The organism is Vibrio sp. 1151_11, from assembly GCF_029478525.1.
In the GTDB taxonomy this organism is placed as follows: domain Bacteria; phylum Pseudomonadota; class Gammaproteobacteria; order Enterobacterales; family Vibrionaceae; genus Vibrio; species Vibrio anguillarum.
The window spans coordinates 1-57,671 of sequence record NZ_SHMN01000013.1 but is presented as its reverse complement, the minus strand read 5'-3'; the positions used below and the strand labels follow the sequence as shown (position 1 = coordinate 57,671).

The 57,671-nt window shown below is 45.2% G+C and carries 49 protein-coding genes and 1 pseudogene (1 of these 50 running past the window's edge); 31 read left to right on the top strand and 19 right to left on the bottom strand.

Going from position 1 to position 57,671, the window contains the following annotated elements; all coding sequences use genetic code 11:
- The 3 genes from EXZ60_RS11115 to EXZ60_RS11105 all read right to left on the bottom strand — a co-directional run.
- Nucleotides 1–136, bottom strand: partial view of an HD domain-containing phosphohydrolase gene (locus EXZ60_RS11115; protein WP_277435715.1) — the beginning only. The gene continues 1,013 nt to the left of window position 1, outside the view; the window shows 136 of its 1,149 coding nt (coding positions 1–136); the start codon lies at nt 134–136; its stop codon lies beyond the left edge, outside the window.
- 224 nt (nt 137–360) lie between these two features.
- Nucleotides 361–1,509, bottom strand: coding sequence for a chromate efflux transporter (chrA, locus tag EXZ60_RS11110; RefSeq protein WP_277435714.1), 1,149 nt, complete (start codon nt 1,507–1,509; stop codon nt 361–363).
- Between the two features lie 114 nt (nt 1,510–1,623).
- Entirely contained in the window at nt 1,624–2,934 is a 1,311-nt protein-coding gene (locus EXZ60_RS11105) for an MATE family efflux transporter (protein ID WP_017050437.1), read from the bottom strand.
- 292 nt (nt 2,935–3,226) lie between these two features.
- Here EXZ60_RS11105 and galE point away from each other — a divergent pair, with 292 nt between their 5' ends.
- The 4 genes and pseudogenes from galE to galM all read left to right on the top strand — a co-directional run bounded on the left by galE (nt 3,227) and on the right by galM (nt 7,753).
- Nucleotides 3,227–4,240, top strand: a complete 1,014-nt coding sequence (galE, locus tag EXZ60_RS11100; RefSeq protein ID WP_277435713.1) for a UDP-glucose 4-epimerase GalE — start codon at nt 3,227–3,229, stop codon at nt 4,238–4,240.
- Between the two features lie 54 nt (nt 4,241–4,294).
- Nucleotides 4,295–5,347: a UDP-glucose--hexose-1-phosphate uridylyltransferase gene (locus tag EXZ60_RS11095; RefSeq protein ID WP_277435712.1), complete on the top strand. Its 1,053-nt coding sequence runs from the start codon at nt 4,295–4,297 to the stop codon at nt 5,345–5,347.
- 189 nt (nt 5,348–5,536) lie between these two features.
- A pseudogene (galK, locus tag EXZ60_RS11090) lies at nt 5,537–6,688 on the top strand (galactokinase); the annotation flags it as partial.
- A gap of 30 nt (nt 6,689–6,718) precedes the next feature.
- Complete coding sequence (galM, locus tag EXZ60_RS11085) at nt 6,719–7,753, top strand: galactose-1-epimerase (protein ID WP_249339189.1); 1,035 nt, start codon at nt 6,719–6,721, stop codon at nt 7,751–7,753.
- Between the two features lie 69 nt (nt 7,754–7,822).
- On the opposite strand, the gene EXZ60_RS11080 is transcribed toward galM, so the two are convergent.
- From EXZ60_RS11080 to EXZ60_RS11065, 4 genes are all read right to left on the bottom strand, one after another.
- Nucleotides 7,823–8,821: a substrate-binding domain-containing protein gene (locus EXZ60_RS11080; RefSeq protein ID WP_026027964.1), complete on the bottom strand. Its 999-nt coding sequence runs from the start codon at nt 8,819–8,821 to the stop codon at nt 7,823–7,825.
- Nucleotides 8,822–8,977: 156 nt separating this feature from the next.
- On the bottom strand, nt 8,978–9,529 hold the full coding sequence (locus EXZ60_RS11075) for a gamma-glutamylcyclotransferase family protein (RefSeq protein WP_029388244.1): 552 nt from the start codon (nt 9,527–9,529) through the stop codon (nt 8,978–8,980).
- A gap of 10 nt (nt 9,530–9,539) precedes the next feature.
- Nucleotides 9,540–10,481, bottom strand: a complete 942-nt coding sequence (locus EXZ60_RS11070; RefSeq protein WP_277435711.1) for a zinc transporter ZntB — start codon at nt 10,479–10,481, stop codon at nt 9,540–9,542.
- A gap of 66 nt (nt 10,482–10,547) precedes the next feature.
- Nucleotides 10,548–11,999 (bottom strand): RimK family protein, encoded by a 1,452-nt coding sequence (locus EXZ60_RS11065; RefSeq protein ID WP_017046561.1) that lies wholly within the window; start codon nt 11,997–11,999, stop codon nt 10,548–10,550.
- Between the two features lie 70 nt (nt 12,000–12,069).
- Here EXZ60_RS11065 and EXZ60_RS11060 point away from each other — a divergent pair, with 70 nt between their 5' ends.
- Together EXZ60_RS11060 and EXZ60_RS11055 are read left to right on the top strand one after the other, a co-directional pair.
- The gene (locus EXZ60_RS11060) at nt 12,070–13,203 is read left to right on the top strand and encodes a GNAT family N-acetyltransferase/peptidase C39 family protein (protein ID WP_277435710.1); all 1,134 of its coding nucleotides are present in this window, start codon (nt 12,070–12,072) and stop codon (nt 13,201–13,203) included.
- Nucleotides 13,204–13,383: 180 nt separating this feature from the next.
- A complete protein-coding gene (locus tag EXZ60_RS11055; RefSeq protein WP_277435709.1) occupies nt 13,384–14,568 on the top strand; it encodes an NnrS family protein in 1,185 nt (394 codons plus the stop codon).
- 118 nt (nt 14,569–14,686) lie between these two features.
- Here EXZ60_RS11055 and dapD read toward each other — a convergent pair whose 3' ends face one another.
- From dapD to EXZ60_RS11040, 3 genes are all read right to left on the bottom strand, one after another.
- Nucleotides 14,687–15,718 carry a 2,3,4,5-tetrahydropyridine-2,6-dicarboxylate N-succinyltransferase gene (dapD, locus tag EXZ60_RS11050; protein ID WP_277435708.1) on the bottom strand — a complete coding sequence of 344 codons (1,032 nt, stop codon included), beginning with the start codon at nt 15,716–15,718 and terminating at the stop codon, nt 14,687–14,689.
- Between the two features lie 248 nt (nt 15,719–15,966).
- Complete coding sequence (locus tag EXZ60_RS11045; protein ID WP_010318120.1) at nt 15,967–16,266, bottom strand: YebG family protein; 300 nt, start codon at nt 16,264–16,266, stop codon at nt 15,967–15,969.
- Between the two features lie 97 nt (nt 16,267–16,363).
- Nucleotides 16,364–17,257, bottom strand: a complete 894-nt coding sequence (locus tag EXZ60_RS11040) for a LysR family transcriptional regulator (RefSeq protein WP_013856148.1) — start codon at nt 17,255–17,257, stop codon at nt 16,364–16,366.
- Nucleotides 17,258–17,374: 117 nt separating this feature from the next.
- Between EXZ60_RS11040 and EXZ60_RS11035 the strand changes: the two genes are divergently transcribed.
- The 4 genes from EXZ60_RS11035 (at nt 17,375) to recD (ending at nt 27,947) form a co-directional block, all read left to right on the top strand.
- Complete coding sequence (locus EXZ60_RS11035; RefSeq protein WP_013856149.1) at nt 17,375–18,391, top strand: TDT family transporter; 1,017 nt, start codon at nt 17,375–17,377, stop codon at nt 18,389–18,391.
- 98 nt (nt 18,392–18,489) lie between these two features.
- Entirely contained in the window at nt 18,490–21,933 is a 3,444-nt protein-coding gene (recC, locus tag EXZ60_RS11030; protein ID WP_115339251.1) for an exodeoxyribonuclease V subunit gamma, read from the top strand.
- Between the two features lie 279 nt (nt 21,934–22,212).
- Nucleotides 22,213–25,824 (top strand): exodeoxyribonuclease V subunit beta, encoded by a 3,612-nt coding sequence (gene recB / locus EXZ60_RS11025; protein WP_277435724.1) that lies wholly within the window; start codon nt 22,213–22,215, stop codon nt 25,822–25,824.
- Entirely contained in the window at nt 25,821–27,947 is a 2,127-nt protein-coding gene (recD, locus tag EXZ60_RS11020) for an exodeoxyribonuclease V subunit alpha (RefSeq protein WP_277435707.1), read from the top strand. Before recB ends, recD begins: the two co-directional genes overlap by 4 nt.
- Before the next feature lie 114 nt (nt 27,948–28,061).
- Here recD and EXZ60_RS11015 read toward each other — a convergent pair whose 3' ends face one another.
- Complete coding sequence (locus EXZ60_RS11015; protein ID WP_013856153.1) at nt 28,062–28,241, bottom strand: hypothetical protein; 180 nt, start codon at nt 28,239–28,241, stop codon at nt 28,062–28,064.
- Nucleotides 28,242–28,498: 257 nt separating this feature from the next.
- The gene (gene argA / locus EXZ60_RS11010; RefSeq protein WP_026027647.1) at nt 28,499–29,836 is read right to left on the bottom strand and encodes an amino-acid N-acetyltransferase; all 1,338 of its coding nucleotides are present in this window, start codon (nt 29,834–29,836) and stop codon (nt 28,499–28,501) included.
- Nucleotides 29,837–29,987: 151 nt separating this feature from the next.
- Here argA and EXZ60_RS11005 point away from each other — a divergent pair, with 151 nt between their 5' ends.
- From EXZ60_RS11005 to csdE, 4 genes are all read left to right on the top strand, one after another.
- On the top strand, nt 29,988–30,455 hold the full coding sequence (locus EXZ60_RS11005; RefSeq protein WP_064625834.1) for a DUF2850 domain-containing protein: 468 nt from the start codon (nt 29,988–29,990) through the stop codon (nt 30,453–30,455).
- 69 nt (nt 30,456–30,524) lie between these two features.
- Entirely contained in the window at nt 30,525–31,628 is a 1,104-nt protein-coding gene (mltA, locus tag EXZ60_RS11000) for a murein transglycosylase A (RefSeq protein ID WP_013856156.1), read from the top strand.
- Between the two features lie 90 nt (nt 31,629–31,718).
- Nucleotides 31,719–32,528, top strand: coding sequence for a tRNA cyclic N6-threonylcarbamoyladenosine(37) synthase TcdA (gene tcdA, locus EXZ60_RS10995; RefSeq protein ID WP_017049732.1), 810 nt, complete (start codon nt 31,719–31,721; stop codon nt 32,526–32,528).
- Nucleotides 32,529–32,533: 5 nt separating this feature from the next.
- Nucleotides 32,534–32,965 (top strand): cysteine desulfurase sulfur acceptor subunit CsdE, encoded by a 432-nt coding sequence (gene csdE, locus EXZ60_RS10990; RefSeq protein ID WP_194566250.1) that lies wholly within the window; start codon nt 32,534–32,536, stop codon nt 32,963–32,965.
- A gap of 32 nt (nt 32,966–32,997) precedes the next feature.
- Here csdE and csdA read toward each other — a convergent pair whose 3' ends face one another.
- From csdA to EXZ60_RS10975, 3 genes are all read right to left on the bottom strand, one after another.
- The gene (gene csdA, locus EXZ60_RS10985) at nt 32,998–34,209 is read right to left on the bottom strand and encodes a cysteine desulfurase CsdA (protein WP_277435706.1); all 1,212 of its coding nucleotides are present in this window, start codon (nt 34,207–34,209) and stop codon (nt 32,998–33,000) included.
- Nucleotides 34,202–35,098, bottom strand: coding sequence for a 2-dehydropantoate 2-reductase (gene panE / locus EXZ60_RS10980; protein ID WP_277435705.1), 897 nt, complete (start codon nt 35,096–35,098; stop codon nt 34,202–34,204). Before panE ends, csdA begins: the two co-directional genes overlap by 8 nt.
- Nucleotides 35,099–35,201: 103 nt before the next feature.
- The gene (locus tag EXZ60_RS10975) at nt 35,202–35,990 is read right to left on the bottom strand and encodes an outer membrane protein OmpK (RefSeq protein WP_277435704.1); all 789 of its coding nucleotides are present in this window, start codon (nt 35,988–35,990) and stop codon (nt 35,202–35,204) included.
- 329 nt (nt 35,991–36,319) lie between these two features.
- On the opposite strand from EXZ60_RS10975, the gene EXZ60_RS10970 reads away from it, so the two are divergent.
- The 3 genes from EXZ60_RS10970 to EXZ60_RS10960 all read left to right on the top strand — a co-directional run bounded on the left by EXZ60_RS10970 (nt 36,320) and on the right by EXZ60_RS10960 (nt 38,340).
- Entirely contained in the window at nt 36,320–36,895 is a 576-nt protein-coding gene (locus EXZ60_RS10970) for an LON peptidase substrate-binding domain-containing protein (protein ID WP_026029151.1), read from the top strand.
- 162 nt (nt 36,896–37,057) lie between these two features.
- Nucleotides 37,058–37,660, top strand: coding sequence for an RNA polymerase sigma factor (locus EXZ60_RS10965; protein ID WP_013856164.1), 603 nt, complete (start codon nt 37,058–37,060; stop codon nt 37,658–37,660).
- A complete protein-coding gene (locus tag EXZ60_RS10960; protein WP_019282325.1) occupies nt 37,657–38,340 on the top strand; it encodes a ChrR family anti-sigma-E factor in 684 nt (227 codons plus the stop codon). The genes EXZ60_RS10965 and EXZ60_RS10960 overlap by 4 nt, the downstream gene beginning before the upstream one ends.
- A gap of 55 nt (nt 38,341–38,395) precedes the next feature.
- Here EXZ60_RS10960 and EXZ60_RS10955 read toward each other — a convergent pair whose 3' ends face one another.
- The 4 genes from EXZ60_RS10955 to EXZ60_RS10940 all read right to left on the bottom strand — a co-directional run bounded on the left by EXZ60_RS10955 (nt 38,396) and on the right by EXZ60_RS10940 (nt 42,140).
- On the bottom strand, nt 38,396–39,787 hold the full coding sequence (locus EXZ60_RS10955; protein ID WP_029189896.1) for an MFS transporter: 1,392 nt from the start codon (nt 39,785–39,787) through the stop codon (nt 38,396–38,398).
- Between the two features lie 83 nt (nt 39,788–39,870).
- The gene (locus EXZ60_RS10950) at nt 39,871–40,416 is read right to left on the bottom strand and encodes a peptidylprolyl isomerase (protein WP_277435703.1); all 546 of its coding nucleotides are present in this window, start codon (nt 40,414–40,416) and stop codon (nt 39,871–39,873) included.
- The gene (locus EXZ60_RS10945; protein WP_277435702.1) at nt 40,416–40,985 is read right to left on the bottom strand and encodes a YajG family lipoprotein; all 570 of its coding nucleotides are present in this window, start codon (nt 40,983–40,985) and stop codon (nt 40,416–40,418) included. Before EXZ60_RS10945 ends, EXZ60_RS10950 begins: the two co-directional genes overlap by 1 nt.
- 24 nt (nt 40,986–41,009) lie before the next feature.
- Nucleotides 41,010–42,140 (bottom strand): methyltransferase, encoded by a 1,131-nt coding sequence (locus EXZ60_RS10940; RefSeq protein ID WP_277435701.1) that lies wholly within the window; start codon nt 42,138–42,140, stop codon nt 41,010–41,012.
- Between the two features lie 161 nt (nt 42,141–42,301).
- On the opposite strand from EXZ60_RS10940, the gene bolA reads away from it, so the two are divergent.
- The 14 genes from bolA to EXZ60_RS10870 all read left to right on the top strand — a co-directional run bounded on the left by bolA (nt 42,302) and on the right by EXZ60_RS10870 (nt 57,425).
- Nucleotides 42,302–42,610: a transcriptional regulator BolA gene (gene bolA / locus EXZ60_RS10935; RefSeq protein WP_026028533.1), complete on the top strand. Its 309-nt coding sequence runs from the start codon at nt 42,302–42,304 to the stop codon at nt 42,608–42,610.
- Nucleotides 42,611–43,105: 495 nt separating this feature from the next.
- On the top strand, nt 43,106–44,446 hold the full coding sequence (locus tag EXZ60_RS10930; protein ID WP_088729112.1) for a Na(+)-translocating NADH-quinone reductase subunit A: 1,341 nt from the start codon (nt 43,106–43,108) through the stop codon (nt 44,444–44,446).
- 5 nt (nt 44,447–44,451) lie between these two features.
- The gene (locus EXZ60_RS10925) at nt 44,452–45,696 is read left to right on the top strand and encodes an NADH:ubiquinone reductase (Na(+)-transporting) subunit B (RefSeq protein ID WP_013856172.1); all 1,245 of its coding nucleotides are present in this window, start codon (nt 44,452–44,454) and stop codon (nt 45,694–45,696) included.
- Entirely contained in the window at nt 45,686–46,453 is a 768-nt protein-coding gene (locus EXZ60_RS10920; RefSeq protein ID WP_013856173.1) for a Na(+)-translocating NADH-quinone reductase subunit C, read from the top strand. The genes EXZ60_RS10925 and EXZ60_RS10920 overlap by 11 nt, the downstream gene beginning before the upstream one ends.
- Complete coding sequence (locus EXZ60_RS10915) at nt 46,453–47,085, top strand: NADH:ubiquinone reductase (Na(+)-transporting) subunit D (RefSeq protein WP_013856174.1); 633 nt, start codon at nt 46,453–46,455, stop codon at nt 47,083–47,085. Before EXZ60_RS10920 ends, EXZ60_RS10915 begins: the two co-directional genes overlap by 1 nt.
- A 7-nt stretch (nt 47,086–47,092) precedes the next feature.
- Nucleotides 47,093–47,689, top strand: coding sequence for an NADH:ubiquinone reductase (Na(+)-transporting) subunit E (nqrE, locus tag EXZ60_RS10910; protein WP_013856175.1), 597 nt, complete (start codon nt 47,093–47,095; stop codon nt 47,687–47,689).
- 33 nt (nt 47,690–47,722) lie between these two features.
- A complete protein-coding gene (gene nqrF / locus EXZ60_RS10905) occupies nt 47,723–48,946 on the top strand; it encodes an NADH:ubiquinone reductase (Na(+)-transporting) subunit F (RefSeq protein ID WP_277435700.1) in 1,224 nt (407 codons plus the stop codon).
- 178 nt (nt 48,947–49,124) lie between these two features.
- Nucleotides 49,125–50,132 carry an FAD:protein FMN transferase gene (locus EXZ60_RS10900; RefSeq protein WP_017049723.1) on the top strand — a complete coding sequence of 336 codons (1,008 nt, stop codon included), beginning with the start codon at nt 49,125–49,127 and terminating at the stop codon, nt 50,130–50,132.
- Nucleotides 50,133–50,140: 8 nt separating this feature from the next.
- Nucleotides 50,141–50,374, top strand: a complete 234-nt coding sequence (nqrM, locus tag EXZ60_RS10895; RefSeq protein ID WP_013856179.1) for a (Na+)-NQR maturation NqrM — start codon at nt 50,141–50,143, stop codon at nt 50,372–50,374.
- A gap of 258 nt (nt 50,375–50,632) precedes the next feature.
- The gene (locus tag EXZ60_RS10890; protein WP_277435699.1) at nt 50,633–51,853 is read left to right on the top strand and encodes a site-specific integrase; all 1,221 of its coding nucleotides are present in this window, start codon (nt 50,633–50,635) and stop codon (nt 51,851–51,853) included.
- A gap of 150 nt (nt 51,854–52,003) precedes the next feature.
- On the top strand, nt 52,004–54,097 hold the full coding sequence (locus EXZ60_RS10885; protein WP_277435698.1) for a hypothetical protein: 2,094 nt from the start codon (nt 52,004–52,006) through the stop codon (nt 54,095–54,097).
- A 12-nt stretch (nt 54,098–54,109) separates the two neighbouring features.
- Nucleotides 54,110–56,041, top strand: coding sequence for a hypothetical protein (locus EXZ60_RS10880; RefSeq protein ID WP_277435697.1), 1,932 nt, complete (start codon nt 54,110–54,112; stop codon nt 56,039–56,041).
- 279 nt (nt 56,042–56,320) lie between these two features.
- On the top strand, nt 56,321–56,896 hold the full coding sequence (locus EXZ60_RS10875) for a hypothetical protein (protein WP_277435696.1): 576 nt from the start codon (nt 56,321–56,323) through the stop codon (nt 56,894–56,896).
- Nucleotides 56,883–57,425, top strand: coding sequence for a hypothetical protein (locus tag EXZ60_RS10870; RefSeq protein WP_017050967.1), 543 nt, complete (start codon nt 56,883–56,885; stop codon nt 57,423–57,425). The genes EXZ60_RS10875 and EXZ60_RS10870 overlap by 14 nt, the downstream gene beginning before the upstream one ends.
- The last annotated feature ends 246 nt before the right edge of the window (nt 57,426–57,671 follow it).

Sequence of the window (57,671 nt, the reverse complement as noted above, 5' to 3'; positions counted from 1 at the left end):
CGTATAGCGCAAAAGAGATACGGTCAATCTCTGGGACTTTGACTTGCATTCGTTGGTGTATGTTAGCCAGTTGCTTATTGAGTGGACCAACATGTGGAAAATAGGCGTGCTCGCAACCTTTGCTATGCGTATCCATCGCGTGTTCCTCTGCGCTACAGGGTCTCCAAGGTTGAAATGGAGAGGCTCTTCTAATTGATAAGTTTAGAACAGATAAGCGATGCGTGCGTGAAATTTAACTAAAAAATGGGTTATATAACCAAGCAATATGAGGTGGTACTGGAAAGCCGTTGGATGACGCTGGGTCACTAGATAAATACGGCTATTTGACGCCATGTTTAGTCACAAGGCGTATGGCCAATTTCAGTTTAATCCAAGTGCAATACCACTGAGCATAAAGAATATAACCAGCCAGACAATAGGCAGTTTTAGCTGTTTTAGTAGGTAAAAACCGGTCAGAACGATCGCCATATCTAGATGATTGCTGACCGAGCTTGTAAATACAGGGTGATATAAGGCTGAGAGTAGTAAACCAACGACGGCGGCGTTAACACCGTTGATTGCTCCTGATACTGATCGATAGTTTGCTAAGGCTTGCCAATTTTTAAGCACGCTGAGCAGTAACAAAAAACCCGGCAAAAAGACGGCAATGGTCGCCAGCGTTGCGCCTAAGATTGGCACTTGTGGTAGTAGAGCGTAACCAATGTAAGTGGCGAAGGTAAACATTGGACCAGGAACCGCTTGTGCTGCGGCATATCCTGTTAAAAATAGATCCGGGTCAAGCGCGTCGCCAACTAAATTTTGCAGCAATGGAAGTACGACATGCCCACCGCCAAACACTAAGCTACCCGCTTGATAAAAGTGGTTAAATAGAGCGATTTCAGGCATCAAGTGGGCGGCAAAAGGTAAACCGACCAGTAAGCCAATAAAGAGAGCGAAAGGGACGAAAGCGGGGACAAATGAACGTTCAGTAGCTAAATCTTGACTAGGGAGCCATTTCACTCCGATCAGCGCTGCCGCAATGAGAACTCCGATTTGCGTTCCAATACTGGGTGCAACAATCAGCATCACAGCGGTGGCCACACACAACCCAACAGTTAAGCGATTCTTACAGAAGTTTTTATACATTCCCCATGTGGCATCCGCGACAACCACAACGGCTAGCAGTTTTAAGCCGTGAATCACGTTTTGAAATAAGGGGGTTTGTAGTAATTGGCTGCTGGCGATGGCAAGGGCAACCATGATCAAAACCGAAGGGAGTGTAAAACCAGCAAAAGCGGCGCATCCACCCAGTAAGCCACCACGATGGTACCCTAGTGCAAACCCAACTTGGCTTGAACCAGGCCCTGGCAAAAACTGACTTAAGGCAACGATCTGTGCGTATTCTTTATCTTCAATCCATTTTAATTTTTCAACGAATGTATTGCGGAAATAACCAATGTGAGCGGCTGGCCCACCAAAGCTTATCCACCCAAGCAGAAAAAAAGTTTTGAAAATAGTAAACATGTGCATAAGCACTCTTAAATAGACGTTGTTTCGCTACTTTAAAAGGATGTTTGAGCAGATTCAAATTTAATCCTTAACCATTTGTAAACCGCTGAGAAATGATAAACAGACTGGTATGGGTTAACTGAGTTTAAACTTAGTCCAAGCCTTAGATCTCCAACGCCTAAACATGATGATGCCTCTAAACCATTCATCCACCGAAATGGCCACCCATGCACCCATAACTCCCCATCCCCAATGTAGGCCAAATAAGTAAGTTAAACCTGCGCCAAAAGTCCACATGCTTAATATGCCCATCTGCACTGGAAAGCGAATGTCTCCTGCGCCTTTGAGTGCGGCAATAAAAATTAGGTTAAACGTGCGCCCGGCTTCCATTGCAATGGAGCCAGCAATTAACCCTGCGACCAAGGCCGTTATCTCAGGATCAGAAGTGAAGAGGGCGATGATGTCAGCGCGCAGTAGATAAATTGAGATCGTCAATGTGCTGGAGACGAGAAAGCCAACCACAAAATATTGTTGTACTTTAGTCAGAATCTCATCCACCCAACCTTTACCAATGTAGTAGCTAGTTTGAATTTGCCCGGCTTGCCCAAGAGCTACTGAGAATGCAAAGGCGAGACGGGCAATATTTTGCGCATAAGTAAACGCGGCCAATGAAGCCGTGCCCATTTTTACAACGAAAAAAATCACCGTCAGTTGCATCATGTTATAGGAAAGAATCTCTCCCGCATTCATCATGCCGATCTTGATGATCTTCTGGTATAGCGGCTTCGGGATGATTTTCCACTCTTTCACCGGTAGTGATATGTGGTAGTACTTAACGGTGTAGTACAGCAAAATAGTGCTGACAATTTGGCTGAATACTGTTGATATCGCAACCCCTTGTACACCGTAGACGGGCAGTCCAAAGGGTTGAAAAATAGCAATATAGTTACCGATGATATTCAATAATCCGGCAAATAAATTAATGAACATCGGCGCTTTGGAGTAGCCGTTACTGCGCAAAATCGTCGCCAGTACAATGCCGATGGTAACGTTTACTGTAAAGCTGCCACTGATAACCAGATATTCATAGCCATATTGTGCGACCTGCGCTTCTAAGCCGTAGGCATTCATGACTGAATTAGCGCTCAAATAAGCGGCTAAACTGAGCGATGAGCCAATGATTAATCCAAGCAGTAAACTGGCCACCCCAACATGTGCCGATTCACTTTGGCGGCCAGAGCCATTGTATTGCCCAATTAGGATCCCTGTACCACTGCTGACCATCATTGAGACAATCAGCAAGAAAAAATTGATTTGAGTGATAACCCCAACCGCTGATACAGCCTTGTCTGAATAACTACTCAGCATAAACACATCACTGGTGTTAATCGCCGTCCGTAATAAAATCTCAATAAAGATCGGCCAAGTCAAAGTGACGATATTCATTCGGTTATTCAGTTCTACACGGCTTTGGGGCATGGGCTAAAACTCAGCAAGGTAAGTCGAACTAGAGAAGATGATGGTGCAAGGTGGTGGGCTGCAAAATATCTCACTAGAGCCTACCTGTGCGTATTGTATACGTAATTTAAATAAAATCAGTTAAGTGAAGGGAATTGTTTTAGAGTTTTCGTGGAAACGTTTACATTGTGGTGTTTTGATCACAGATTGAAAGCGAGTAAGGCTGTTAGACTTTTTCAAAAGCGAGAATCAACCTCTATCGGTATCCCAATAGGAGAGTATGGTGAAAGTATTAGTGACGGGCGGCATGGGCTATATCGGAAGTCATACCTGTGTACAAATGATACAAGCGGGTATCGACCCCATTATCGTTGACAACTTATCTAACGCGAAGATTGAAGTATTAAGCCGTATCCATGCACTGACAGATAAAACGCCCGTGTTTTATCATGGTGATATTCGTGATGAGGCCTTTCTCGATAAGGTATTTGCTGAACATAATATTGATGCTGTGATTCATTTCGCAGGTTTAAAAGCCGTCGGTGAATCCGTGATAAAACCGCTCGAATATTATGACAATAACGTCAATGGTTCGTTGGTGCTAGCGTGCAGTATGCGTAAAGCTGGAGTGAAAAGTATTGTATTCAGTTCATCGGCGACAGTGTATGGCGATCCTGAAATCGTGCCGATAACTGAAGATTCTCCAACCGGATCAACCACCAATCCTTACGGTCGTAGCAAATATATGGTTGAGCAGTGCCTGTCGGATTTAGTGGTTGCTGAGCCAGATTGGAGTGTGACCTTACTGCGTTACTTCAACCCTGTGGGAGCTCACCCTTCTGGCACTATGGGCGAAGACCCGCAAGGTGTGCCGAATAATCTGATGCCGTTTATTGTCCAAGTTGCGGTAGGTCGCCGCGAGAAGTTATCCATATTTGGTAGCGACTACCCCACACCGGATGGTACGGGGGTGCGTGATTACATTCATGTGATGGATCTAGCCGATGGCCATTTGGCCGCTTTAAATACGGTTGCGATGAAAGCGGGAAGGCATATTTACAACCTTGGATCGGGTAACGGATCGAGTGTGTTAGAGATAGTTTCAGCCTTTGCTCAAGCAAGTGGTGTTCCTATTGCTTATGAGATTTGCTCACGCCGCTCGGGTGATATTGCCGAGTGTTGGGCTAGTACCACAAAAGCGGAGCGAGATCTGGCTTGGAAGGCGACGCGCAGTATCAATGAAATGGCTGCTGATACATGGCATTGGCAATCCAATAACCCGCAAGGGTACTAGTTTTTATCCGGCGTGACGCGCCGGACTATCAAATAGCATAATTGAGTAAGCAATATGTCGAATGTTGAATTTAACCCAGTGGATCATCCACATCGTCGCTACAACCCACTCACGGGGCAGTGGATTTTAGTTTCACCACATCGCGCTAAACGCCCTTGGAGCGGGGCTGATGAAAAGCCAGCGGTAGATGAACTGCCAAGTTATGATGAGAAGTGTTTTCTTTGTCCGACAAACGCGCGCATCTCAGGTGATGTCAACCCAGACTACCGAGGTACATACGTATTCAACAACGACTTCGCAGCACTGATGGTAGATTCGCCAGATGCACCGAAGTCCGATAGCCCTCTATTCAAAACTCAAGGTGTGCGTGGTTTGAGCCGAGTGATTTGTTTCTCTCCAGATCACAGCAAAACTCTGCCAGAGTTACCCGTGGGCAACATTCGCAGCGTGATTGATACGTGGAACGATCAAATCGAAGAGTTAGGTAAAGAGTACGTTTGGGTGCAAGCATTTGAGAACAAAGGCGAAACCATGGGTTGTTCCCAACCTCACCCACACGGCCAAATCTGGGCTAATAGCTTCTTACCCAATGAAATTGAACGCAAGGAGCACAACCTAAAAGCGTATTACCAACAGCAGGGTAGTAACCTGCTGGTGGATTATGTGCAAGCTGAGCTGAAAGATGGCTCACGCATTGTGCTGGAAACAGAGCATTGGGTGGCTGTTGTGCCTTACTGGGCTGCATGGCCATTTGAAACCATGTTGCTGCCAAAAACGCATATCCGTCGCATGAGTGAGTTGAGTGATGCGCAACGTGACGATCTCGCCGTTGCGATTAAAAAACTGACCAGCCGTTACGACAACCTGTTCCAATGTTCTTTCCCTTATTCTATGGGCTGGCATTACGCGCCTTTCTTTGAAGAGGGTACGAACATTGACCATTGGCAACTGCATGCACTGTTCTACCCACCACTGCTGCGCAGTGCCTCGATTCGTAAGTTTATGGTGGGTTATGAAATGTTGGCTGAAAGCCAACGAGATTTAACCGCAGAACAAGCGGCGCAGCGTCTGCGCGAGCTAAGTGATGTTCACTACAAAGAGCAGTAACGTCATCTGTGCAGTTGTAGCCTTGTTGCTGCGTAAACGCACCCTAAGAACATAGGTAATCTATGTTCATTGGTTGAATTTACTTATCACCTCGCTGCGCCTCCAACGACTTGGGCTTAACAAAGTTTTTTTCATAGTGCTAAGTGGTTAATGGGAAATGAAAACCAGTTTATGAGTTTAGGAATGCAAATGTTTGATTTAATCCAAAATGTGAAAGCGTCTTTTGAGCAAGTGTTGGGCTACGCGCCTAGTCATATCATCCAAGCACCTGGCCGTGTGAACTTGATTGGTGAGCACACCGACTATAACGACGGTTTTGTGCTCCCCTGCGCAATTAACTACCAAACCGTGGTAGCGGCGGCCAAGCGTGAAGATAATTTAGTGCGCATCGTGTCTGTTGATTATGGCAATGCACTTGATGAGTTTGACCTCACCCAAGAGATTACTTTCCAACAAGACAAAATGTGGGCGAACTACATTCGCGGCGTGGTGAAATGTTTGCTTGCGCGTGGGTACTCGTTTACCGGAGCGGATATTACTGTCAGCGGTAATGTTCCACAGGGAGCGGGGCTTAGCTCTTCGGCTGCGCTTGAGGTCGTGATCGGTCAAACTTTTAAAGAACTTTATCAACTGGATATTTCTCAAGCGGAAATTGCACTAAATGGCCAACAGGCCGAGAACGAATTTGTCGGCTGTAATTGCGGTATTATGGATCAAATGATTTCGGCGCAAGGTCGTGAAAACCACGCGCTACTTTTAGATTGCCGTAGCTTAGAAACACAAGCGGTTTCAATGCCAGAAGAGATGGCCGTCGTGATCGTCAACTCCAATAAAAAACGCGGCTTGGTGGATAGCGAATACAACACCCGCCGTCAGCAGTGTGAAGAGGCTGCGCGTATTTTTGGCGTCAAAGCGCTGCGTGATGTAAGCATTGAACAGTTTAACCAAAAAGTTTCTGAGCTTGATGAGTTGGTGGCTAAACGTGCTCGTCACATCATTACTGAAAATGACCGTACTGTTGAAGCGGCCCAAGCGTTGCGCGCCCACGACATGAAGCGTATGGGCGAGCTGATGGCTCAATCGCACGCATCGATGCGTGATGATTTTGAAATTACGGTCAAAGAGATTGATACCTTGGTTGATATCATCAAAGAGGTGATTGGTGACCAAGGCGGTGTGCGTATGACTGGGGGCGGCTTTGGTGGCTGTATTGTGGCACTTGTCCCACCGACATTGGTTGATGCAGTGAAAGCGGCTGTCGATGAGAAATATGAAGTGGCGACTGGCCTCAAAGCGTCGATTTACGTCTGCCAAGCAAAAGAGGGCGCTGGTCTAGTGGAGGCTTGCTGCACATCTTCACTTGTTCACACTATGACTCAGCAAGTAGCCTATGATGGCCACCCGGCACAACTTGTCAGTTTGACTAACCGCATTGGTAGCCGCGTAGTATTAATGGATATTGGCGCAACATGGCTCAGTTGTGAGTTGGCGCTTAAGGATGGGGAACGCAGAGAAGTTCTGCTGGGTGTTTCCACCATGAGCGACTTCCAGAAACAACAAAGCTATATGGGCGTCACTGTGGGACGTTATGCCAACCGGATCGCTAAAGGCCAATTTGAATTAAATGATCAACGCTATCAAGTGACGACCAACCAAGCTGGAAATAGTTTGCATGGCGGTCTTGAAGGGTTAGATCAGCGTCGTTGGACTATTGCTCACAAAAGTGCTCAACAAGTGACGTTTTCAATCCATTCATCGGATGGTGACCAAGGTTTTCCCGGTAATGTTGACATTGCCGTGAGCTATGAACTGAACGATCAGAATCAATTGATCCTCCGCTATTTAGCGACCACAGATAAACCAACGCCGCTTAATTTAACCAACCATGCCTATTTTAATTTGCTAGGCGCAGAGAGTGATCATACGATTTTAGATCATTCACTTTCTATAAAAGCCGATCAATTTTTACCCACAGATCCACATGGAATCCCATTGTCAGGGCCAAAATCTGTCATCGACACGGGCTTTGATTTTCGCGTTGCAAAATCAATAGGTCGTGACTTACTCAAAGATGAGCAGCAACAAGCAAGCAAAGGGTATGACCACAGTTATTTATTGCCTGATAAAGCTGATTTAACCGTGTGCGCCGCGCAACTGAAGTCACCAGATGCAAAGGTAACCATGAGCGTATTTACGACTAAGCCTGCCATACAACTTTATAGTGGAAATTGGTTATCGGGGACGCCCAATCGGCGCGGTGGGGTTTATCAAGGCTATACGGGGGTCGCATTAGAAACTCAATACTTGCCGGATGCTCCCAATCATGCCGAATGGCAGCAACCCAGCTGTATTACTCTGCCAGGGCAAGAATATACTCATACCACCATTTACCAATTTGACGTTTAAGGTGGGTGCGTCGCTTAGATGTTGAGTATTGATGCCCAAAGTGGCGAGTGAAAGTGTAACCTGAGTGCGTCAGATTTTTTCTACCGAATCTCGACGCACCAAAGTCGGTGAGAAAATCATCGGTTCTTTTTCTATCGTTTCGCCACGGGCTAATTGGAGTGCCAGTTTAGCGGCTTTTTCAGCCATCATCTCGATTGGGTAGCGGATGGTGGTCAGCCTTGGGCGAATGTAGCGTGCGATCAACGCATCATCAAAGCCGATCACTGAAATTTGCTCAGGGCTTTTTACACCATTCTCCTCAAGCACATTTAACGCGCCCGCTGCCATATTGTCGTTGTAGGCGACCACGGCAGTCATGTCGATCGAACGGATCAGCAAGTGAGTCATCGCTTGCTCGCCACCTTCGCTGTGTGGTTCGGCCAACTCGATGTAATTAGGAGCGATCTCAATACCGTGATCTTTCAACGCGGCTTGATAACCAGCTACGCGATCTGTAGCGTCTTCAATCGAATGAGAAGAGCCAATACAAGCGATTTTTTTATGACCGTGGCGGATCAAAAACTCAGTCGCCAAATAAGCACCTTTGTAGTTATCCAATGAGATGCAGCGGTTAGCTAGTTGCGGGATATGACGGTTGATCAATACCATCGATTTCACTTCGGCGGCGTAGTCGATCAATTCTTGATCCGATAAACCTTTCGAGTGAATCACCAAAGCGTCACAACGGCTGTTGATCAACAGTTCAATCGCTTGGCGCTCTTCTTCAGCACGGTGATAACCATTGCCAATCAACAGATGCTTGCCATTGTCATGAGCCACATTATCGACCGCTTTCACGAGCATGCCAAAAAAAGGATCGGAAACGTCACTGACTAGCACGCCTATGGTGTCGGTACTTTGGCTGACTAAAGCTCGTGCGGCGGCGTTAGGCCGATAGCCAAGTAAACTCATTGCGGCGGTGACCGCTTCAATCGATGTTTTACTCGCTTTAGGGGATTTATTGATGACTCGTGAAACCGTTGCCACTGACACACCGGCTTCGCGAGCTACATCTTTGATGGTAGCCATATTACACCTCTTGCTATTGCTCGCTGTATTTAACAATGGTGGTGTAAATAAGGCAAACGAACAATGCAATCAATGTGATAATTACGACTTTCTATATAGGTAAGTCAAGGCTTCTAATTAATGTAAACGTTTAAAATTGGAATAAAAGCTAATGCGCTAACGGACCGTAGCAATCAGCCCATCAATGATCGCATGATGACAGGGTTCTACCCCTGCTAAATTACCGTATTTCGGCGCGAGGCGATCGTTAATCAGCGGATGTTGCCAGCCAACCGTGTGCTCAACAAAATGGCGCGCAAAGGTTTCTGAAAACTCTAAACAACCAGCCAGCACGGTATCGACATAGGTTTGTACGATAGGGCTTCGCTCGCAGGGAGGCTCTGGTGCCTCTTTGACATAAACCCAAATCGGCCATTGAAGGTTAAAAGCGTCATTACTCTCGATTTGATTAGCGTTGAGGGGCACTCGCTCATAACCACGCTCTCGACGGTCAAATTCTGCCAAAGCGGTTTCATCGATCTCCAGTAGTACGCCGTTGACTTGCCCTTGTCCTTCATTCACCACCAAAGGTGACAATATGTAGCTCTCATCAATTTTTCCCCAGTAACGAACTAAACCATGCGCGACCACGGGAATAGCTCTTCCTGTTTGCCCTGTTAACTGGCGAGAAGCGGAGTTGATCAAGCTGCCATAACCAAAAATATACATCATCAGTGAATTACGACTCCTTGTTGAAAAAACGTAACCGATGCAAAATCCAAAACTCTAAACCAAAAATACCAACCAGTGCGATGCAAAAGAGAGCAAAAGCAACGGGGGATTCAGTGCCGGGAATACCGCCGACATTAACCCCAAGTAAGCCAGTTAAAAAGCTTGTGGGTAGGAAGATCGCCGCAATCACCGAGAATAAATAGGTGTTTTGGTTCATCTTCTCTGCATGATATTGACGCAATTCCCCTTTGATCAGTTCGAGCTCTCCAAGGTAAAAATCGAGGGTTTCATTAATGCGCGTGATGGTGTTAACGCTGTGGCGCAGACGCAAGTTTTTATCATTTGCCAGCGAGACTTTGGAATCACTGAAATCATCGATGGCGTATTGCTGAGGTTTGATAAAACGTTTGATTTTGAGCAGCGCTTTATGCGTCTGCATCAGCTCGTCACTGAGTTCAATTTCGTTATCGTATTGGGTGATTTTCGCTTCAATGCTGTTTAAGTAGTTATCGATGTTTTTGTTTAAACCATCAATGATCTGCACGAGTACATCTGAAAGGGTTTGCGGGCCTTGCCCGGCCTGCAGTAGGTCACGGATTACATTGACGGCTTTTGACGGGATTTTTCGGGTTGAAAATAGCGCGCCATTGAAATAGAGAATGCGAACGCTCAACATATCTTCTGGGTTGGCGTTATCGTTCATGTTGACGCCACGCAAAATCAGTAAAAAGTTATCATCATCGTATTGCTCAAACAGTGGGCGAGTGTCCTCTGCTAAGAGGCTGTCGACAATTGAAATGGGGATCTGATACTGCAGCAACCACTCTTTTAAACCGGGAATATCGCGTTGGCAGTGATACCAATTCCCTGCTTCAATCAGTGAAGCGCGATTGAGTTTTTGCTGCGGAGCGGATGCAGAAAAATGCCACTGGTCGATCAAAAATTCCATGAATATCCTTATAACTTGCTCCTCAATGACTCAGCATTGAGGAGCAGTAGATTATACCAATTGAGATCAGAAGCCGCGCATTTGAATACGGCGCAGAAACTCAGTCATGATCCTATCGTAAAGAAGATCGCCTAAAAACGCATCCTCAACTTGGTGATCAATACTGGGGTTATCGTTCACTTCGATTACGTAAACTTGGCCATCAATCTCTTTCAAGTCAACGCCGTATAGGCCACTGCCGATAAGGTTTGACGCTTTTAAGGCAACATCAACCACGTTTTTAGGTACTTGCTTTAAATCCAAGGTTTCAAAGCCGCCAGAAGAGACTCGGCCACTGTTGTGGTGTTGGTAAATTTGCCAGTGGCCGCGGCTCATCATGTATTTGCAGGCGAAGATGGCTTGGCGGTTCATTACACCGATGCGCCAGTCAAAGTCAGTTGGCATGAAGGCTTGTGCCAAAATCAGAGCACTTTTTTCAAACAGTGCGCCGGCTTCACGTTCCAGCTCTTGCTCGTCGCGTACTTTGACCACGCCACGTGAAAATGCGCCATCTGGAATTTTTAATACCATGGGAAAGCTCAACTCCTGCATGACATTGCTTTTCCATTGCTCATCAAAACTTTGCAAAATCACGCCTTTTGGCGCAGGCACTTTATTGCGTTGCAATAACTCAGTTAAGAACACTTTATTGGTGCATTTCATGATCGATTCAGAATCGTCCATCACCACCAAGCCCATTTTCTCGGCCGTTTTTGCAAAGCGGTAAGTGTAGTTACTGATGTTGGTGGTGGCGCGAATAAACAAGCCATCAAATTCACCCAAACGCGATAAGTCATCCGGTGAAATGGTTTCTAGGTTGACTCCTAAACGGTTTGCGGCGCGGCGAAAACGTTTTAATGCTGAGGGATCAGAAGGTGGCATTTTCTCTTCTTCGTCCACCAGCATTGCAATATCGTAACGGTACTTTTTCTCTTGCTTCGGTTTACGCCAAACTTTGGTTGAAAACAGTTCTAATGATTCGACGAAGAAATCTTGCTCTTGGTCGTTCAAATCTTGGAATGGGAAAGGGCCAATTTTGCTGATTTGCCACTGCCCTTGAACGCGGTTCATTTCCAACTCAATGACGGGCACCATAAACTGTTCAAACAGGCGGCGAGCCAGTTTATCCAAGCCTTTTTCTGCGGTGCGGCCAAAATAAATTTTGCACTGTATAAAATCGGTTTGGGCGCACAGTTTATTGAGTTTCAATAAGCCAGAAGAGAGTAAAAAGGGTTGATTGATGTCGTTGATTGCCATCACTCGAGGGATAACGCGGTGACCGCGTGCCTCTGCCATCAGCGAGCAGTAATAGCCGCTGCTCATGTAGCCATAATCGCGACACAGGTTGACCACTTGCAGGCTGCGATGAGTATGGGTGCCATTACTGTTGAGGTATTGGTCTACACTTACCACTTGCTCTGAGGGGAAATATTGTTGCCAGTCACTGGACTGGTCGGTCACGATCAAAAGGTTTGCCATTGCTATTCTTTTCCTTAATCAATAGGAATAATATTGAGCCGCAATCTTGCCAACCACTTAAGGACGTCGTATGGACTTTCGTCTTGCGAAAAGTGCTGATCTCACTGCTCTTAATGCGTTAGAACAACAGCTGTTTGACGGAGATAAAATATCTCCACGTCAAATGAAGCGTTTTTTACATTCCAACCAAGCGGTGTTGTTTGTGGCCGATGCCGGCACAGAGCTGGCTGGATATGCATTGCTACTATTTCATCAAGGTACACAGCTATCAAGGTTGTATTCGATTGCCGTAAAACCTGATTTCAGAGGCCAGAGGATTGCTCAAAATTTGGTCGAGCAATGCGAGCGTGCTGCTCTTGATCAAGGTGCCACTACATTACGATTAGAAGTGCGTGAAGACAATACGGCAGCGATAAATTTATATGAAAAAATGGGCTATAAAACCCTGAAATTTCTTATCCATTATTACGATGATTTGTGTAATGGACGCCGGATGCAAAAACGCTTGTCGCCACAAGGGCCTAAGGTGCAATTGCCAATGCCACTTTATGTTCAGACTACGCCATTTACTTGCGGTGCGGCATGCTTGCTGATGAGCTTTTCTTGCTTGTCTAAATCGTTTGAGCCGAGTCGCACCGCTGAGCTGCAACTGTGGCGAGAAGCGACAACGATTTTTATGGCGGCAGGGCACGGTGGGTGTAGCGGCCAAGGGTTGGCATTGGCTGCTAGTCGACGCGGTTATCATGTGGAGCTGTGGAGCCAATCCAAAAGCACGCCTTTTATTGATAGCGTGCGAGATGCCAATAAAAAACAAGTTATCGAATTGGTTCATCTTGATTTTTGTGAGCAGCTTACTCATCAGGATGTGGCGATGATTGATGCACCACCGAGTCAAGAGCAACTGGAAGCGTGGGTGACGGAAGGAGCATGTGTGCTGCTACTCATCAGCACTTACCGTTTCGATGGTAAGAAAGAGCCGCATTGGATCGTACTCAGTGGTATGAGCGATAAATTCTTCTTCATTCACGATCCACATGCAGAAACAGAAGCGGATGCGATGGCTTCGGCCTTCATTCCGGTCGGCAAAAAAGCGCTGTCACAAATCATCGGTTTTGGTAAACAAAAACAGACGGCTTGTGTGGTGATTAGCTCGAACAGCAGTGCTATGCGTGTAACCACTGCTATGGGTGTAACCACTGGTTAGGATAGAGTTTAAGTGAATTCATTGAGTCATAATGACTGTTTTTTATTGAGTTGTTATGACTCTTTTTTTTGAGTTATGTTTCTTATTGCGTTGTTTTTATTTGGTATTTTTATTGGCTTGAATTGTGCTTGTGGTGTTGGTCGTCTGTCATGATATCCACCACCGCCGTAAGAGGTCACTGTGCTCAATATTACCGATATAAAAGTAGAACAACGCATACCCGCTTGGTTGCGCCTTGGTTTTCGTCCCTTTTTCCTACTCGGTAGCGCATATGCCGTTTTAGCGGTGACGTTATGGGTCTGGATGTTTCAAACAGGTCAACCATCGGCATTGCAAGTTCCTGCGCTGTGGTGGCATGTACATGAAATGCTGTTTGGTTTTGCTATGGCAATTGTGGTCGGTTTTCTATTGACTGCCGTACAGAACTGGACTGGCATTAATGGCACGAAACATTATCGCTTAGCCGTGTTAGTCGCCTTGTGGCTAGCGCCTCGAATCTTATTGTGGACGCCGACACCTTTGTGGGTCATCTCTTCTGTCGAAGCGCTTTTTTTGGCGGCTTCGGCCTATGAAATTGGCCGTCGAGTAGTGCAAGCGAAAGGCTGGAAAAATCTCTTTTTTGTGCCGCTGTTTATTTTAGCGATCGGCGCGAACTTTGCGAGTTATGCCACCATCAAAGGAATGCCGCCCTTTAGCTCAGCGGCGGTATGGCAGGCGATGTTGTGGTGGTTCACATTGTTGCTATCAGTCATGGGAGCACGCGTGATCCCTTTCTTCAGCGCAAGGCGTTTTAACTTTGAAAAAGAACAGCCATGGGTATGGCTTGATTGGTTAGCCAATGCACCCATTGCGGCCTTGTTTATTTTGAGTTTCTTCCCGCTGACGATGGTGCAGATTGGTCAGCCTATCATGTTACTGGCTGGGTTAGCGCAGTGGGTACGTTGGATGCGTTGGAAACCATGGCTAACATTGAGTGAGCCTCTGGTTTGGTCGCTGCACGCTGCGTATGCCTGTATTCCTTTGAGCTTATTACTGCGCGGGTTAATTGATGATGTATACGTCACTCATAACCTGATCCATCTCTTTGCCATTGGAGCCATCTCAGGCTTGATTTTATCGATGATTGCACGCGTGACCATGGGGCATACCGGCAGGGCGATTTATCAAGGGCCTAAAATGAGTATTGCATTTGCGGCTTTGATGATGTCGGCATTGGTACGCAGCCTCGGTGTAGCGTTTTTTCCAGCACAACTCTTTTTGATGGTGAATATCAGTGCCGCACTCTGGATATTGGCTTTTACTCTGTTTGTGTGGAGATTCGGCACGATGTTACTTACGCCGAGAGTCGATGGCCACCCGGGATAACGGTTTGGCTCGTCACGTGGAAGTAGCAAAATAAAAAAGTAGAAAGTAGCCTAGCAGTAGAGAGCGCATAACAAAAAGGCTTGGTGATGTGCCAAGCCTTTTTATCAGAAAAACTGGATCAGTTATGGCTATGCAGCATGCTATTCAGTTCAACGGCTGATTTATTGGCTAAGCACTCAATTTGACCTGTGATCGAGTTGCGACGGAAAAGTAGATCCGATACACCAGCTAAATCACGTGCTTTGACGATTTCCACTTCTTGGCCTTGGTTATCGAGCATACGCACTTTAGTGCCAGCAGTTACATACAAACCTGATTCTATCGTGCAGCGATCGCCGAGTGGGAAACCTAAGCCTGCATTTGCGCCAAGCAGTGAGTTTTCACCGATAGAGACCACGACCTTACCGCCGCCAGAAAGCGTACCCATGATAGAAGCGCCACCGCCGATGTCCGATCCATTACCAACAACCACACCAGCAGAAATACGCCCTTCAACCATGCTCACGCCTGTTGTACCAGCGTTGAAGTTGATAAAACCTTCATGCATCACAGTGGTACCTTCGCCCACGTGCGCGCCAAGGCGAACGCGCGAGGTATCCGCAATACGGATGCCCGCTGGGACAATGTAATCAACCATTTTCGGGAATTTATCGACACAATCTATCGTTAAAGCTCGGCCTGCAAGGCGAGCTTCAATTTGACGATCCGCTAGTTCAGGTAGATCGATAGGACCCTCATTGGTCCATGCGATGTTGTGCAGCAGGCCAAAAATACCATCAAGCACAGTACCGTGTGGTTTCACTAAACGGTGTGAAATCAGTTGTAGCTTCAAAAAGCCTTCAGCGACTGATTGAGGCTGTTCGTCGGAAGCTAAAATAACCAGCACCAGTGGTTGTGAGGCGTTAGCGGCTTTATCGGCAAAACTGGCATTGTTAGCCTGATCATGTCGAGCAAATATCGCGGCGAGTTGGGCGCTTTGCTCAGTTGAGATGTCGATATGCTGGTTGCCTTCGCCATAACCAGAGACTTGAGCAAGCTCGCTTACTAGTGCGTCACTTGGGTTGAGAATTGGCGCTGGAAAAAACGCTTCAATAATTTTTCCATCACGGTTTTTGGTTGCCGTGCCAAAGGCAAGTGCAAAGTAAGCCATTTTGATATCTCCATGTTGTCACTATTGATGCGCTCGCCAGCGTAGGTTGAGCATCATTGCGGCGCACTCGATTTATCAAGCATCATAAAGAGTGAGGCAGGGGTAGGAAAGGGCAAAAGAGGAGAAAGTCCGTAAAACGATACCTTTTGTCTTTTTAGCGATGTATTTCTTTAGACAGAAATATAAAACCGCTGACGAAGCAGCGGTCTTTTCACGTTCTATTATCTTAAGTTAAGCGTTTAATCGCCTTAAGCTGCATCTTCTTCTGGTGCTTCGTCTTTTACCGCTTTGGCTTTTTTAGGCTTAGCCGGTGCAGGCTTGCGCTTTGCGCCAAGTGCGTAAAGCACTTCTTCTTTGTTTTGCGCTAAGAACATCGCCAAAGCTTCTTGCTTGGCTTCATCTTCTAGCAACTCACTTTTCCCTAAAAGTTCGAAAAGCTCATCTGCCATATCGAGCATTTTGTCATAAGCGTCAGCGTCTGCTTTAGAGGTAAAAGTCATCTTTTCTTCTCCGTTGCGTTCCACCACGTACTTGACGATTACAGCCATGGTTAATCCTCTAACTTAGTCATTAATTCTACTGGCTGTTTATACAGTTTTTAAACCATGAAGTCTAGGTGAGCAGGAAAAAGTGAGAGGTGGATGGCTACTCTTTGTTCCATTGATAACAAAATTCAATAAAGTGTTTGAGCAGTGGGCTTTGGTATTTTTCTTTATGCACCAATAGCCAAAAACGGCGTTTCATGTCCAGCGGAACATCGAGTCTTTTAACCCGGCCATCTTGCAGTGCTGAATGCGCAGCAAGGGTGGATAAACAGCCCAAACCTAACCCTGCCGAAACACTGTTGATTAAGGCTTCAGTGGTATTCAATTCAAAGGCTTCATGCCACTGCTCAAGTCGTGGTGCGATAGCCCGTAAGAAAAACTCTCGCGAGCCAGAACCCGCTTCGCGCAATACCCATTGGCTCTGTTCGAAATCATTGAGGGTGAGCTGATTTATCATTGTGAGTGGATGTTCGGGTGCGCAAATAATACACATTTCATCGTGTGAAAAAGGCGTTGAAATCAGCTCTGGGTGCAGTGTTTTTCCTTCAATCAACGCAAGATCCAGTTCGTAATCGACCAACTTTTGGCAAATCAGCGCCGAGTTGGAAATAAACAAACTTTGCGAGATGTGTTGGGTTTGCTGGCGAAATTGACTGAGTAGATAAGGCGCAACATGGTTGCCAATCGTATCACTGGTACCAATGCGCAATTGGCCTGCGAGGGTTTGCTCACTGTCAAACAGTTGGTTGATGTTGCTCGCACGGCTTAGCAGTTCATCGGCGAGCGGCAACAGTTTTTGTCCCTCTTGATTGAGGATTAAACGGTTATTGACCCTATCGAACAGCGCATGCCCAAGCTGTTTTTCCAGTTCAGACAGTGACATGCTCACGGCCGCTTTTGACAAAAACAGCGCCTCTGCAGCTTGGGTCAAGGTTTTGTGTTGCGTAATTGAAGTGAATACTTTCAATTGCTTAAGAGAAATATTGGCAGCCATAATTTTGTTTAATTAATCTGAACGTGTGTTCTATATATTTAGATATATCAGAACAAAAGGCAAGCGTATGATAGCGACATTGAACAACTACTTTGTTAGTTCTGATGAGAGGTCAATATGATTCGAGCAGCAAAAGCGAAAGTTATGGGTGCGCCAACCCCTATGGCGGGTTTAGCTCTAGGCATCGCAAGCTTGGGTTGGAGTTGGGAAAACTTTGCACCATTACAAGGTTATGGACAATTAAGTGGGGCCGTTATTGCCAGCGTGTTGCTGGTGGTTCTTGCGTTTAAATTTCTCTTTCATGGCCACTTATTACGCCAAGATCTCGCTCATCCGGTTGTGGGCAGTGTTGTGCCTACTTTTGCGATGGGCACAATGGTGGTTTCCAATTCATTAGGCCATTTTTACCCAATGGCTGGTGATGCGTTATGGCTATTTGCTGTGGGTTTGCACATCATCTTCTTGGTCAGTTTTTTGTACCATCGCGCGCAGTCTTTTGAACTTCACCACATGGTGCCAAGTTGGTTCGTTCCACCTGTGGGTATTATTGTGGCCGATGTGGCATTTTCTGGAAACCCAGCACTTGCACCAATCGCAAATGCAACCATGATGTTCGGTTTAGTCGCTTATGCGGTGATGCTGCCGATGATGATTTACCGTTTCATGTTCACACATGAAGTTCCAGATGCAGCAAAACCAACTATGGCTATTTTGGCGGCGCCAGCGAGCCTCTCATTGGCTGGTTACTTAACTGTCACGGCTAACCCATCGCCAGTGATCATCGGCATTTTATTTGGTATTGCCGTGTTAATGACAACGATTATCTACTTAGCTTTCTTTAAATTATTACGCTTGCCTTTTAGCCCAGGCTACGCAGCGTTTACCTTCCCAATGGTGATTGGTGCAACGGCGCTATTTAAACTCACACATTGGATGGAAACCGTTGGGGTGAGTGCTGAGTATGTACAGCAAGTGCATTGGTTAGCTGGGTTAGAGTTAATTGTGGCAACTATTGTGGTGGGTTATGTTGCTATTCGTTACTTAAATTTCTATCAACCTCATCGCGTACTACTCAGCAGCATGAATGAGCTAGAAGAGCAAGACGAACACGCATTGAACTGTGAAATGAAATAGCCTGCAGTTTAGGCAATTCAAAACATAAAATTCTCAAGTATAGAATGCACTTATGCTAATCTCAGTCCTTATTGTGACAAGAAAAGCGTGAGTGCATTTTGTTTACTGTCTACCATTCCAATAAAGTCGATACCTTAAAGATCCTGCTCGTGCATTTGATCAAAAGTGCACCGTTAGCCAACCCCTTTGAGAAAGAGCAGATCTTGGTGCAAAGCCCGGGGATGTCGCAATGGCTCAAAATGGCCTTAGCGAAAGAGCTCGGTGTGGCGGCGAACCTTGAGTTTCCTCTACCGGCGACCTTTATCTGGGACATGTTCACTAAAGTGTTACCTGATGTACCTAAGCGCAGCGCTTTTAACAAAGAAGCGATGACGTGGAAACTGATGCATCTGTTGCCAACTTTGCTCACGCTCGACCCCTTTGCCCCTTTGCAGCGTTATCTTGAACAGGATGATGACCATTCCAAGCTCTATCAGTTGGCCGAGAAGATTGCCGATATTTTTGATGGTTATTTAGTCTACCGCCCCGATTGGATTGCCAAGTGGGAGGCGGGCGATGATGTGAGCGAGATTGGTGATGAGCACCCATGGCAGCCGATATTATGGCAAGCCTTATATCAATACACGCTAGATCAAGGCCAGTCGCACTACCATCGTGCCAATCTCTATCAAAGCTTTATTGATCAGCTTGCGCGTGGCTCGGTTGATTTAACCAAACTGCCCAAACGTTTGTTTATTTTCGGTATTTCGTCATTGCCGCCTCGTTATATGGATGCACTCAAAGCGTTGGGCGAGCAGATTGATGTTCACTTGATGTTTACCAACCCTTGTCAGCATTATTGGGGCGATCTTCGAGATAGAAAAACGCTCGCCAGACTGCACAGCCAGCAACGTAAAACGTTCGCCTTACAAGGTGATGAGATTCAGTTTGAAGGGCAACGCTCGCCGCTTAAAGGCGACATTGAAGCTAACCTCGTGGATGAATTGCATACCGAAGCTGCGGTTGGCAATGAGTTATTGGCCTCGATGGGAAAACTTGGGCGCGATAATCTTTTTTTACTCTCCCAAACGGAAAATGAAGAGCACGAATTTTTTATTGATCTGCCACGCGATAACTTATTGCATCAGTTGCAGGCCGACATCTTACATTTGCAAGAGCATCGAGATGATAGTCAACTGGACAGTAGCGACCACAAACAAGTGATTGCTTTGGATGATCCATCGCTCACTCTTCATGCTTGCCATAGCCCGATGCGAGAAGTGGAAGTGTTGCACGATCAATTGTTGGCAATGTTTGATGCTGACCCTGAACTGAAACCGCGCGATATTATTGTGATGGTGGCGGACATCAATGCTTACAGCCCAGCCATTGCGGCAGTATTTGGTAACGCGCCGGGTGAGCGCTTTATTCCTTACTCCATTTCAGACCGTACGGCAGATCAAGAGAGCCCGATCTTAGCGGCATTTATGCAATTAGTGCATTTACCCGATTCTCGCTGCCTAGCGTCAGAGTTATTAGAGCTGCTTGAAACTCCTGCGATGATGGCAAAATTTGAGCTTAATGAGCAAGACTTTGCGCAAGCTAAATTGTGGGTAGAAGAGTCAGGCATTCGCTGGGGGCTTAATGCGAGCACCGCGCAACAATTTGAGTTGCCGCAGACCGAGCAAAATACTTGGCAATTCGGGATTGAGCGCATGTTACTTGGTTATGCCATGCCAGCCTCAGCAGGTTTATTTACGCAAGGCGAAGTGACGCTCGCTCCTTATAATGAAGTGCAAGGCATGAACGCTGAATTGGCGGGTAAATTAGCGCACTTTATTCAGCAAGTGAGCCATTACCGCGAGCAGTTAGCGCAGACCCAAAGCGTGGACGAGTGGCGTCGTTTGCTCGGTGAGATGCTTGGCGCTTTTTTCAAGGTTGAGCTGGAAGGAGAGCTCGCACTCAAGTCGATTCGCGACACCTTGTCTCAGTTAAAAGATCAACTGGCCGAGGCCGGTTATGAGCAAGCACTTGCGCCAAGTATTATTACTCAATATTTGCAAAACAAATTGTCAGGTACGCGCATCAGTCAGCGTTTTCTGGCGGGACAAGTCAATTTCTGTACTTTAATGCCAATGCGTTCCATCCCTTTTAAAACCGTTTGTTTACTAGGAATGAACGATGGCGTTTACCCGCGCACTATGCCAGCCGAAGGGTTTGATTTGATGAACGGTCGCACCCGCGCTGGCGATCGCTCGCGGCGTGACGATGACCGCTATTTGTTCTTAGAAGCGATGCTCTCGGCGCAGCAAACCTTGTACATCAGCTACGTCGGACGCTCAATTCAAGATAATACCGAACGCGTTCCTTCGGTGTTGGTCTCTGAGCTTTTAGAGTATTGCCAACAAAATTACTGTTTGGTCGGGGATGAAGCGCTTGGCAGCGATCAATCGGCCAAAAATTTAGCCTGTGCTTTAACGACCACTCACGCCATGGTGCCTTTTAGCCCTAATGCTTTTTTGAGTAAAGCTGGTAGCTATGCCAAAGAGTGGCTACCTGCCGCCAGTCGGCAAGGGCGAGCCAGTGGCGAGTTTAATCTCGCCCTGAGCGATTATTTACAAGGGGCGAGCTTTCCTGTCAGTTTAGATCTGGTTGAGCTGCAACGGTTTTGGCGTTTGCCTGTGCAATATTTCTTTAACCGTCGCCTTAAAGTGACGTTCGAGCCTCCGCTACCGGTAATGGAAGATGATGAACCCTTTGCCTTAAATGGCTTGGAGAGCTACCAGTTACGCGATGAACTACTAGAGTTGCTGCTTGAGCAACCCAATTCACCGTATGCCCTTGAGAGATTCATTGACCAGCAGCGCGCGCAAGGAAAGTTACCGATTGGTGCTTTTGGATCCTTGGAATTTGAAACTAATCGCGTGCAAGCACAAGAATTGGCGCAAAGAATCGCTTTCTTATGCCATTCGCCACTTGATGACCAAGAGATCGATCTAAAATTTGAATTGTTTGGTGAAGGCAAAAACGTACAACTGACGGGGTGGCTGACTAAGCGCTATCAATCCGGTTTAGTGCGCTACCGCAGTGGTTCGATTCGCGCGCAGGATTATTTAGCCGCGTGGATTGATCACCTCTCACTAGCGGCGATGGGCGAAAGTCAACCTACTCATTTGATGGGCTACGATCGTAAAGAAGGTGTGCAGCATTTTATTTATCCGCCCATGCCAGATACTGAACAAGCCAAAGCGTTGCTCGCAGAACTGGTGGATTTGTTTTATCAAGGCATGACAGCGCCGCTCGCTTACTTTCCAAAAACCGCGTTAGCCTGTGTGGAAGCTGGCTTCAGCCGTGGTCAATGGGTTGATGATCGCGACAAATCGCTCAAGAAAATGGCCGATACCTTTAATGAAAGTTACATGAGCCACGGTGAAGGAAGCAATGTTTACATCGCGCGGATCTGGCCACAGTGGAATGAAGCCTTAGCTGAGCAGGTGCGTTTATTGGCCACATTGGTGATGCAAGGGCCACGATTGTGGGTTCAAGTGGCGCAGGATGTTTAGCGATGGATAACTGCTTGGAAAGTAGAGTGGCCGCCAGTCAATCATTATTGTGTAGGGCGTTTTCTGTACGGCCACAGGTCAGAGGGACCATGATTTGGTTGGTTCGCATCATCGTGAGATTGACGAAACACGTGGCGCGGATAGTAAAGGCTGCCCGTTTGGCGAACCGTGAGAAAGATCTCACAACGTCTTAATTTATAAACTTATTTTGATTATTCATACCATTATTCAAGCGCGATCACATTCGCTTGCGTATTCAAAGGCTAACTGTTTATGAGTATGACCCCGGCTACGGTCACAACACCATTAAATACCCTTACGTTCCCGCTGCACGGAGCAAGGCTTATCGAAGCGTCGGCGGGCACGGGTAAAACCTTCACCATTGCAGGTTTGTATTTACGCCTGTTACTTGGGCATGGTGATGCAAAGTCACGTCATCAAGTGCCACTGACGGTCGATCAAATTCTAGTGGTTACTTTTACTGAAGCTGCCACAGCTGAGCTTCGCGACCGTATTCGGCGGCGCATTCATGAGGCGCGTATCGCTTTTTCGCGCGGTTTCAGTGATGACCCTGTTATCAAACCGCTACTTGAGCAAACCAGTCATCACAAGCAAGCGGCGCAAGTATTACTGCAAGCGGAACGGCAAATGGATGAAGCGGCAGTCTATACCATTCACGGCTTTTGCCAGCGTATGCTCACCCAAAATGCGTTTGAATCGGGAAGCCGTTTTAATAACGAATTTGTGACCGATGAAAGCCATCTAAAAGCGCAAGTGGTCGCGGATTATTGGCGTCGTCAGTTCTATCCGTTGTCGATTCAGCTTGCTGCGGAAGTGCGCCGTTTATGGTCATCACCAGCGGCGCTGCTTGAAAAAATCAGTGGCTATTTAACTGGCTCGGCGCTAACGCTCTCTGTTGAAGCGATGAGTGGCGATTTAAGCGCGCTTTATCAATCGTGCCTGTCACGCATAGAGTCGCTAAAAAAGCAGTGGCTTGATTCATGCGATGATTTACCGCTGTGCATTGAAGCTTCAGATTTGCATGCAGCAACCAAGAAAGCGTTACTGAAACGGCTAGAAGGGTTAGCGTTGTGGGCAAGCAACCCGCAGCATGAATTGAACCTACCGAGCGAATTACAAGAGTTTGCACAAAGCGCGTTGGAGGCTAAGTCGAAAAAAGGTCAACCCCCGCAACATGCGCTGTTCACGACCATTGAGCTCTTTTTGCAACAACCCATCAGCTTAGAAGCGCCGCTGCTAGCGCACGCTATTACTCATTGCCGAGCCATGCTTGCCAAAGCGAAAGCACAAAAGCAGTGGTTATCGTTTGATGATTTGCTCACTCAGCTTTCTGCCGCGATAGATAATGATGAGCTGGGCATACTGACTGAGCGGATTCGCAGCCTTTACCCCGTTGCGATGATCGATGAATTCCAAGATACCGATCCGCTGCAATACAGTATTTTTAGCCGCATTTATCTGCCTAAGGCTGAATGCGGTTTGTTTATGATTGGCGACCCAAAACAAGCGATTTACGCGTTTCGTGGTGCAGACATTTTTACCTACATCAAAGCGCGTAAACAGGTGAGCGCACACTACACCTTGGGGACCAACTGGCGTTCTAGCGCGAATATGGTCAATGCCGTCAATCAGATTTTTAGTACGCCTGACAGTGCTTTTATCTACGACCAAGACATTCCCTTTTTACCCGTTGAAGCCAGCCCAAATGCGCAGCAGCGTCAATGGTGGCTTAACGGAACCGTGCAACCAGCGCTTACCTATTGGCTGCAAGAAGCGCAAGACAGCCCGTTGCCAAAAGGCGAATACCTGCAATGCATGGCCAAAGCGTGCGCCAGCCAAATTCAGACAATTTTGAGCGCCGCGCAGCATCAACAAGCGTACTTTGATACTGCTAAAGGGCAAAAGAGCGTGCAAGCAGGCGACATCGCGGTCTTAGTTCGAACGGGTAATGAAGGTCGTATGGTGAAAGAGGCGCTCGCCACGCAAGGCATTGCCAGTGTTTATCTCTCGAACCGCGATAGTGTTTTTAGCAGCGAGGTAGCACAAGATGTACAGCGTCTATTGCAAGCAGTACTGACTCCTGAAAATGATCGCGCCTTGCGGGCTTGTTTGGCCTCACCACTTTTCGCGTTAGATGCTGCCAGCTTGGATGATTTAAACAACGACGAATCGGTATGGGAAAACGCGGTTAACGAATTTAAACAGTATCGCCAATTGTGGCTTGAGCGCGGCGTGCTTCCTATGTTGCGCAGTGTGATGAGTAAACGTCACGTCGCTGAACGTTGGTTGGAAGAGCCGCAAGGTGAGCGCTCACTGACCGATTTTATGCACATTGGTGAGCTACTACAGCAAGCGCGACAAGAGATTGATAGCGATCATGGTTTGCTGCGCTGGCTGGCACAAGCTATCAGTGACGCCGAGCATGGCCTAGGGGGCCGTGATGATCAAATTCAACGTTTGGAATCCGAACGCAACCTAGTGCAGATCGTTACTATTCACAAATCGAAAGGTTTGGAATACGACTTAGTGTTTCTGCCGTTTGTGGTCAGCTATCGCGAGGCAAGTGAAGGCAAATATCATGATGCCGTGAATGAGGAAACTGTGCTGGATATTACCGCCAGTGAAGCTTCTCTCAAGCAAGCAGATAAAGAGCGGCTTGCGGAAGATCTGCGCTTGATTTATGTAGCGCTGACTCGTGCTGTGTATGGCTGTTTTATCGGCATTGCGCCGCTGCGTAATGGCCGCTCCACCAAAGAGCCAACCGGTGTGCATTTAAGTGCCATTGGCTATCTGCTGCAAAATGGTCAAGCCGCAGGCATTGCCGATCTTAACGCTGCGTTGCACGCTCAATCTAATCAATACATTCGTATCTCTGAGCCACCAGCCGAGCAACCAGAGCCCTTTAAAGCGTTGAGCGTCGAGACGCCGGTATTGAGTGCCAAAACACTGCAAGCGCAGATTGACCGTTTTTGGCGAATGACCAGCTATTCTGGGTTGGTAAAACAAGGTGTGAAACACGCTAGCCACGACGCGAGTTTAGAAGTCTCAGGCTTTGATATCGACTCTGTTGATGAGCAAGCGGAAGCTTTACTGGTTGAGCCCGAACGTTCCATTTTTACTTTTCCACGCGGTGCAACGCCCGGTACTTTTTTGCACTCTCTCTTTGAGGAGGTCGAGTTTACTGAGCCTGCTAGCAGCGATGCTAACCAAAAAGTGATACTGGATTTACTGGTGCGAGAACAAATCGATATTGAATGGTTACCAGTATTACAAACGCTGGTCGATACCGTGTTACAGACACCTTTAGATGGCAAAACGTTGCGTTTGAACCAAAAAACCGCCACTCAGCGTTTGGTTGAAATGGAATTTCTATTACCGATAGAAGTACTGAGCGCTCCTGCATTGAACCGTGTCATTCAACGCCATGATCCACTGTCGGCCAAAGCCGGAGATCTTGGTTTTTACACTGTGCAGGGCATGCTGAAGGGCTTTATTGATTTGCTGTTTGAGCATCAAGGAAAGTATTACGTGCTGGACTGGAAATCGAATCATCTGGGGGATGATGTCAGCGCCTATCATGGCGAGCGTTTGAAAGCGGCGATGGCAGAGCATCGCTATGATTTACAATATCAACTCTACGCATTGGCGCTGCATCGATTCTTACGCAGCCGTTTAGCAAACTATGACTACCATCGCCATTTTGGCGGAGTCTATTATCTCTTTTTGCGCGGCATGGATGGCGAGTCTGAGCATGGGATTTTCTCAACCAAACCGAGTTTTGAACTGCTTGATGAGATGGACAGATTGATTGACGGAGAAACCGTAGATACTCGCGCGACCGATGCAGGGCAGATGGAGTTAGATTTATGAGCAGTACGCTAATGACAACGCTTAAGCAGTTAGCGGAAAAAGGTGCTATGCGTCAGTTAGATTACCAATTCGCGCGTTTTATCGAACAAAAAAGCCAGCAGCAACTTGGCGCTGAACATAGCCAAGCGCTCGGATTTATTGCCGCGGTGGTCAGTGCTGAATTGGCCAAGGGACATATCTGCTTACCTTTAGTGGATGCTTCAACGGCGCAGGGTGTTGATCTCGCGGCTAAGTTAGGCTTGTTTGGTGAGGCTGCATTGGCGGTCAATCAGCACCTATTTGCGATTGATTGGCCTTGGCTACTCAACCGTTCAGACTTAGTCGGACAACAAGGGGAAGCGGTGCCTTTAATGTTTGATGGGCAACGTTTATACCTACACCGTTATTGGTATTATGAAGTTACCTTAGCACAGCGTTTAATCAGCTTTGGGACACCCATGAGCCTAAAGCCTACTGATGTCCAAAAGCTAAAATTGCTGCTCGATACACTGTTTTCGCGTCAATACCACTTTCTGCTCCATGCGCTTCGCCAATTGCCAGAGACAGCCAATGCATCAGCACGCCAGCAACAAGTGTGTGATTTTCTGGATGTGGTCAACGCCGATGAACTTGATTGGAATGAGATTGATCAAGTCATTAGCCAAGCACGTACGGCGAAAGAACTCGAGGCATTAGAGACGCTTATCCCGCAAAGTGCTTGTATCAACTGGCAAAAAGTCGCAGCCGCAGTGGCACTGACACGCCGCTTTGCCGTGATTTCTGGCGGGCCGGGAACCGGTAAAACCACCACGGTTACCAAATTACTAGCCGCTTTGATTACTCAAGCCCAACAGCAAGGTGAGACGCCCACCATTAAATTGGTCGCACCAACGGGTAAAGCCGCGGCACGTTTAACGGAATCGATCGGTAAAGCGGTGGCTGAACTGGCGGTTGAGCCGGCGTTGAAAGCGGCGATTCCCACCGAGTCGAGCACTCTTCACCGTTTATTGGGCGTCATACCTAACAGTGTTGAGTTTCGTCACCATCAGCGTAACCCGCTGCATTTGGATATATTGGTGGTTGATGAAGCATCGATGGTCGATTTACCTATGATGGTCAAGTTAATCGAGGCATTACCCAAACACGCACGCTTGATTTTACTGGGTGATAAAGACCAACTCGCGTCAGTCGAAGCGGGCGCTGTGCTGGGGGACATTTGTTCATTTTTGACCTTAGGCTACAGCCGATCTCACAGCGAACACTTAGCCAAGTTAACGGGTTATCAAACCTTGATTACTCATTCACACCCTAACGCAAGCCCGATTTCAGACAGCTTATGCATGCTGCAAAAAAGCTACCGCTTTGATGTCCGATCAGGCATTGGTCAATTAGCAAAAGCGATCAATGCTGGGCAAGTGGCTATGGTGGATGAGGTGTTAAAACGTAATTATGCTGATATTACGCACCACTCACTCAGCAGTGAAAGCTATAACCTAATGCTGAAAACCTTAGTCAAGGAGTATGGCCGTTATCTCACGCGCATCGAGAGTTCTGGTGCTTATACTGCGGAAACTCAAGCCCAAAAAGCCAAAGCCGTATTGGATTGCTTTAATCAATGCCGTTTGCTTTGCGCTATTCGTGAAGGGGATTTTGGGGTAAGTGGTTTGAATCAACGTATTGAACGTGCGCTGGTCGCACGTAAGTTGATCAAGACTCAAGATGAGATTTGGTACCACGGCCGACCCGTGATGGTGGCGCGTAATGATCATGGGCTGGGTTTGTATAATGGTGATATCGGCATATGCATGCTTGATACGAGCGAGCAAGAACCGCGTTTGAAGGTGTATTTTGAGCTGCCAGATGGTAGCGTGAAAGCTATTTTACCAAGCCGCGTACCAGAGCACGAAACAGCCTATGCGATGACCATTCATAAATCACAAGGCAGTGAGTTTGATCTAACGCTGATGATTTTACCGCCTGATTTTAGCCCGATATTGACCAGAGAGCTTATCTATACTGGCATTACGCGCGCCAAGAAGCAGCTGATGCTTTTTGCTGACATGGGAACGATGAAACGAGGGCTCAAGATAAAAACGCAGCGAGCCAGCGGCTTAGTTACGAGATTAGACAAGAGACTAGCGTAAATCAGCAACTAGGATAAACGAGTTTGAGCAGTCCCCACACAGTTTGAAGTTTACATGGTATGTTGAATTCATTCCGTTGTTTGGGGGAAGCTCAATTACTGATTTGGTGTGCTGCTATGCGAAAGCATGAGTAAAAGAGATGTTTCTGATTTTATAACGATCTTGCGAGCTGAGTATAAAGACTCGTAGCTTGTCGTTAACGGGAAATACGCAATGCACATGTTGGCCTTCAAGGAATTGGTTATCAGCCATATCCCAAAAGCTTTGAAGTGAGTTACAAATAACAGTTTTCATAGAATTTTTGCTCTTAAGTACGTGTCGTAGTAAAAGCAATCCGTGCAAGCCGACCTACTGGTATCTGACCAATCGGTATAAAGCCAAGTTCCTGTGTTGTTCATTAAATGTACATCATTAATGATGTCGGCGGATTCTACACATAATATTAAGTTAAATAAAGCGCTTATTTTGTATACAAAATAATGAAAACGTTTGCACTTGAACAAAGATAAACTATTCACCATAACTTAACGAATAAATACAATATCCTGACGTTAGAGCGTCAGTACTAAAATTTTTGAACGGCGTTGATAGTTGTACAAACTCTGTTTAGTTATCGGTAACGATTCCACACCGACTTCATAAAAACCTTGTTCTCTAAACCAATGCAAACTGTGCGTTGTCAAAACAAAGAGGCGATCTAAACGCATCGATTTTGCTTGTTGCTTCATGTGATTGAGTAACAATAAACCGCGGTTGCCGTCCCGATACTCCTGGTGAATAGCGACACACGCCATTTCTGCCATGCCCTCTTCTGGGTAAGGGTAAAGTGCGGCGCAACCAATCAATAAGCCATCTTTATCAATAATCGTGAATTTGTGGATCTCTTGCTCTAACTGCTCACGTGAACGCCGTACTAATATTCCTTGTTCTTCTAACGGGCGGATTAAATCGAAAATTCCGCCGATATCATCGATCTGTGCCTGACGGACTTGTTCGGCACTTGCCATGACAATCTGAGTACCGATCCCGTCAAAAGAGAACAACTCTTGGATCAAAGCACCATCTTGTTTGTAACTGACTAAGTGACTACGTGGCACACCTGCGCGGCACGCTGAAACGGCGGCTCGCAGAAAGCGTGAGGTACCTGAGCTATTATCCTGAACTTGGTCGGTATCTGCTTCAATACGCTGCATTATCCGTTCAACATCAGATGGGAACAGTTCAGCAATTGCGTTGCCTTGCTCATCGATAATGCCTTGCTCTGAGCAAAAACCGATCAGCTTATCTGCTTTTAGGCGTATTGCGACTTGTGTGGCTACTTCTTCAGAGAGCAAATTAAAACATTCGCCAGTGACGGAACTCGCAATAGGCCCCAGTAGCACGATCGAACCTTGGTCAAGCATACGGTTGATGCCTTCAATATCAATACGGCGAATGCGGCCACTGTGGCAATAATCGACACCATCATCTATACCTAATGGTTGAGAGATAACAAAATTACCACTAACGATATTGAGCTGAGTTCCTGCCATTGGCGTGTTATTTAAGCTCATTGAAAGGCGTGCTGTGATAGCGAGTTGGAGCTGCCCCGCGGCTTGCATGACTAAGCTGAGCGCTTCCTCATCAGTGACCCGAATGCCTTTGTGATAAGGAGTGGAGCAATGATGTGTCGCCAGAATTTGATTGATTTGTGGGCGAGCACCGTGCACCAAAACAATTTTGACACCAAGGCTATGCAGCAGTGCGAGATCGCTGATGATATTAGCGAAATTTTTATCGGCAATCGCTTCACCGCCGAGCATGATCACCATGGTTTTACCACGGTGAGCGTTAACATAGGGAGCAGATTGTCTAAATCCTTTAACGAGAGCTGTACTGCGAATTTTCACTCTGAGAGCACCTTGGTGTTTAAATATGTTTAAATAATGACTTTTTATTCACGTGTCGGCAAGTGGTTTTTTGAGTTTGGTGCAATTATTCAATCGCCGATTTTATCTCTGATTTAGGACACGTTAGACTGCTTGCCAATAAAGGCGAAATATGGCCAAAACCAACGAGTTGAGTCGCATGAAAATGACAAAAAACGTAGGCCTTACGGCTACGCCTCAGTTCACAAACTTGCGAAGACGTAAGTACATTGAACGAGGCTTGATGCTGGTTGTGATGATTGGCTTGTTTTCCGTAGCGTCGCTATACGGTGATCTCTTTACTCGGTTGGAAAACTATTTTTCGCCAAAAGATGAGGTGTATGGGGTTTGGGTTGAGCAGTATGTTGCCCCTTATTCAGCCAAACGAATTGAATTGGGGAAAGCAGGCGTGATCAGTAGTGGCCGAGTACTCACCACTTCATTTGAGTTTGATGGTCATTTTTTAGAATACCAGATTGGTGATACGAGCTATCGTTACAAAATGCGTGATGATAACAATACCGAAATGACACAAATGTCGTCGTCGCACTACAATCCAACCTTCCGATTGTCAGGAAAATACCAAAAAAACCTCCGTTAACAATTCGCTGATTGCGGTTTAGGCGCGAGTTTGTCATGCTTTTAGCAACTCAAATAACGGATAACTTCTGTGATTAAGCAAATTTTTCCTCTTGCGGCAGTACTGCTGCTGTTTGGTTGTGCGCAACCAACCGACCGTGCTCAGCAATATTTGGATGGTGATTTCTCTAAAGCGCTCAACAAAGTAGACACGGTGCAGTCCAATACGCCACGTGACTTTACGCAATTTTCCAAACAGAGCGAACAAGTGGTGACTCGCTCGGCGTCGATGGCAGCGATTTATCAACCTTTGTATCAACAGATCAGTGAATGGATTTTGCAAAGTGGTGATCCACAAGATTTGGCGAATTTTGGAATACAAGCGGCGCAGCTTGGTGGTGGCGATAAAAAAGGTAATGTGCTTTTCACTGGCTATTTTTCTCCGGTAATGGAGCTTCGCCATCAACCGGATGAAATATTCAAATATCCCGTATTTGGTTTGCCTGAATGTTCGGCCGATTGCCCAACGCGTGCGCAAATTTATGATGGTGCGTTAGCTGAAAAAGGGCTTGAGTTAGGTTATGCGGCGAACCTGATTGACCCTTTCATTATGGAGGTGCAAGGCAGTGGTTTTGTGCATTTTGAAGATGACGATACGCTTGAGTACTTCGCTTACGCGGGTAAGAATAACAAAGCCTACATCAGTATTGGCAAAGTCTTGATTGAACGAGGTGAAGTGACACGAGAGAAAATGTCACTCAAAGCGATCAAGGAATGGGTGCTAGCCAATGATGAACCGACGGTGAGAGAGCTGCTAGAGCAAAATCCTTCCTATGTCTTTTTTGCGCCCAAAGCGGCAGCCCCTGTCACTGGCTCTGCCGGTATTCCACTACTGCCGATGGCATCGGTGGCCGGAGATCGTTCCATCTTTCCAATGGGCACACCTATTTTAGCAGAAGTGCCGCTGCTCAATGCAGATGGTACATGGAGTGGCGCTCATCAGTTGAGAATGTTGATTGTGCTAGATACGGGCGGCGCGGTAAAAGATAACCACCTCGATCTGTACCATGGCATGGGCGAGCGCGCCGGAACGGAAGCTGGGCATTACAAACATTTTGGTCGCGTTTGGAAACTGGGGTTAGAAAACTCAGCCACACAAGCGCCTTGGGCATTGCCGCCTGAAAAGCTACAATAGTGACACAGGTTTCGACCTAGACTTTTAAATAAAGAGTGCGTATAAATCGCACTCTTTATTTTTCTATCGCTTTCAATCGGACTTTTAATTATGCGTGAACTCGATACCCCCGCTTCAGATAGCTACAACCAACGCTTCGGAGGCACTCGTCGCCTTTATGGAAATCGTGAGGTTGAAATACTGCGTGCTGCGCATGTGTGTGTGATTGGTATCGGTGGCGTTGGCTCGTGGGCAGTCGAAGCATTGGCGCGCACCGGCATTGGCGAGTTAACGCTGATTGATATGGACGATGTGTGCGTCACCAACATCAACCGTCAAATCCATGCGATGAGCGGTACGGTTGGGCAAAGTAAGATTGAAGTGATGGCCGAGCGGGTCAAGCTCATCAACCCTGAGTGTGTGGTGCACTTAATTGATGACTTTATCACGCCAGATAACCAGCACCGCTATTTGAGTCAAACGTTCGATTACGTGCTCGATGCGATAGACAGTTTGAAAGCGAAAGCTTCACTACTGGCTTATTGCCGTAGCAATAAAATTAAAGTGATTACCGTTGGTGGTGCGGGTGGTCAAGTTGACCCAACTCAAATCAAGGTCGCGGATTTAACCAAAACGATTCAAGACCCATTGGCAAAAAAACTCAAAGATACGCTTCGTCATCGCCATAATTTCCCTGTAAACCCTGCGCGTAAGTTTGGTATTGATTGCGTGTTCTCGACAGAGCAGCTCAAATATCCGCAAGCCGATGGCAGTGTGTGCGCGGTGAAATCAACCGCAGAAGGGCCAAAGCGGATGGATTGCGCCAGCGGATTTGGCGCTGCGACGGTTGTTACCGCAACCTTTGGTTTTGTTGCCGTAGCGCGCATTGTTGAAAAGTTAATTCAGAAACATAAGGTGTAACGTTAATGACTCCTTTTCCTGCCTCCCCCTTTGGTCGTGAGATTAGCGCCGATGAGATTGTGGCAACCATGCAAAATTTTACTGGCTGGGAAGATCGCTACCGACAAGTGATCCAGTGGGGGAAGTTATTGCCCACGATGCCTGATGCTTTGAAATCGCAGCAAGTCAGTGTTGCAGGCTGCGAGAGTCAAGTATGGTTAGTGGGGCAGGAGTACCAAGGAATATGGTCTTTCTGTGCCGATTCGGATGCGCGGATTGTGCGTGGTTTAATTGCTTTAGTCCTTGCTGCGTACAACGGCAAGACCTACGCACAAATTCAAGCGTTTGATGTGGATGCTTATTTTGAAAAAATAGGCTTGATTGCTCATTTAAGTCCTTCACGTGGTAATGGCCTTAAAGCCATTGTCGATAAGATAAAAAATATCGATCCAAGCTGAGCATCTCCCCCTTTTGATGAAAGGGGGAATTATTACAACATATCAACCGCTTTAGTGATGGCGGCGATCAACTGTTCAACCTCTTGTTCGGTATTGTAAATACCAAACGAAATTCTCACGGTGCCAGTTAATCCGAGCGCATCCATTAATGGGTGAGCGCAGTGATGGCCAGAGCGAACCGCGATGCCTTGCTGATCGAGTAAGGTGGCTATGTCTTGATGATGAACGCCATCCATCACAAAACTGAGAATACTGGCATTCGGTTGATAGCCGATCACGCGAATATCATCGAGCTGCTGCAGAGCTTGATAAGTGCGTGCTTGCAATCTATGCAGGTGAGTTTCTACGGCCGTTCGATTGCAGTTTTGTAACCATTCGATTGCTTTGGCAAGGGCTATCGCCCCTGCGACATTCGGTGTGCCTGCTTCAAATTTCCCCGGCAGTTCGGCAAATGTTGTACCTTCAAACGAGACTTTTTCTACCATCTTGCCGCCGCCATGCCATGGAGGCATTGTTTCAAGCAGCGATAATTTTCCGTACAGAACGCCAATGCCAGCGGGAGCGTAAAGCTTGTGCCCAGAAAAGAGATAAAAGTCGGCGTCGAGTTCGCGCACGTTGACGGTTTCATGAACAATTCCTTGCGCGCCATCAATCACGACCACAGCGCCGACTTGGTGCGCCAGTTTAATCACAGTTTCAATCGGTTGGCGCGTGCCCGTCACGTTGGTGGTATGGGCTAGGGCGACAATTTTGGTTTTACTCGATAATCGTGCTTGAAAAGCCTCAAGATCAAAGTGGCACTCTGGCGTGATGGGGACTTTGACGACGCTTGCTCCGGTTTGCGCTGCGACGATTTGCCAAGGCACTATATTGGCGTGGTGTTCCATTTCACTGACCAGAATCTCATCACCGGCTTGCAATGTATTACGTGCGTAAGTCTGCGCGATCAGGTTGATAGCTTCGGTCGCTCCGCGAGTCCAAATAATTTCTTTACGAGATGATGCGCTAATAAATTGAGCCATAGCGTCACGCGCCGCTTCAAAATCGCTGGTCGCTTTTGCTGTCAAGCGATGGCTACCACGATGTACATTGGCATTTTGCGTGCTGTAGTAATGGCTAATGGCATCTATCACCACTTGTGGCTTTTGCGTGGTGGCCGCGCTGTCTAAATAGATGAGCGCTTCTTGGCCTTCATTTTGAGCTAAAGCCGGAAATTGACGGCGGATGTTTTGGATATTAAACATGATTGCTTACCCAACTCTGTTCCTGATGCTTGATTGCCAGATAAAGTTTATGGTTTTCCGGTGTTGCGAGCTGATGTTGCTCTGCTTTCTTCAGTAAATAGCCCGTAATAAAGTCTATCTCAGTCTTGCGTTGATAAAAAATATCTTGATGCATTGATGAATAATTCTCGGCTGTGGCTTGAATCACCTGCTTAACCTTAGCAAGCAGTGATGATTGAGTGATCGCAAAGCCTTCAGCGCTCATGACATCGGCTAGCTCTGCAACAATATTTGCCAGCGGCCGTTGGAAGCGTTCATCGGCTAAATCACCATTGCGACATTGCTCTAACGCGGTGAGCGGGTTAATCGCGCAGTTAATTGCAAGCTTATGCCATAGTGCTTCTTCAATCGTGTTATTCCACATTACGTCTGGCAATGCATGCTGAAGTACATCCACTAGAAATTGACACAGCTTGCCTTGGGCGTTGTAAGCCCCTAATTGAGTTACGCCTTTGCCAGTATGCAACACTTGATTCATTGACGGCTTGAGTGCACCGTGCGTGGTGGTTGAAAGCACAATAGGAAAGTCATTCAGTTGATCCTGCATCGAATCAAGCGCGCCCATGCCGTTGTGCATAAATAGCAAAATGGTGTCACGATTGAGTGTATTCAGCAGCGGAGTGAGCGCTTGCTCGACTTGCCAAGCCTTCACGGTAATCAGTAAGAGATCGGCATGGCAGAGCGCGCTGTGATCATTGCAGGGCAGGGTAATAGACGCCTGTTTATCTAAAGCAATAGAAAGTGAAGATTGAGCTTGTCTGCCCCATAATGAAACGCGGTGTCCAGCAGCATGCAGCTTTGTCGCCCAAAGCAACCCAATAGCGCCCGGCCCAAGCACGACGATATTCATAACACCTCTCCATATTTGACTTTGCGCCAAGGATAATGAGGTAGAAATGGAAAGCAATAAAAATGGCGCTCGAGAGCGCCATTTAGCCAAAACTTAGGTTCGATTAGAACTTGTAAGTCACAGCTAGGTAGTGACCAAAGCCAGTTGACTTGAAGCTATCAGTATCTTTGATACCGTAGATATCTTTGTAGCCTTTTAGGCCGTAACCCACAGCAAAGCGGTCTGAGTGCCAGTAGATACCGTTAAACATAGCGCCGCCATTGCTAGATGTTGCGTATCCTTTGTCTGTTTCCATACCAAATTGGTAATCGATGTAACCTTGGTAAGAGATAAATGAGCCGTTTTCAAAGAAGTAGAAAGGCTTGAACCAGTTGGTTGAGATTTGGAAACCATTCCAATCTTTCTTATTTGAATCGTAAGTACCGTACAGGTTTAAACCAACTTTACCGAACCAAGGCACATTCACATCAGAGCCAAGGCCCACTTTTTGAGTGTTAACGCCAGACTTACCACCCCATTCCATTAGCGTAGAGACATACAACTCTTGCACTGGCCCGAAAGACAAATCTTTACCTGTAAGTGCATCTAGTGACATACGAGGTGCAAATTTCATAAAGATTTTTTCTTTACCTTCTTTGTCACTGCTTGGGTTGCTTAGCAGGTTAAAGATATCAACGTAACCGTACAGATCAAAAATCCCTGAGCGGCCGCCAAATTCCATCTCTAAGTAATCATGTGATGACTCACCTGGTAATTCATCGATTGCAGCCATTAGGTTAAATTGCATCCATTTGTAATCGTTTTTATGGATGTCGCCATCTGAATAGTCAGCGGCCATAACTGGAGCAGAAGTTGCAGCCATTAGGCCTAGAGCTAGAAGTGATTTACGCATAAGGGGGACTCTCTATGTTTTGTCATAATTCAGCACACGTATATTTCTGATGTGCGTTCAATTGGCCCGAATAATAACGATAAAAATCTCAATTAAAAGTGATTGCGAATGCAAAAGTGAACAAATTTGGTGACCTAAGTCACGATAATGAATATTTGCGCGGAACTAAATTAATATTTCGTTCGTTTGCATCTTTAATGTGATTTTAATCACTTAAACGTTTGCTTTGGTATTGTTTTATGCAAATCGATAAACCAACATTTTTAGTTAGTGATCGTTTTGTAATCTTCAACGTATTTATTGACGGGCATGATGAAGAGTGATGAATGATGAAGAAATTGATGCTGTTTCCTTTAGCTTCAATCGTTTTACCAGAAGGGAAAATGAAGCTACGGATCTTTGAATCAAGGTATAAGAGGATGGTCACTCAATCCAGCCAGTCTGACTCTACATTTGGGATTTGTTTGATTGATAACAAAAAAGGCAATAAAGCAAATCAGTTATCTAAATTTGGGATGTTGGTTAAGATTGTTGATTTTGAAGCGCTCGACAATGGGATGTTAGGATTAACCGTGATGGGAATGGAGCGCTTTAAAATAGAGTCAGTAGTGAGCGAATTTGATGGCCTGCGAGTTGCTCAGGTCACGTCATTGCCCAGTTGGCCAGTAAGAGATTTAGAACCTCACGAATGGTATTTAAGCCACCAGCTACAAGCGGTTTATCAGCAATTCCCTCAGCTTGGCGAGCTCTATTCGCACTGTTTTTTTGATGATGCCAGTTGGGTGGCGCAGCGATGGCTAGAGCTGCTCCCTATCTCGATTCAACAATTTGATGATTTAATGAGGCAGGATGACGCGCACAGTGCGGTTGACTTTTTATTGCAGGTAATCGAAGTCTCACACTAACTTTGAAAGCGTGTAGTAAACTTAAACGAGAAGTCGCTCTGTAGTAGTGGCTCTGCATAAAAAAGAATACGACGAGTGATCGATGTATGCATTACTCACGTATAAAGGTTTATGGCTACTGTATGCCAATAACAACGGTTACTCCTAAAGGAAGAGCGCAGCATGAGCAGTGATTCTCAGCATAGTGTGTCGCTAAGCCCAAGCTACACCAAGCAAGACTGGGCTGAATGCATGGAACGTGTCAAGCAACGTGATAAGCAGGCGTTTGCCTTAGTGTTTCGTTATTTCTCTCCTCGCTTACAACAGTTTGCGTTTAAGCATGTAGGCAGTGAGCAAGTGGCGTTAGAAATGGTGCAAGAAACTATGACCACGGTGTGGCAGAAATCGCATCTATTCGATAACCGAAAAAGTTCGCTTTCGACGTGGGTTTACACGATTGCACGCAATTTGTGTTTTGATCTCCTGCGTAAGCAGCGCGGACGAGAGTTACATGTTTATGCCGATGATATTTGGCCAACTGACTACTGCCCACCTGATTTGGTTGAACATTATTGTCCTGAACATGACATGTTAAAAGAGCAAATATTAAAGTTTGTGGCGTTGTTGCCTGAAGCTCAGCAAGCCATCGTGAAGGCGGTGTATCTTGAAGAACTGCCCCAGCAGCAGGTTGCGGAGATGTTCAATATTCCTCTCGGTACTGTCAAATCGCGTTTACGACTAGCCGTTGAAAAACTTAGACATTCTATTCAAGCGGAGCAATTATGAGCCACCATCCAAGCAACGAAGTACTGCAGCAGTATGCCAATGGTTCAATTGATGCGGCGCATGGCATTATGATTGCCACTCACCTTGAACTTTGTACTCAGTGTCGTCAACAGGTTCAATACTTAGAAACTCGGGCCGCCGAAGCATTGCTGAGCCAATCGTTGCCGCAACAAAGAATAGCCGTTTCTAATGATGATCATTTAAACCAGATGTTTGAAACGATCACGGCGCTGGATACTCTACACCCATCGACCTTGCGTAAGCCTGAGCCGATAGAAATTAAAGTCAATGATCGCGTTGTGATGCTGCCTAGTACACTGAGCCAACTGATTCGTTTTAAAGGCGAGTGGCGCAGCTATGGTGGTAAAGTTTTTAGTGCCCATCTAGATATTGCTGAAGACTCTCGCATGAACCTGATGTACATCAATCACAACGTGCAGATCCCTCAGCATACACACAAAGGGGTTGAGTCGACCTTGGTGCTCCATGGTGGCTTCAGTGATGAAGATGGGCATTATAAAGTGGGTGATTTCATTCAAAGAGATGCGAGTATTAAACACAGCCCATTTACCAAAGTGGATGAAGATTGTTTATGCTTAACGGTGCTAACTGAGCCGATGCTGTTTACGCAAGGTGTTGCGAGAGTGTTTAACTTATTTGGTAAAGGTCTCTATCCGTAGTCTATAGCGGGCACATCAAATTAAAAAAGGTCGTACTGTACGACCTTTTTTTCATCTAACGCTTATCAATGCCTTGCTTGGCAATATCATCGATGTCTCTCTGCCGAGCTTTTTGCAGTAAATCAGCAAAATAATGGCGCAGTGAGTAGAGCATGATAAGGCTTGGTACTACCATCAGTGCAGTAATAATAAAGAACAGTGACCAATTATTGAGATAGTCGACCAGCTCTCCGCTAAAAGAGGCCAACGTGGTGCGGCCAAAGTTTCCTAGAGAGGCCAATAGCGCATATTGCGTTGCTGAAAATGCCTGCCCTGTTAACACAGTAAGAAACGAAACAAAGGCCACGGTGGAAAACGCAGTGGTAAAGTTATCGACAATAATGGTCGCCAAGAACAGATGCTCATTAGGGCCAACTTGAGCGATCCACGAAAACATCAAATTACTGGCAGACATCGCGATGCCACCAATCATCAAACCGCGAACAATACCAAATCGCACGTTAAATATACTGCCAATCAAAGTGAAGAATAGGGTTGCTCCCCAACCAATTAACTTCGAGTAGTGGCCAATTTGTTCGTTGCTAAAGCCAATTTCTTTGTAAAATGGAATCGACATTCGGCCAAGAAAAGCTTCGCCAATCTTGAATAAAAAGACAAACAACAGCAGGGTTAGTGCTACTTGCGCGCCATTGCGTTTGAAGAAATCGAGAAATGGTTCGATTACGGTAACGGTGAACCACGCGACGACTTTCGAACCAACTACTTGATTGTGTCGCAGCTCCGCTTGATGCTGTAGCGCTTCGCGATGTGTTTTTGGTTCGCCCACCAAGAGCGTGAAAAGCATTAACAGCCCGACACAGAGTGCCATGCCATAATAAACGGCATTCCAACCGATACTATCGGCGTTTACAAAAGCGAGATAGCCCGGCAGAGAATATCCAGTCCACCACCCCATGATGGCCATGGCGGAGGCTTGTGGCAGCTTATTGGCTTGTGATTTGGGGAAAGTATCGATACGAAAAGCATCAATCGCGATATCTTGAGTGGCAGAAGCGATCGCAATGCCCAAGGCAAGCATTGAGGTAAACATCAAATTTTGGGCTGGATTGACACCCGCAATCAGCAACGTACAGATCAAAATGATCGATTGGCACAAAAATACCCAACTGCGGCGTTGACCTAATAATGGCGTCAGAATGGGTAATTTGACGCGATCCACCAATGGGGCCCATAGAAAATTAATCGCGTAAACTGCGAAGACACTGCCAAAATAACCAATAGCAGCGGTGGTTAAGCCTGCATCTTTTAGCCATCCTGACATATTTGAACCAATCAAAACCCACGGAAAACCGCTCGAACACCCCATCATAAATACCCACAATAGGCGTTTATCAAGATAGCTACGGATAGTTTCCATCCAAGTGAGAGAGGAGGAGGTTGATGGCATACAGCGAATCCTTGTCAGTAAAGCAGCTTAGGTCGAAAGGCGACCCCATAAAATCAAACGCCGATAAATCGGCGTTGGTATGGTTATTGTTCTAGTGTGACATTCGTAATAACGATTGGTTCGATGGGGACGTCTTGCATTCGCCCTTTCGTGCTGGTCGGCTGTTGAGCCATTTTTTGCACAACATCAAACCCTTGCGTGACTTTACCAAAGACTGCATAACCCGGTGGGCGAGCGTTGTAGTTGAGAAAATCATTATCGACCAAGTTAATAAAGAATTGGCGAGTAGCCGAGTTAGGATCATTGGTCCGGGCCATTGCGATCGTTGCAGTGTCATTGGTCAACCCATTGCTCGCTTCATTTTTGATGGGAGCGTAAGTGGTGAGTTGTTTTAAATCTGCATCAAATCCGCCGCCTTGCGCCATAAATCCGGGAATAACGCGGTGAAATTGACTGCCGATATAACTGCCATCTTGAACATATTTTACGAAGTTTGCGACAGTCGTTGGCGCTTTCTCTGTATTTAGTTCAATAGTGAACGCCCCTAAGTTAGTTTCAATCAGGACGTTGGGCGCCGCAAACACAGTGCAACTAAAGAGCGCCAGTGTCGTAACGAGAGAACGTAACATTAAAAGCGCTCCTGTAAATAACCATTAAGTTCGCTGTCATTGGCAATTTCTTTGAGCACCAAATTCATCACATCGTTGAGTACCATCTCAATCTCATCATTTGAAGCGCTGAGTGTACCGGAGCGTTTTGCCGTCCCGTTGAACGTTTTCACTAATTTGCCTTTTGGTGTTTCAGCGGTGATTTCAAGCGTGACACTGCCATCCATTTCATTTGACATAACGCTGTGTTTTACTGTTACTAGTGCTTCTGAAATTTCAGCTGTGATATTGTTTTCGCTGTTCACTGTTAAGCGATAGCCTTGAGAGCTAAATTGTTCTGCCAACGCATTCTCAACCGCAATGCGAACATTTTGTTTGGCATGAATTGGCTCAATATTAGAGCGGCCACTATCCACTAAAGCCACATATTGCGCCGATCTAACATCTTTGCTGACCAGAGTAAAGGCTTTATTGTTGACGACCGTATTTTGGCTGGTCGTTGCAGTAGGCATAAAGTTGATTTGCTGTTGCTGAGGTGCGGCACAAGCGGTGAGTAATGCGATTGAGGCTGCGAGAACCAGTTTTTTCATGGTCATTTCCTTTCTTATCCTTGCCTATTTAGTTGCTTGTAAGATAACAAATTTATGGTTGGTCGCGACAGTTTTTACCTGCCCTTGGCCAAATAATCTTGCTAGTTTTACATCGTAGCCGAGGTGGCGATTGCCGATCACTAATAATCGTCCCCCTTTTTTAAGAACATGCTTTGCATCACAGAACATCTGCCAAGCAATGTGATCCGTGATAGCTTGTTGTTGATGGAATGGTGGGTTACACAATATTAAACAGGTACTCTCTTGTTCAAAACCATCTAAGCAGTTATTGGCAATGCATTGAATATTGCGATCTTCTCCCAAATTCTCCAGCAAATTTAGCTTTGCAGACTCGACGGCCATCAAGCTTTCATCAACGCAGGTCATGCGTACTTGAGGATTGAGTTGGCCCATCTTGATTGATAACACCCCGTTGCCGCATCCAAGGTCGATGATGCGCTGTAACTTAGGATCTTGTGGAAGATGCTGTAGAAAAAAGCGTGCGCCGAGATCCAATCCCTCACCTGAGTAGACATTCGGCAGGTTTTTTAGACGGATGGATTCGTTTTCTACGGCCCATTCAGTTATGGGTTCCACCGTTTCAATCGGTGATACGTTCGGTGCTGAAAAAACGAGGCGGTGTTTTTTCCATGCAAGAGAAGTGCTTGTTGAACCTAAATACTTTTCAAATAAGTTTAAGGTTGATGTGTGGATCTCCTTCGCTTTGTTGACCGCTATCACAGGGCAATCTTGGGCAAGGGACTGACGGAGTTGGCTTAATTGCCAAACCAAGTGGCGATTGCTCTTGGGCAATTGAAAAAGCACCAGATCGACCGATTCAGGGATGGCATCCATTGTTGAGAGCAATTGCACGTTGCGGCACTGATTGCGCTGAAGATTGTTTAACGTACCTTGTTGCGAAATAAAAGAGTCGCTCATCATGGTGACGTGATGCTTATCTGCAAACCAACACGATAGAGCGCCAAAGTGATCGTTTAAAATAAGGATGCGTTTGCCTATTGCTAAATTCAACGCTTCAATATGATTAATCACATATTCATCGCCCGCATCCCAAGCTTGTAATGTTTCGTTTGAACGATGTGGGAAACGGTGCAAGCTCAACGTTCGATCATGCAGTGCCAACTCTGTTTTCATAATTTTTTATAGGTCGTAGTGAGAATTACGGATGCATTGTCTCAAATGGCGTAGAAACAAGGAACCAAAACCTTTCGCTATTCTATAAGGCTAGTTAAACTTAAATCTCTTTACACTCGTATATGTTCTCATGCTCTTATTTGAGGAAGAAAGGCAACGGTATGATCCAACCCATAATCGAACAAAAATTGCATCAAGCATTTCACCCTGATTATTTGAAAGTCGAAAATGAAAGCTATATGCACAATGTGCCTTCAGGATCGGAAAGCCATTTTAAAGTCATTGTGGTGAGTGACCGTTTTGAAGGAATGCGTTTGATTGGCCGTCACCGACAGGTTAACCAAGTGTTGGCAGAAGAGTTAGCGAACCACATTCATGCACTCTCGATTCATACCTACACACCACAAGAGTGGCAGGCGCAAATTAGTGGCGTACCTGATAGTCCTATGTGTATGGGCGGTGGAAAATAACTCGTTCAGAATCGTCTGAATATGCCGTTCTCTTGTTCTGTTTTTGAGCGGAATGTTAACAGTATTTAAACAAATTGACGAGATGAACAAGTTGAGAGAAATTGTTTTAGGTAGTGAATAAAAATAAATACTCATAAGGGGTAAGGAATAGGTTATTTGTGCGATGCTTCAAAGTTATGACTATTCGCTAGCCTTTATGATTCAAATCCTTCCAAATAAAACGACTTATCAGAGGATTGGTCATGGCATCAGGTTCCGAAAAAATGCTAGACTATTGCACCTAATGGATCTCATACCATACTTGTGATGAGGTTATTAAAAGGATGTTGCGGTTCTGGCTTTTAAAACAAGCCAAAATCGGACACAGAAATGTCGTGTCTAAGGCTGGTTTAACTTTCATTTGGCCTCTTATCAAGAACGACCATGAAAGATAAACAAGCCTTGAACTTACGCAATTAAAAGAATCTTTTTCCCGATAAAATAGTGCAAGTGCGTATGATTACAATAAAAAGGGGTTTGGACCTTCCTATTGCAGGAACTCCTTCCCAGGTGATTAATGATGGTAAGACCATCACTAAAGTCGCCTTGCTTGGCGAAGAGTACGTTGGCATGCGTCCTACCATGCATGTTCGCGTAGGCGATGAAGTAAAGAAAGCTCAAATTCTTTTTGAAGATAAAAAGAATCCGGGTGTTAAATTTACTTCACCAGCAAGCGGTAAGGTTATCGAAGTCAATCGTGGCGCCAAACGTGTCCTACAATCCGTTGTGATTGAAGTGGCAGGTGATGAGCAAATCACGTTCGATAGCTTTGAAGCTAGCCAACTAGCAAGTATTGACCGTCAAACGGTTAAAACTCAGTTAGTTGAGTCTGGTCTTTGGACTGCGTTGCGTACTCGTCCGTTTAGCAAGGTTCCAGCAATTGAGTCTTCAACTCAGGCTATTTTTGTGACAGCAATGGATACCAATCCATTAGCGGCAAAACCTGAGACGATCATTAATGAGCAATCTGAAGCATTCGTCGCTGGTCTCGATATCCTTTCAACTCTGACTGATGGCAAGGTTTACGTCTGTAAATCTGGTACTAGCTTACCACGCTCTTCACAGCCAAACGTTGAAGAACATGTGTTTGATGGCCCACACCCTGCAGGTCTTGTAGGGACTCACATGCATTTCCTCTATCCAGTAAATGCAGTCAATGTGGCGTGGAGCATCAATTACCAAGACGTGATTGCGTTTGGTCAATTGTTCTTAACCGGTGAGCTATACACACAACGAGTGGTGTCGCTTGCAGGACCCGTAGTCAACAAACCTCGTCTTGTCCGTACTCAGATTGGTGCTAGCCTCGAAGAGTTAACGGATAACGAATTGATGCCGGGCGAAGTTCGTGTCATCTCTGGTTCTGTACTTTCTGGTGTGAAAGCGGCGGGGCCTGTAGCTTATCTTGGTCGTTACCACCTCCAAGTATCGGTTCTGCGTGAAGGTCGTGATAAAGATTTTCTTGGTTGGGCAATGCCTGGCAAGAACAAATTTTCAGTCACTCGCTCTTTCCTTGGTCATCTATTCACAGGTCAGTTGTTCAACATGACAACCACAACCAATGGTAGTGATCGTGCGATGGTACCTATTGGTAACTATGAAAAAGTGTTGCCACTAGATATGGAACCAACGCTCCTACTTCGTGACCTATGTGCAGGTGACATCGATAGCGCTCAACGTCTCGGTGCCCTTGAACTGGACGAAGAAGATCTCGCATTGTGTACCTTTGTATGTCCTGGTAAATACGAATATGGTCAGCTACTTCGTGAGTGCCTAGACAAGATTGAGAAGGAAGGGTAATTTTCATGGGCCTTAAAAAGTTTCTTGAAGACATCGAGCATCATTTTGAACCTGGCGGCAAACATGAAAAATGGTTTGCCTTGTATGAAGCAGCAGCAACGCTTTTTTATACGCCTGGTTTAGTTACAAAACGAAGCTCACACGTTCGTGATAGCGTTGACCTCAAACGCATCATGATCATGGTTTGGCTAGCGGTATTCCCAGCGATGTTCTGGGGTATGTATAACGTTGGTCACCAATCGATTACTGCACTTAACCATCTGTATTCTGGCGCTGAATTGGCGACAGTCATCAGTGGTAACTGGCACTATTGGCTAACTGAAATGCTTGGCGGTACATTAAGTACGCAAGCCGGTTGGGCAAGTATGATGCTGCTCGGTGCGACTTACTTCCTACCTATCTACGCCACGGTATTCTTGGTCGGTGGTTTTTGGGAAGTGCTGTTTTGTATGGTGCGTAAGCATGAAGTTAACGAAGGTTTCTTTGTAACTTCAATTTTGTTTGCTCTGATTGTTCCACCCACACTGCCTTTATGGCAAGCCGCTTTAGGGATTACCTTTGGCGTGGTTGTTGCCAAAGAAATCTTTGGTGGTACCGGGCGTAACTTCCTAAACCCAGCATTAGCCGGTCGTGCTTTTCTATTCTTCGCCTACCCAGCACAGATCTCTGGTGACGTTGTTTGGACAGCTGCAGATGGTTTTTCAGGTGCAACGGCGCTAAGCCAATGGGCTCAAGGTGGTAACGGTGCTCTGATCAATAAGGTCACTGGCGAAGCCATTACTTGGATGGACGCATTTGTTGGTAACATTCCTGGCTCTATCGGTGAAGTATCGACGTTAGCACTGGCGATTGGCGCGGCATTTATTGTCTACATGGGCATTGCTTCATGGCGCATTATTGCGGGTGTTATGGTAGGTATGATTGCCATATCAACGCTGTTCAATGTTATTGGTTCAGACACAAATGCAATGTTTAATATGCCTTGGCATTGGCACCTAGTACTTGGTGGCTTTGCGTTTGGTATGTTTTTCATGGCAACCGACCCAGTATCGGCTTCATTTACTAACAAAGGTAAATGGGCATACGGTATTTTGATTGGTGCAATGTGTGTGATGATTCGTGTGGTTAACCCAGCTTACCCAGAAGGTATGATGCTGGCGATCTTATTTGCGAACCTATTTGCACCTTTGTTTGACCATATTGTGATTGAGAAGAACATCAAGCGGAGACTAGCACGCTATGGCAAGTAATAACGATAGCATTAAAAAAACGCTGTTTGTTGTTATCGCATTGAGCTTAGTGTGCTCAATCATCGTATCGACAGCAGCGGTTGGCCTGCGTGACAAACAAAAAGTTAACGCAGTACTTGATAAGCAAAGCAAGATTGTTGAAGTTGCAGGCATTAACGAGTCTGGTAGCGTGCCAGAGCTTTTTGCTAAATACATTGAACCTCGTTTGATTGATTTTAAAACCGGGAACTTTGTTGATGGCGATGCAACAGCCTATGATCAACGCAAAGCTTCTAAAGACCCAGCTCAATCTATCAAGCTAACAGCGGAACAAGATAAAGCGAAGATTATTCGTCGTGCTAATACTGGGGTTGTTTACCTAGTGAAAAGTGGCGACGAGATTTCTAAAGTGATTGTTCCCGTTCACGGTAATGGTTTGTGGTCAATGATGTACGCATTTGTGGCTGTAGAAACCGATGGTAATACCGTTTCCGGCATTACTTACTACGAACAAGGTGAAACTCCTGGATTGGGTGGTGAAGTTGAAAACCCATCATGGCGAGCTCAATTTGTTGGCAAGAAATTGTTTGATGACAACCACCAACCTGCAATTAAAGTTGTGAAAGGTGGCGCTCCTGCCGGATCTGAGCATGGCGTTGATGGACTTTCTGGCGCAACACTAACCAGTAACGGTGTTCAACACACTTTCGACTTCTGGTTAGGTGATATGGGCTTTGGTCCATTCCTAGCAAAAGTTCGTGACGGAGGTTTGAACTAATGTCTAGCGCAAAAGAGATTAAAAAGAGCATTCTAGCGCCAGTGTTGGATAACAACCCAATCGCACTTCAAGTGCTTGGTGTCTGTTCTGCCCTTGCGGTAACCACTAAATTGGAAACGGCGTTTGTTATGACGCTAGCCGTTATGTTTGTAACGGCTTTCTCTAACTTATTCGTTTCGTTAATTCGTCACCACATACCTAACAGTGTGCGTATCATCGTTCAGATGGCGATCATTGCTTCATTGGTTATTGTTGTTGACCAGATCCTACGTGCTTACTTATACGATATCTCGAAACAGCTATCGGTGTTCGTAGGGTTGATCATTACTAACTGTATCGTAATGGGCCGTGCTGAAGCATTTGCAATGAAGTCGGCACCGATTCCTTCCTTTATCGATGGTATCGGTAATGGTTTGGGTTATGGTTTTGTCTTGATCACTGTTGGTTTCTTCCGCGAACTTCTTGGTTCAGGCAAGCTATTTGGAATGGAAGTTCTACCTCTTGTGAAAGATGGTGGCTGGTATCAACCTAACGGTTTGATGCTGCTAGCACCTTCGGCATTCTTCCTAATTGGCTTCATGATTTGGGCGATTCGCACGTTCAAACCTGAACAACTAGAAGCGAAGGAGTAAGGGCGTTATGGAACATTATATCAGTTTGCTTGTTCGATCGATTTTTATCGAAAACATGGCACTCTCTTTCTTCTTGGGTATGTGTACATTTCTTGCTGTATCTAAGAAAGTAAAGACATCGTTTGGTTTAGGGATTGCGGTTACTGTTGTTCTGACCATTTCAGTACCAGTGAATAACTTGGTTTATAACTTGTTACTTAAACCGGGTGCATTGGGTGAAAATATTGATCTTACATTTCTAAATTTCATTACCTTTATCGGTGTTATTGCCGCATTGGTACAGATCTTAGAGATGATATTGGATCGTTTTTTCCCACCTTTGTATAACGCGCTGGGCATTTTCTTACCTTTAATCACAGTGAACTGCGCCATTTTTGGTGGTGTATCTTTCATGGTTCAGCGTGATTATAACTTTGCTGAATCCGTCGTTTACGGTTTCGGTTCGGGTGTGGGTTGGATGTTAGCGATTGTCGCTCTTGCCGGTATCCGTGAGAAAATGAAATATTCAGATGTACCTCCGGGTTTACGTGGTTTAGGGATTACCTTCATCACGGCGGGTCTAATGGCGTTAGGCTTTATGTCTTTCTCTGGTGTTCAACTGTAAGTCGGGTAAACCGCAACAATTAAGGAATAGTCAATGGACATTATTCTTGGTGTAGTGATGTTTACCCTGATTGTTCTAGCACTCGTTTTGGTAATTTTATTTGCTAAATCTAAGCTAGTTCCAACAGGCGACATTACAATTTCAATTAACGGTGATGCAGATAAGTCTATTGTGACTAATCCAGGTGGTAAGCTACTGAGCGTACTTGCAGGTTCTGGTGTCTTTGTATCATCGGCGTGTGGTGGTGGCGGCTCTTGTGGTCAATGCCGTGTAAAAGTGAAATCTGGTGGTGGTGATATTCTTCCTACTGAACTTGATCACATTACTAAAGGTGAAGCTCGTGAGGGTGAACGTTTAGCGTGTCAAGTGGCTGTGAAAACAGACATGGATATTGAACTTCCTGAAGAAATTTTTGGTGTTAAAAAGTGGGAATGTACCGTTATCTCTAACGACAACAAAGCCACCTTCATTAAAGAGCTTAAACTTCAGATCCCTTATGGCGAGTCAGTACCTTTCCGTGCTGGTGGTTACATTCAGATCGAAGCGCCAGCACACCACATCAAATATTCAGATTTTGACGTGCCAGAAGAGTATCGTGGCGATTGGGACAAATTTAACCTGTTCCGCTACGAGTCAAAAGTTGATGAAGATATTATTCGTGCTTACTCAATGGCGAATTACCCTGAAGAGTTCGGTATTATTATGCTAAACGTGCGTATTGCTACGCCGCCGCCTAATAATCCCAATGTGCCACCGGGTCAGATGTCTTCTTACATTTGGTCACTGAAAGAAGGTGATAAATGTACTATTTCTGGTCCATTTGGTGAGTTCTTTGCCAAAGATACTGATGCAGAAATGGTCTTTATCGGTGGTGGTGCGGGCATGGCTCCAATGCGCTCACACATCTTCGATCAGCTTAAGCGTTTAAAATCTACCCGTAAGATGTCTTATTGGTATGGTGCGCGCTCTAAGCGTGAGATGTTCTACGTTGAAGATTTTGACGGCCTTGCAGCTGAAAACTCGAATTTCGTATGGCATTGTGCGCTTTCTGATCCAATGCCTGAAGATAACTGGGATGGATACACAGGTTTCATCCACAATGTATTGTATGAAAACTATCTGAAAGACCATGAAGCGCCTGAAGATTGTGAATACTACATGTGTGGTCCACCGATGATGAATGCGGCTGTGATTGGCATGCTGAAGAACCTTGGTGTAGAAGATGAGAACATCCTTCTTGATGACTTCGGTGGTTAATTCACTGAAGTAAGTAAAACCTATGGCTGGCTCTGATGAGTCAGCCATTGTTTTTTTAGTTTTAGTTTTGCCTTGTGGCTTTGAATTCCAACTCAGTTAACATAGAAAATAGGTGTAGGAATTTCTTTTCTATAACCACTTCTTTTCTATATTCACTTTCATTTTTAGGAGTAAACAAGTGAAAAAATGGCTTGTTGCGTTAGCTTCTCTATTCATCTTAGCGGGTTGTGAAAAATCGGTTGAGCAAGTTCATCTCAGTGGCCCTACTATGGGCACGACTTACAATATTAAGTACCTGAAAGCTGAAGGTATCCCTAGCTCGGAGGCTCTCCAAAAGGAAGTTGATCGGTTATTGGAAGAAGTGAACGATCAAATGTCGACCTATCGTAAAGATTCTGAGCTCAGCCGTTTTAATCAATATCAAGGAACGGAACCTTTTACGGTTTCTTCTCAAACCGCAACCGTGGTGAAAGAAGCGCTGCGTCTTAACGGTCTTACTTTAGGTGCATTGGATGTCACTGTTGGTCCTTTGGTTAACCTATGGGGTTTTGGCCCTGAAGCTCGTCCTGATGTGGTGCCAAGCGATGCAGAATTGGCTGAGCGTAAAACCAACATAGGCATTGAGCATCTTAGCGCAACCGACACTACGTTAAGTAAAGATCTTCCTAATCTCTATGTGGACCTTTCAACTATTGCGAAAGGATGGGGAGTCGACGTGGTCGCTGACTACATTCAATCACAAGGCATTGCCAATTACATGGTTGAAGTCGGTGGTGAGATGCGCTTAAAAGGCGTAAATCGAGAAGGCGTAGCTTGGCGAATCGCCATAGAAAAACCGACAGTTGATGAACGTACCGCTCAAGAGATCATTGAACCTGGAGATCTGGCAATTGCCACTTCAGGTGATTACCGCAATTATTTTGAGCAAGATGGTGTGCGTTATTCTCACATTATCAATCCAATCACTGGAAAACCCATCCATAATAAAGTGGTATCAGTTACCGTTTTGGATGCATCTTCAATGACGGCAGATGGCCTAGCGACTGGATTAATGGTACTAGGAGAGACGAAAGGTATTGAGGTTGCAGAGCAATACAATATTCCTGTGTTCATGATTGTGAAAACAGAACAAGGTTTTGAAGAGATTGCCTCCAGCGCATTTAAGCCATTTCTAAATAAAAAGTGAGTTAAGTTATGAATACTTTTTTCATTACATTCAGTGTATTTCTGTGTGTCATTGCCGCGATGGCGGTTGGCTATGTCTTTCAAAAGAAAGTAGTCAAAGGCAGCTGTGGTGGATTAGGTGCTGTTGGCATTGAAAAAGTGTGCAATTGCCCAGAGCCTTGTGATGCACGTAAAAAACGCGAAGCTAAGGCCGCAGCAAGAGCTGAAAAGTTAGCGCATTGGGAAAAAGATCGTATCGCCTGAGCTACGATTAAAGAGCCTGTTTTGTGCAGGCTCTTTAATTTTTAAAAGCAATTCATTTCAATCCATAGAAACCAAGAATACACTGTTCATGTATACAGTTCTTTGATGGTTTTGAATTGGAAAATAAAATCAAAAAAATTATCCATATTGATATGGATTGTTTCTAAACTCGCAGGTGTTAATTTTAGGCGAAGTTTGTAAGTTAAATAATGTCTACTACATTTAAACCATAGAGCGACAATCTATGGGTGGGAATGTATGCAGCGCATTTGCGATAAATTATATAACGGTCATTGGATTTATCTTTATGATGACGATGTTCCTATTCTTCTACCTTGTCTCTATTGTCGATACACTCATGTGACAGGCCTTTCTGTAGTTAGTGAAAAAAAACGAGTTGAAATAACTGGTGCTTTTGAGTTCTTACTCAAAGAGGTGGAAATTGGAGATTATGCTCAATACGAACGTGGTCAACAACTTGGCCTGTTCTTAGAGTGGGTAGAAAATTACGACCATCCTCCAGTCACCCTTGCTTGGCACACCGCTCTCCCTGCCGAGTTAATCAATGAATACATTAATGAATACCTAATTGTAAAACTGCAAAAAAGTGAAGTTGTTGTGAATAAGGCACTCAATTCTTTGTGTAGCTATTACAATTGGCTGACCTGCTTTTTTGATGCAAACTATAAAAAGATATTTGTGTTTGCTGAATACAGGACGTTAGCTAGAGCAAATAATAAATCTAACCTCATTGTGAAATACCTTCTTCCGGCGACAAGGGAACTTCTCTATCGACATGCGGACAGTTTGTTAGAAGAGATTGTTCTTAGAAATGGTGGTGAGCTAGGCTGTCGAACCTCCGAGAACCAAGGGTTTTATCTAGGTAACTTTCAGGCTGACAAAAAAATGCAAGAGGGTTTGTGGAGCTTATTTAAGAAGGCGAAAGAATCCCCTGAAAAAGAAGAATTTGAGTATCACCTTCCTTCTTTTTGTGCAAAATATGGCTCCGCTCGAACACTCTATATCTCTCGTGAACATCTGCAATTGATGGAGCGTTACTATAATACGGAACGCCCAGATTCAGCGTCGAATCATTTGCTTATTTCTAACTCAAGCAATCATACAAAAGGGGAAGTGATTAGCAAAAGGTACGGAAGTGCTACGTTCTCTAAGACCCTTAAGAAGCTGTTAAAGGTGATGAATGAAAACCCAGAGGCTTACTCAGGTTACCAAACTTTAGATGAGGCGAATGTTTACCACCATTTAAGGCATTCGTTTGGGACAGATATATTTTATGACTTATGTGTTGCTGCAAAAAAGAATTACGAGTCAATCACTACAGAATCAAGAGTTTATATTGAAACTGCTCGGCGGCTTGGTCACAAGGTCGACGGTAAGTATGCCAACCAGACAACAAAAGTATATATCCATGCCTGTGGGGAGCGAGAAGCATTACTAAGAGAGGCTGTCGATGCGTAATATTGAATCAGACAGTCATAAACAATCACTAACTAGCGCCGAAATCGAGGCGTTACTTTTAAATGACTTTAAGAAAAACAAGCCAGTCGAGCAACTAAAACAGCCGTTTAGTGCAACATCTCTTTTTATACCGAGAAGTAGACGCTACCCATGACGGACTGGTCTCACCCAGATAAGGTTGTGCTATACAAGGCGATAATTGCCGCTTATAACTATGCCTTCTTTGATAAAGAAGCCGCTATAAGTGCAAAAAGTACTTTTTCTGTGACGGTCCGGCCTTTTATCGAATGGCTGAATGTATACCCCATTGAAAATCGCTATGAAATTCTAAAACGATACGAAACCGAGCGGATGGATGCTATGGGGAATCATGGTGGCCGAAGTCCGTTAAACAGGTTAATTACAGTCCTGAACTATGCGATAGACTCGGCAGATTTCCAAGCTAGGGTTAGTATCGATGACTATAGTTTTATAACTGAACTGAGTAAAACTAAGGTCAGCCCAAATCTCAATAAAACGCAAAAATCCCTTGCTAGTTATTTTGGTGCGCTGGATTGGTTAAGAAGGGATGATATTGGCATTGGTAGAGAACTGTACTCTACGCTCGCGTCGCCTAAGTTAACGGTAAATTCCCTTAGTTTGACAGCTGCAACTGTTATTTTGGAATTGAGTAAATACAAGTCGGAGTTAATAGCCTTAATTAAAGAGGCGCCCCCCGAGCTATCACAGTGGATAGAGACTGATTTTTCATCTATGTCAAAGCATAAAAAAATCGAATATATCGGAAATGTCCTTTATCACATAATTAGTGCTTACCATCAAAGAGGTGACAATTTTACACATCTAAAAGGTGCATTAGATGTGCTGCTATTATCGAATGCTTCTAATGAAGATGCATACTGTTTACTGTTAGACACACTAACTTCCCAAGAGGCCTGTGATGCCCTATTTCTAAACAAAGCGGTTAACAAAGAAAAGGTAAACAATGCATTTTGTAAAAAAAACATCACATCTCTTGCCACTGGCTGTCTATTCTCATGGGATATATTACGCTCATTGTCGCGTGGTGAGACTCAAGTAATCACCAGTGTGGATGTTTGGATGTTTGGATGGCTCATGGCAACTCTGACGGTTCAACCTTATGATGTTCCAAAATTGACCTCCAAATCATTTAGAAAAATGCGTGTAGGCGGGCGAGTGACTCATATTGAATGTGAGTATTTTAAAGGGCGAGCAAGAGTTTTTCATACAACTCGCTCTCTTTCTGCTAAAGAAGCTGAGGGGCAGGCATTGCTGGCCTATCTTTCTTTAATGGGAAAGAGAACAATGTGTTACACTCATTTTCAAACTAGGATTGGTCATCAAATACGATCAATTACTGGTACATTCAGTCTTTTACTTCAATCTGATGGCATTAACACCTCTTTAAGATCTGCGCATAATAAAAGGAATATTCCCTATATACTTCCCTCTGCATATTGCGCATTGATTAAAAGGGGCGTTCATCTACAGAATATCGTTTCAAACCCAGCGAAAATGTCCCAAAAGGATAGGCTTGATTTAGTCAGGAAATCTGAATCATCTTGCTCAGCAAGTTTATTTAATCTTCAGGCGATAAAAAATAGTGCCGTGCACGCTTTTAGTGATCCTTATACTTACCATTACCTGATTAATCGCAACTCACATACCAATCAAACTGAAAAAAGCAGTTATTTTACGGAAGATAATGAAGAGTGGATGAACAGCGCAGGGCGAATTACTCGTGAGGTGATGCAGGACTTAATCCAAAATGTATTCGATTTAAACTTTAATCGAGAGCAGACAAAACGGGTCGAGGCGTTTAATTGTGAGTTCATGGCGGTGTCGGAAGGCATTTCATACAAAAGTGAGGAGATGAATAAAAGACTGCGTCTTGTGACAGGGCAAGTCCGAGGAAAGGTCAATGAAGTTGGGGTGCTCTCCCTTAGTGATAGCAATGATGACGAGTCTCTATCCCCTATTTATGTCCTAGATAGTCCGCTAACTGTACTCAGAATGTACAATTACCTCCATGAGTTTAGAAAAAACTATAAAAAGCTGCTTGCAACCAACCCTGATTTTCTCTTTAAAACGGTAATGCCTACAGTGGAATGGATGGAAAGCACATTAGGTAAAATGAGCAAAAAGTATCAGCAGCTAGGTAGAGAGCAGTTTGACGAGATGATAGAAAATGGTGTGGTGATGAGCGTATTTCATTCACTATGATAGGGGAGAAAAATGGCATTAACAGTATTTAACAATCCAGTTGATTACTTTTGGCACGACCAGAATCAGAAATTGCTGGCTAATCCATTATTCATGGGTGAACTGGGTGATTATTATGATGATGTATGGCATTTCTCCTATGGAAATAAAATCACTCCAATTGACTTCTCGGTTTTTGATTTGCCAATTTTTAAACTTGAGTCTCCTGCCATCTTAAAAAAGAACGAAAGCGAATGTGCGTTGAGTAGTAAAGAATATGCAAAACTATTCTGCTCAGCCGCGTTGACACCTAGAAGTTCACAAGGGGTACAGCCCGTTTATCAAATGGCGATGCAGATTTTCGCCTACCTTAATGAGCGCCATGAAGTAGCGTTGAGCGCCTCTTTGCTAGATAACTTCTGGACATCGTTCCTGGTGAGGTTAGCCAATAAGAATGGGCTATTTAATCGAGTGTCAGCTCCTTCGTATAATAGTTTCATAAAACCTGTGTCTTTGCCAAGATTGAGAAATCAATTATTGGCTTTAGGTGTTACAGGGGTGATTGAGCAGAAGCTAACACAAAAGCAAATTGAAAAGAGCCTTGATGAGGTGTGCCAATCGCAGTACAGCATGGCATTAACAGAGTTCAAAAAAGGTGGCAGCTTTAACTTCTTGGGGCTGGAGTTAGGGCAATATTATGTGGACTACCTGAATTATGTTTATCAGACCAATTTTCTTTATGCAGCAGTCTGTAAAAAGGCTGTGAGCGTAGTTATAGAAAAAATAGATACAACTGATGTCACGGTTGAAAGTGATAGGGCCCGCCTCTTCAATGCCATGCTTGCTGGCTTATTAGGTGGAGGACTAGATGAGACACAATCTAAAACGAAGGGTATTAATCATCAAGACTTAAAACGGATAACAGAAGAGGCGCTTCTTGCCGAGTACAATCAGCGCTTCGAAGCCGTTTGTTCATTGAGATATGATAATATTGAATGGCTAGTGATTGAACTAGGGTTAAGCGAACGATTTGATGCGGTGGAGGTGATTCGAGTCCTGATGTTGCAAAAGTATCTAGGGTTGCAAGGGCACAAATCGGCAGACGATGTCTGGAGTGGGTATCTTTCCTCGTTAGATAAATCATTTTTATACACTCAGTTGTTGAGTGCTCTTTGCGTGGATGATGTTTACGCTAAGATGCAATCAAGGGTGAGACAGCAAAAAATGAATGGCAAGAAATGCTTAACCACAATCCAAGAGTGGGCTTTAGGATTGATGGCGACCTCAACCTCTAATACCTATAAATCGTTTAAGGCTCTGCTAGACACGCAAATTCACGCCATGACGGCGCTTGTGGTCGCATGGACAGGTTATAGACAATCTGAGTATGGGTTTCCCTTGAGCGCCATACGGACTGAGCCGAATTTAGATGTTTTAGACAATGCCTATGTCCCCTTTCGATTTAAGTTAAAATGGCTTGTTCCGAAAATTAATGGTGACACAAAAATCGATAGAGAAGTTACATCGCAGTGTTATCAGGTAGCGGCGCAGCTAAATGAATTATTTGAACATAAACATGATGAACCTTGTCTTTATGCTCTGACAGGTAATAAAACTAATAAACAAAGTGCTTATCAATCGGTAGCGTTCATAGAAAGCAGGCTTGCGGTAAATTGGGCTGGGTTTATCAATAATTATCGGCCATTTAATGAGGTGGTTCGATTAAGTGGACTGTTGCAAAAAAGCGGTGAATTGACACGTTTAGAGCAAAATGAGGTTGATGCTTTATCGTTGAAATACCCAGTTGGAAGTGCACGCTATCGACATTTATTGACTTCTGCAAATGAGGTTAAGAGTGATTGGCTTCGTTTATCCCATACATCTTTTTCTGGAAGTAAAGCTCAAAAAAAATTCAAACGATCTCTAGTGGCATACTCTCAAGGTGACCCTGTTCAGAATGATTAGCACCAAGCACTTATCGACAGGTTTTTATCGAGCGGAACGAAGGCGCTGCTTAAGTCAGGTACCGTTAGTCTAGAAGATCCTAAAACGAAACGAGATATAAACTCTGAGATATTGGAGGGAGTGCGTTACCCATCGCCTCACGCTTTTCGTCATATTTGGGCAGAGGCTGTTTTAACTCGCTATCAAGGCGATGTCGGGGCTGTCATACGTCACCAATTTTGCCACTTGGATAACTCGTTTTTCATGGCGTACCTACGGGATAAAGACGTCAGAGGTCTTATGGCATCGGCAAAGCAACGCTACTTAAACTCAATTGTGGAGCTGTTAATCATTGAGTCGATACAGTTTGATGAACAGCACTCAGGAGGGTTCTCTCGGTTTGTCCAAAAGGCCACTCAACTGACTCAGGTTAAAACAGAGAGTGAGTTGCTAGTTTTAAGAGAGACGATTGCAGGTCGAATTATAGATATCCAGCCGAGCCGGTTTGCAGTGTGTATTCCTCGTGATGGTGGGGAGAGTCGTGCCAAGTGCGCCAAAATGGGGAGTTTAAATCCACAGGATGCAAAACTTGAATTTTGTTTAAATTGTACTAATGCATGGATTACAGAAGGGAATATCCGAGGAATTTGGCAAACGATTCAACCAATGGTTAAAGAGGCAATGCACCCAAAGGGGATCGGCTTTTTACTGGAAGCTCACCTTCCTGCTTTAACATCGAGTTGGAGGCGAATTAAAGAGCTTCGAAATAGTAAGAATGGGGAAAGTGTAGATAAAATATTGTCAGCGATAGACAGCGCAGTTGATTCAATAAAGCGCAAAATAGCAGTGGAGGCAGAACAGTATGGCTACGAATGAACTTGATGACCTGCTCACTGATGATTTTCTTGATTCGTTGGATGATGATGCAACGGCTGAGCAGAGCACTCCGCCATTTTGGGTGGTTGATGACAAAGAGCATACAACCTACGGAGCCTATCATGCGATCCTAGAGCTGAAGGCGCAGACTGAGACTGCAATTAAAAATTTTGGTGAAGTCGAAACAAAAAAAACGCCGAAATTCTACAAGTTGAAAAAATCGGATATAGCTAAAAAAGTGGGTGTATCAGCACAAAGTATCTTTAACACATCTTCTTTTAGCCCTCATATTCGAGATTTCTTCGATGATGTTAAAGATGAGCTTTTAAGGAAGCATCAAGCTGAACAAAAGAAACAAGTACGACGAAAAAAAACTGGGCTCAGGAGAAAAAATAAAGAGCAGATAGTGGTGAGCCACCAAAGCATTGAAAAGAGATACAACGACCTCAAGGCACTCAAAACCCAAGAGGTGCTAAACCTATTAATTGAGACGATGCCAATTGATCTTAAGGCTAAGCTGGGTTTGTAAATAAATCGCACATTCGCAACCGAAAATACGCTTTTAAAATGTGTAGTGGATAAATGAATTTGGCCTGCCATTTGTAGGTGGCTACGAGATTTGAAGTACAAAAACTTATTCGAAATTGCGTATGCGCCCCATAATCCCACGGGGCGTTTTAATTTCAGTGTGAGACGTTCCAAGGCAGAAGAGAGTTAATATCAGGCTCTGGCTTTGCCAGTTCTTTCATACATTTGACCATGTAATCGTAGAGTA

What these genes read in the sequence shown, in the direction of transcription:
- panE (WP_277435705.1), bottom strand. Translation starts at nt 35,098, where the DNA reads ATGAATATCGTCGTGCTTGGGCCGGGCGCTATTGGGTTGCTTTGGGCG.
- csdA (WP_277435706.1), bottom strand. Translation starts at nt 34,209, where the DNA reads ATGTTTAATATCCAAAACATCCGCCGTCAATTTCCGGCTTTAGCTCAA.
- EXZ60_RS10940 (WP_277435701.1), bottom strand. Translation starts at nt 42,140, where the DNA reads ATGAAAACAGAGTTGGCACTGCATGATCGAACGTTGAGCTTGCACCGT.
- EXZ60_RS11045 (WP_010318120.1), bottom strand. Translation starts at nt 16,266, where the DNA reads ATGGCTGTAATCGTCAAGTACGTGGTGGAACGCAACGGAGAAGAAAAG.
- recB (WP_277435724.1), top strand. Translation starts at nt 22,213, where the DNA reads ATGACCCCGGCTACGGTCACAACACCATTAAATACCCTTACGTTCCCG.
- EXZ60_RS10955 (WP_029189896.1), bottom strand. Translation starts at nt 39,787, where the DNA reads ATGCCATCAACCTCCTCCTCTCTCACTTGGATGGAAACTATCCGTAGC.
- recD (WP_277435707.1), top strand. Translation starts at nt 25,821, where the DNA reads ATGAGCAGTACGCTAATGACAACGCTTAAGCAGTTAGCGGAAAAAGGT.
- EXZ60_RS10885 (WP_277435698.1), top strand. Translation starts at nt 52,004, where the DNA reads ATGACGGACTGGTCTCACCCAGATAAGGTTGTGCTATACAAGGCGATA.
- nqrF (WP_277435700.1), top strand. Translation starts at nt 47,723, where the DNA reads ATGGACATTATTCTTGGTGTAGTGATGTTTACCCTGATTGTTCTAGCA.
- nqrM (WP_013856179.1), top strand. Translation starts at nt 50,141, where the DNA reads ATGAATACTTTTTTCATTACATTCAGTGTATTTCTGTGTGTCATTGCC.
- EXZ60_RS10930 (WP_088729112.1), top strand. Translation starts at nt 43,106, where the DNA reads ATGATTACAATAAAAAGGGGTTTGGACCTTCCTATTGCAGGAACTCCT.
- nqrE (WP_013856175.1), top strand. Translation starts at nt 47,093, where the DNA reads ATGGAACATTATATCAGTTTGCTTGTTCGATCGATTTTTATCGAAAAC.
- EXZ60_RS11040 (WP_013856148.1), bottom strand. Translation starts at nt 17,257, where the DNA reads ATGGCTGCCAATATTTCTCTTAAGCAATTGAAAGTATTCACTTCAATT.
- galE (WP_277435713.1), top strand. Translation starts at nt 3,227, where the DNA reads ATGGTGAAAGTATTAGTGACGGGCGGCATGGGCTATATCGGAAGTCAT.
- EXZ60_RS10880 (WP_277435697.1), top strand. Translation starts at nt 54,110, where the DNA reads ATGGCATTAACAGTATTTAACAATCCAGTTGATTACTTTTGGCACGAC.
- csdE (WP_194566250.1), top strand. Translation starts at nt 32,534, where the DNA reads ATGACTCCTTTTCCTGCCTCCCCCTTTGGTCGTGAGATTAGCGCCGAT.
- EXZ60_RS11060 (WP_277435710.1), top strand. Translation starts at nt 12,070, where the DNA reads ATGGACTTTCGTCTTGCGAAAAGTGCTGATCTCACTGCTCTTAATGCG.
- chrA (WP_277435714.1), bottom strand. Translation starts at nt 1,509, where the DNA reads ATGCACATGTTTACTATTTTCAAAACTTTTTTTCTGCTTGGGTGGATA.
- EXZ60_RS10960 (WP_019282325.1), top strand. Translation starts at nt 37,657, where the DNA reads ATGAGCCACCATCCAAGCAACGAAGTACTGCAGCAGTATGCCAATGGT.
- EXZ60_RS10945 (WP_277435702.1), bottom strand. Translation starts at nt 40,985, where the DNA reads ATGAAAAAACTGGTTCTCGCAGCCTCAATCGCATTACTCACCGCTTGT.
- bolA (WP_026028533.1), top strand. Translation starts at nt 42,302, where the DNA reads ATGATCCAACCCATAATCGAACAAAAATTGCATCAAGCATTTCACCCT.
- EXZ60_RS10875 (WP_277435696.1), top strand. Translation starts at nt 56,321, where the DNA reads ATGGCATCGGCAAAGCAACGCTACTTAAACTCAATTGTGGAGCTGTTA.
- EXZ60_RS11065 (WP_017046561.1), bottom strand. Translation starts at nt 11,999, where the DNA reads ATGGCAAACCTTTTGATCGTGACCGACCAGTCCAGTGACTGGCAACAA.
- EXZ60_RS10915 (WP_013856174.1), top strand. Translation starts at nt 46,453, where the DNA reads ATGTCTAGCGCAAAAGAGATTAAAAAGAGCATTCTAGCGCCAGTGTTG.
- EXZ60_RS11070 (WP_277435711.1), bottom strand. Translation starts at nt 10,481, where the DNA reads ATGGAATTTTTGATCGACCAGTGGCATTTTTCTGCATCCGCTCCGCAG.
- EXZ60_RS11075 (WP_029388244.1), bottom strand. Translation starts at nt 9,529, where the DNA reads ATGTATATTTTTGGTTATGGCAGCTTGATCAACTCCGCTTCTCGCCAG.
- EXZ60_RS10950 (WP_277435703.1), bottom strand. Translation starts at nt 40,416, where the DNA reads ATGTTACGTTCTCTCGTTACGACACTGGCGCTCTTTAGTTGCACTGTG.
- EXZ60_RS10870 (WP_017050967.1), top strand. Translation starts at nt 56,883, where the DNA reads ATGGCTACGAATGAACTTGATGACCTGCTCACTGATGATTTTCTTGAT.
- galM (WP_249339189.1), top strand. Translation starts at nt 6,719, where the DNA reads ATGACTCAGCAAGTAGCCTATGATGGCCACCCGGCACAACTTGTCAGT.
- EXZ60_RS10965 (WP_013856164.1), top strand. Translation starts at nt 37,058, where the DNA reads ATGAGCAGTGATTCTCAGCATAGTGTGTCGCTAAGCCCAAGCTACACC.
- EXZ60_RS11080 (WP_026027964.1), bottom strand. Translation starts at nt 8,821, where the DNA reads ATGGCTACCATCAAAGATGTAGCTCGCGAAGCCGGTGTGTCAGTGGCA.
- EXZ60_RS10925 (WP_013856172.1), top strand. Translation starts at nt 44,452, where the DNA reads ATGGGCCTTAAAAAGTTTCTTGAAGACATCGAGCATCATTTTGAACCT.
- EXZ60_RS10920 (WP_013856173.1), top strand. Translation starts at nt 45,686, where the DNA reads ATGGCAAGTAATAACGATAGCATTAAAAAAACGCTGTTTGTTGTTATC.
- dapD (WP_277435708.1), bottom strand. Translation starts at nt 15,718, where the DNA reads ATGGCTTACTTTGCACTTGCCTTTGGCACGGCAACCAAAAACCGTGAT.
- EXZ60_RS11015 (WP_013856153.1), bottom strand. Translation starts at nt 28,241, where the DNA reads ATGAAAACTGTTATTTGTAACTCACTTCAAAGCTTTTGGGATATGGCT.
- EXZ60_RS10890 (WP_277435699.1), top strand. Translation starts at nt 50,633, where the DNA reads ATGCAGCGCATTTGCGATAAATTATATAACGGTCATTGGATTTATCTT.
- EXZ60_RS11095 (WP_277435712.1), top strand. Translation starts at nt 4,295, where the DNA reads ATGTCGAATGTTGAATTTAACCCAGTGGATCATCCACATCGTCGCTAC.
- EXZ60_RS11035 (WP_013856149.1), top strand. Translation starts at nt 17,375, where the DNA reads ATGATTCGAGCAGCAAAAGCGAAAGTTATGGGTGCGCCAACCCCTATG.
- tcdA (WP_017049732.1), top strand. Translation starts at nt 31,719, where the DNA reads ATGCGTGAACTCGATACCCCCGCTTCAGATAGCTACAACCAACGCTTC.
- EXZ60_RS11105 (WP_017050437.1), bottom strand. Translation starts at nt 2,934, where the DNA reads ATGAATATCGTCACTTTGACTTGGCCGATCTTTATTGAGATTTTATTA.
- EXZ60_RS11005 (WP_064625834.1), top strand. Translation starts at nt 29,988, where the DNA reads ATGGCCAAAACCAACGAGTTGAGTCGCATGAAAATGACAAAAAACGTA.
- EXZ60_RS10975 (WP_277435704.1), bottom strand. Translation starts at nt 35,990, where the DNA reads ATGCGTAAATCACTTCTAGCTCTAGGCCTAATGGCTGCAACTTCTGCT.
- EXZ60_RS10970 (WP_026029151.1), top strand. Translation starts at nt 36,320, where the DNA reads ATGAAGAAATTGATGCTGTTTCCTTTAGCTTCAATCGTTTTACCAGAA.